This window comes from Streptomyces sp. SP18BB07 (genome assembly GCF_036322545.1).
GTDB lineage: Bacteria > Actinomycetota > Actinomycetes > Streptomycetales > Streptomycetaceae > Streptomyces > Streptomyces deccanensis.
Window position 1 is genome coordinate 228,502 of sequence record NZ_JAQYWT010000324.1, and the last position, 56,237, is coordinate 284,738.

At 71.5% G+C, this 56,237-nt stretch carries 48 protein-coding genes, 1 tRNA gene and 5 pseudogenes (2 of these 54 only partly in view); 31 read left to right on the top strand and 23 right to left on the bottom strand.

Features of this window, described 5'->3' with window-relative positions; genetic code table 11:
• The 4 genes from PUR53_RS24885 to PUR53_RS24900 all read right to left on the bottom strand — a co-directional run.
• Nucleotides 1–2,157, bottom strand: partial view of a 3-hydroxyacyl-CoA dehydrogenase NAD-binding domain-containing protein gene (locus tag PUR53_RS24885; RefSeq protein ID WP_329909690.1) — the 5' portion only. Its footprint begins 18 nt before the window's first position; only the first 2,157 of its 2,175 coding nucleotides appear in the window; its start codon is at nucleotides 2,155–2,157; the stop codon falls past the left edge of the window.
• Between the two features lie 40 nt (nucleotides 2,158–2,197).
• The gene (locus tag PUR53_RS24890) at nucleotides 2,198–3,412 is read right to left on the bottom strand and encodes an acetyl-CoA C-acetyltransferase (protein ID WP_329902335.1); all 1,215 of its coding nucleotides are present in this window, start codon (nucleotides 3,410–3,412) and stop codon (nucleotides 2,198–2,200) included.
• A gap of 47 nt (nucleotides 3,413–3,459) precedes the next feature.
• Nucleotides 3,460–4,641 (bottom strand): CaiB/BaiF CoA transferase family protein, encoded by a 1,182-nt coding sequence (locus PUR53_RS24895; RefSeq protein ID WP_329902336.1) that lies wholly within the window; start codon nucleotides 4,639–4,641, stop codon nucleotides 3,460–3,462.
• A 181-nt stretch (nucleotides 4,642–4,822) separates the two neighbouring features.
• On the bottom strand, nucleotides 4,823–5,203 hold the full coding sequence (locus tag PUR53_RS24900; protein WP_329902391.1) for an MmcQ/YjbR family DNA-binding protein: 381 nt from the start codon (nucleotides 5,201–5,203) through the stop codon (nucleotides 4,823–4,825).
• A gap of 102 nt (nucleotides 5,204–5,305) precedes the next feature.
• Between PUR53_RS24900 and PUR53_RS24905 the strand changes: the two genes are divergently transcribed.
• Nucleotides 5,306–6,487, top strand: a complete 1,182-nt coding sequence (locus tag PUR53_RS24905) for a saccharopine dehydrogenase family protein (protein ID WP_329902337.1) — start codon at nucleotides 5,306–5,308, stop codon at nucleotides 6,485–6,487.
• 13 nt (nucleotides 6,488–6,500) lie between these two features.
• Here the strand turns inward: PUR53_RS24905 and mmpA are convergent, their stop codons facing one another.
• The 5 genes from mmpA to PUR53_RS24930 form a co-directional block, all read right to left on the bottom strand.
• Nucleotides 6,501–6,647 carry a morphogenic membrane protein MmpA gene (gene mmpA, locus PUR53_RS24910; protein ID WP_239758864.1) on the bottom strand — a complete coding sequence of 49 codons (147 nt, stop codon included), beginning with the start codon at nucleotides 6,645–6,647 and terminating at the stop codon, nucleotides 6,501–6,503.
• 17 nt (nucleotides 6,648–6,664) lie between these two features.
• Nucleotides 6,665–7,018, bottom strand: a complete 354-nt coding sequence (locus tag PUR53_RS24915; RefSeq protein WP_329909691.1) for a hypothetical protein — start codon at nucleotides 7,016–7,018, stop codon at nucleotides 6,665–6,667.
• A gap of 301 nt (nucleotides 7,019–7,319) precedes the next feature.
• Nucleotides 7,320–8,009, bottom strand: a complete 690-nt coding sequence (locus PUR53_RS24920) for an endonuclease V (protein WP_329902339.1) — start codon at nucleotides 8,007–8,009, stop codon at nucleotides 7,320–7,322.
• A 46-nt stretch (nucleotides 8,010–8,055) separates the two neighbouring features.
• Entirely contained in the window at nucleotides 8,056–8,382 is a 327-nt protein-coding gene (locus tag PUR53_RS24925; protein WP_329902340.1) for a plasmid stabilization protein, read from the bottom strand.
• A 97-nt stretch (nucleotides 8,383–8,479) separates the two neighbouring features.
• Nucleotides 8,480–9,526, bottom strand: coding sequence for a WD40/YVTN/BNR-like repeat-containing protein (locus PUR53_RS24930; RefSeq protein WP_329909692.1), 1,047 nt, complete (start codon nucleotides 9,524–9,526; stop codon nucleotides 8,480–8,482).
• A 295-nt stretch (nucleotides 9,527–9,821) separates the two neighbouring features.
• On the opposite strand from PUR53_RS24930, the gene PUR53_RS24935 reads away from it, so the two are divergent.
• The 4 genes from PUR53_RS24935 (at nucleotide 9,822) to PUR53_RS24950 (ending at nucleotide 14,395) form a co-directional block, all read left to right on the top strand.
• Nucleotides 9,822–10,238 (top strand): SsgA family sporulation/cell division regulator, encoded by a 417-nt coding sequence (locus tag PUR53_RS24935; protein WP_329902342.1) that lies wholly within the window; start codon nucleotides 9,822–9,824, stop codon nucleotides 10,236–10,238.
• A gap of 363 nt (nucleotides 10,239–10,601) precedes the next feature.
• On the top strand, nucleotides 10,602–12,233 hold the full coding sequence (locus PUR53_RS24940; protein WP_329909693.1) for an ABC-F family ATP-binding cassette domain-containing protein: 1,632 nt from the start codon (nucleotides 10,602–10,604) through the stop codon (nucleotides 12,231–12,233).
• Nucleotides 12,234–12,417: 184 nt separating this feature from the next.
• Nucleotides 12,418–13,194, top strand: coding sequence for a dimethylargininase (gene ddaH / locus PUR53_RS24945; RefSeq protein WP_329902344.1), 777 nt, complete (start codon nucleotides 12,418–12,420; stop codon nucleotides 13,192–13,194).
• A 223-nt stretch (nucleotides 13,195–13,417) separates the two neighbouring features.
• Complete coding sequence (locus PUR53_RS24950; protein ID WP_329902345.1) at nucleotides 13,418–14,395, top strand: acyl-ACP desaturase; 978 nt, start codon at nucleotides 13,418–13,420, stop codon at nucleotides 14,393–14,395.
• Between the two features lie 99 nt (nucleotides 14,396–14,494).
• Here PUR53_RS24950 and PUR53_RS24955 read toward each other — a convergent pair.
• From PUR53_RS24955 to PUR53_RS24970, 4 genes and pseudogenes are all read right to left on the bottom strand, one after another.
• Nucleotides 14,495–14,567 (bottom strand) — tRNA-Trp (locus PUR53_RS24955).
• Between the two features lie 28 nt (nucleotides 14,568–14,595).
• Nucleotides 14,596–15,936, bottom strand: coding sequence for an SDR family oxidoreductase (locus PUR53_RS24960; protein ID WP_329902346.1), 1,341 nt, complete (start codon nucleotides 15,934–15,936; stop codon nucleotides 14,596–14,598).
• A 163-nt stretch (nucleotides 15,937–16,099) separates the two neighbouring features.
• Nucleotides 16,100–16,348, bottom strand: coding sequence for a WhiB family transcriptional regulator (locus PUR53_RS24965; protein WP_239758850.1), 249 nt, complete (start codon nucleotides 16,346–16,348; stop codon nucleotides 16,100–16,102).
• A gap of 141 nt (nucleotides 16,349–16,489) precedes the next feature.
• Nucleotides 16,490–16,822, bottom strand: a pseudogene (locus PUR53_RS24970) (MmyB family transcriptional regulator); the annotation flags it as partial.
• Between the two features lie 34 nt (nucleotides 16,823–16,856).
• Here PUR53_RS24970 and PUR53_RS24975 point away from each other — a divergent pair.
• Nucleotides 16,857–17,301 (top strand): annotated as a pseudogene (locus PUR53_RS24975) (zinc-binding dehydrogenase); the annotation flags it as partial.
• 209 nt (nucleotides 17,302–17,510) lie between these two features.
• Nucleotides 17,511–18,302, top strand: a complete 792-nt coding sequence (locus PUR53_RS24980; RefSeq protein ID WP_329909694.1) for a VOC family protein — start codon at nucleotides 17,511–17,513, stop codon at nucleotides 18,300–18,302.
• A gap of 67 nt (nucleotides 18,303–18,369) precedes the next feature.
• Here the strand turns inward: PUR53_RS24980 and PUR53_RS24985 are convergent, their stop codons facing one another.
• Entirely contained in the window at nucleotides 18,370–19,494 is a 1,125-nt protein-coding gene (locus PUR53_RS24985; protein WP_329909695.1) for an alpha/beta hydrolase, read from the bottom strand.
• A gap of 326 nt (nucleotides 19,495–19,820) precedes the next feature.
• On the opposite strand from PUR53_RS24985, the gene PUR53_RS24990 reads away from it, so the two are divergent.
• Nucleotides 19,821–21,038 (top strand): glycoside hydrolase family 64 protein, encoded by a 1,218-nt coding sequence (locus tag PUR53_RS24990; protein WP_329909696.1) that lies wholly within the window; start codon nucleotides 19,821–19,823, stop codon nucleotides 21,036–21,038.
• A gap of 47 nt (nucleotides 21,039–21,085) precedes the next feature.
• Here the strand turns inward: PUR53_RS24990 and PUR53_RS24995 are convergent, their stop codons facing one another.
• Nucleotides 21,086–22,153 carry a LacI family DNA-binding transcriptional regulator gene (locus PUR53_RS24995; RefSeq protein WP_329909697.1) on the bottom strand — a complete coding sequence of 356 codons (1,068 nt, stop codon included), beginning with the start codon at nucleotides 22,151–22,153 and terminating at the stop codon, nucleotides 21,086–21,088.
• Between the two features lie 83 nt (nucleotides 22,154–22,236).
• Between PUR53_RS24995 and PUR53_RS25000 the strand changes: the two are divergent.
• A pseudogene (locus tag PUR53_RS25000) lies at nucleotides 22,237–22,599 on the top strand (hypothetical protein); the annotation flags it as partial.
• 3 nt (nucleotides 22,600–22,602) lie between these two features.
• Here PUR53_RS25000 and PUR53_RS25005 read toward each other — a convergent pair.
• A complete protein-coding gene (locus PUR53_RS25005; RefSeq protein WP_329909719.1) occupies nucleotides 22,603–23,619 on the bottom strand; it encodes a multicopper oxidase domain-containing protein in 1,017 nt (338 codons plus the stop codon).
• Nucleotides 23,620–23,819: 200 nt separating this feature from the next.
• On the opposite strand from PUR53_RS25005, the gene PUR53_RS25010 reads away from it, so the two are divergent.
• Nucleotides 23,820–26,300 carry a ThuA domain-containing protein gene (locus tag PUR53_RS25010; protein ID WP_329909698.1) on the top strand — a complete coding sequence of 827 codons (2,481 nt, stop codon included), beginning with the start codon at nucleotides 23,820–23,822 and terminating at the stop codon, nucleotides 26,298–26,300.
• A complete protein-coding gene (locus PUR53_RS25015; protein WP_329909699.1) occupies nucleotides 26,300–28,504 on the top strand; it encodes an OmpL47-type beta-barrel domain-containing protein in 2,205 nt (734 codons plus the stop codon). Before PUR53_RS25010 ends, PUR53_RS25015 begins: the two co-directional genes overlap by 1 nt.
• A 43-nt stretch (nucleotides 28,505–28,547) precedes the next feature.
• Here PUR53_RS25015 and ligD read toward each other — a convergent pair whose 3' ends face one another.
• Nucleotides 28,548–29,558 (bottom strand): non-homologous end-joining DNA ligase, encoded by a 1,011-nt coding sequence (gene ligD, locus PUR53_RS25020; protein ID WP_329902353.1) that lies wholly within the window; start codon nucleotides 29,556–29,558, stop codon nucleotides 28,548–28,550.
• 89 nt (nucleotides 29,559–29,647) lie between these two features.
• Here ligD and PUR53_RS25025 point away from each other — a divergent pair, with 89 nt between their 5' ends.
• Entirely contained in the window at nucleotides 29,648–30,715 is a 1,068-nt protein-coding gene (locus PUR53_RS25025; protein ID WP_329909700.1) for an ATP-dependent DNA ligase, read from the top strand.
• Between the two features lie 53 nt (nucleotides 30,716–30,768).
• Here PUR53_RS25025 and PUR53_RS25030 read toward each other — a convergent pair whose 3' ends face one another.
• Entirely contained in the window at nucleotides 30,769–31,959 is a 1,191-nt protein-coding gene (locus tag PUR53_RS25030) for a zinc-dependent alcohol dehydrogenase (protein ID WP_329902355.1), read from the bottom strand.
• Between the two features lie 131 nt (nucleotides 31,960–32,090).
• On the opposite strand from PUR53_RS25030, the gene PUR53_RS25035 reads away from it, so the two are divergent.
• Nucleotides 32,091–33,101: a DUF3048 domain-containing protein gene (locus tag PUR53_RS25035; RefSeq protein ID WP_329909701.1), complete on the top strand. Its 1,011-nt coding sequence runs from the start codon at nucleotides 32,091–32,093 to the stop codon at nucleotides 33,099–33,101.
• A gap of 56 nt (nucleotides 33,102–33,157) precedes the next feature.
• On the opposite strand, the gene PUR53_RS25040 is transcribed toward PUR53_RS25035, so the two are convergent.
• Nucleotides 33,158–33,613, bottom strand: coding sequence for a MarR family winged helix-turn-helix transcriptional regulator (locus PUR53_RS25040; protein ID WP_329902357.1), 456 nt, complete (start codon nucleotides 33,611–33,613; stop codon nucleotides 33,158–33,160).
• Nucleotides 33,614–33,823: 210 nt separating this feature from the next.
• Between PUR53_RS25040 and PUR53_RS25045 the strand changes: the two genes are divergently transcribed.
• The 7 genes from PUR53_RS25045 (at nucleotide 33,824) to pcaDC (ending at nucleotide 40,427) form a co-directional block, all read left to right on the top strand.
• Nucleotides 33,824–34,603, top strand: a complete 780-nt coding sequence (locus PUR53_RS25045) for a CoA transferase subunit A (RefSeq protein WP_329909702.1) — start codon at nucleotides 33,824–33,826, stop codon at nucleotides 34,601–34,603.
• Nucleotides 34,603–35,247, top strand: a complete 645-nt coding sequence (locus PUR53_RS25050) for a CoA transferase subunit B (RefSeq protein ID WP_329909703.1) — start codon at nucleotides 34,603–34,605, stop codon at nucleotides 35,245–35,247. The genes PUR53_RS25045 and PUR53_RS25050 overlap by 1 nt, the downstream gene beginning before the upstream one ends.
• Nucleotides 35,247–36,461, top strand: coding sequence for a thiolase family protein (locus PUR53_RS25055; protein ID WP_329909704.1), 1,215 nt, complete (start codon nucleotides 35,247–35,249; stop codon nucleotides 36,459–36,461). The genes PUR53_RS25050 and PUR53_RS25055 overlap by 1 nt, the downstream gene beginning before the upstream one ends.
• A gap of 119 nt (nucleotides 36,462–36,580) precedes the next feature.
• On the top strand, nucleotides 36,581–37,354 hold the full coding sequence (pcaH, locus tag PUR53_RS25060; RefSeq protein ID WP_329902361.1) for a protocatechuate 3,4-dioxygenase subunit beta: 774 nt from the start codon (nucleotides 36,581–36,583) through the stop codon (nucleotides 37,352–37,354).
• A 6-nt stretch (nucleotides 37,355–37,360) separates the two neighbouring features.
• Nucleotides 37,361–37,966, top strand: a complete 606-nt coding sequence (gene pcaG / locus PUR53_RS25065) for a protocatechuate 3,4-dioxygenase subunit alpha (protein ID WP_329902362.1) — start codon at nucleotides 37,361–37,363, stop codon at nucleotides 37,964–37,966.
• On the top strand, nucleotides 37,963–39,294 hold the full coding sequence (pcaB, locus tag PUR53_RS25070; protein ID WP_329902363.1) for a 3-carboxy-cis,cis-muconate cycloisomerase: 1,332 nt from the start codon (nucleotides 37,963–37,965) through the stop codon (nucleotides 39,292–39,294). Before pcaG ends, pcaB begins: the two co-directional genes overlap by 4 nt.
• Nucleotides 39,291–40,427, top strand: a complete 1,137-nt coding sequence (gene pcaDC, locus PUR53_RS25075) for a bifunctional 3-oxoadipate enol-lactonase/4-carboxymuconolactone decarboxylase PcaDC (protein ID WP_329902364.1) — start codon at nucleotides 39,291–39,293, stop codon at nucleotides 40,425–40,427. The genes pcaB and pcaDC overlap by 4 nt, the downstream gene beginning before the upstream one ends.
• Before the next feature lie 102 nt (nucleotides 40,428–40,529).
• Here pcaDC and PUR53_RS25080 read toward each other — a convergent pair whose 3' ends face one another.
• Nucleotides 40,530–43,202 carry an ATP-binding protein gene (locus PUR53_RS25080; protein WP_329902365.1) on the bottom strand — a complete coding sequence of 891 codons (2,673 nt, stop codon included), beginning with the start codon at nucleotides 43,200–43,202 and terminating at the stop codon, nucleotides 40,530–40,532.
• 374 nt (nucleotides 43,203–43,576) lie between these two features.
• On the opposite strand from PUR53_RS25080, the pseudogene PUR53_RS25085 reads away from it, so the two are divergent.
• Together PUR53_RS25085 and PUR53_RS25090 are read left to right on the top strand one after the other, a co-directional pair.
• A pseudogene (locus PUR53_RS25085) lies at nucleotides 43,577–43,774 on the top strand (hypothetical protein); the annotation flags it as partial.
• A 212-nt stretch (nucleotides 43,775–43,986) separates the two neighbouring features.
• The gene (locus PUR53_RS25090; protein WP_329909705.1) at nucleotides 43,987–45,024 is read left to right on the top strand and encodes a DUF2510 domain-containing protein; all 1,038 of its coding nucleotides are present in this window, start codon (nucleotides 43,987–43,989) and stop codon (nucleotides 45,022–45,024) included.
• Nucleotides 45,025–45,260: 236 nt separating this feature from the next.
• Here the strand turns inward: PUR53_RS25090 and PUR53_RS25095 are convergent, their stop codons facing one another.
• The gene (locus PUR53_RS25095) at nucleotides 45,261–45,875 is read right to left on the bottom strand and encodes a TetR/AcrR family transcriptional regulator (protein ID WP_329902367.1); all 615 of its coding nucleotides are present in this window, start codon (nucleotides 45,873–45,875) and stop codon (nucleotides 45,261–45,263) included.
• 265 nt (nucleotides 45,876–46,140) lie between these two features.
• On the opposite strand from PUR53_RS25095, the gene PUR53_RS25100 reads away from it, so the two are divergent.
• Nucleotides 46,141–46,941, top strand: a complete 801-nt coding sequence (locus tag PUR53_RS25100) for a phosphatase PAP2 family protein (RefSeq protein WP_329909706.1) — start codon at nucleotides 46,141–46,143, stop codon at nucleotides 46,939–46,941.
• The gene (locus PUR53_RS25105; protein WP_329909707.1) at nucleotides 46,938–47,927 is read left to right on the top strand and encodes a hypothetical protein; all 990 of its coding nucleotides are present in this window, start codon (nucleotides 46,938–46,940) and stop codon (nucleotides 47,925–47,927) included. Before PUR53_RS25100 ends, PUR53_RS25105 begins: the two co-directional genes overlap by 4 nt.
• A gap of 210 nt (nucleotides 47,928–48,137) precedes the next feature.
• Here PUR53_RS25105 and PUR53_RS25110 read toward each other — a convergent pair whose 3' ends face one another.
• A complete protein-coding gene (locus PUR53_RS25110; protein ID WP_329902370.1) occupies nucleotides 48,138–50,204 on the bottom strand; it encodes a phosphocholine-specific phospholipase C in 2,067 nt (688 codons plus the stop codon).
• 319 nt (nucleotides 50,205–50,523) lie between these two features.
• Between PUR53_RS25110 and PUR53_RS25115 the strand changes: the two genes are divergently transcribed.
• From PUR53_RS25115 to PUR53_RS25125, 3 genes are read left to right on the top strand one after another with little or no spacing between them, the layout of a single operon-like run.
• The gene (locus PUR53_RS25115) at nucleotides 50,524–51,588 is read left to right on the top strand and encodes an aromatic ring-hydroxylating dioxygenase subunit alpha (RefSeq protein WP_239758812.1); all 1,065 of its coding nucleotides are present in this window, start codon (nucleotides 50,524–50,526) and stop codon (nucleotides 51,586–51,588) included.
• Nucleotides 51,585–51,767 (top strand): hypothetical protein, encoded by a 183-nt coding sequence (locus PUR53_RS25120; RefSeq protein ID WP_329902371.1) that lies wholly within the window; start codon nucleotides 51,585–51,587, stop codon nucleotides 51,765–51,767. Before PUR53_RS25115 ends, PUR53_RS25120 begins: the two co-directional genes overlap by 4 nt.
• Nucleotides 51,764–52,717 (top strand): PDR/VanB family oxidoreductase, encoded by a 954-nt coding sequence (locus PUR53_RS25125; RefSeq protein ID WP_329902372.1) that lies wholly within the window; start codon nucleotides 51,764–51,766, stop codon nucleotides 52,715–52,717. The genes PUR53_RS25120 and PUR53_RS25125 overlap by 4 nt, the downstream gene beginning before the upstream one ends.
• A gap of 181 nt (nucleotides 52,718–52,898) precedes the next feature.
• On the opposite strand, the pseudogene PUR53_RS48275 reads toward PUR53_RS25125, so the two are convergent.
• Nucleotides 52,899–53,162, bottom strand: a pseudogene (locus PUR53_RS48275) (helix-turn-helix domain-containing protein); the annotation flags it as partial.
• A 221-nt stretch (nucleotides 53,163–53,383) separates the two neighbouring features.
• Between PUR53_RS48275 and PUR53_RS25135 the strand changes: the two are divergent.
• The 4 genes in view from PUR53_RS25135 to PUR53_RS25150 are tightly spaced (at most 27 nt apart) and all read left to right on the top strand, a layout consistent with a single transcriptional unit that may run on beyond the window.
• Nucleotides 53,384–54,367 carry an ABC transporter substrate-binding protein gene (locus tag PUR53_RS25135; protein ID WP_329902374.1) on the top strand — a complete coding sequence of 328 codons (984 nt, stop codon included), beginning with the start codon at nucleotides 53,384–53,386 and terminating at the stop codon, nucleotides 54,365–54,367.
• Nucleotides 54,364–55,137, top strand: coding sequence for an ABC transporter permease (locus PUR53_RS25140; RefSeq protein WP_329909709.1), 774 nt, complete (start codon nucleotides 54,364–54,366; stop codon nucleotides 55,135–55,137). The genes PUR53_RS25135 and PUR53_RS25140 overlap by 4 nt, the downstream gene beginning before the upstream one ends.
• Nucleotides 55,134–55,910, top strand: a complete 777-nt coding sequence (locus PUR53_RS25145; protein WP_329902376.1) for an ABC transporter permease — start codon at nucleotides 55,134–55,136, stop codon at nucleotides 55,908–55,910. Before PUR53_RS25140 ends, PUR53_RS25145 begins: the two co-directional genes overlap by 4 nt.
• Before the next feature lie 27 nt (nucleotides 55,911–55,937).
• Nucleotides 55,938–56,237, top strand: the beginning of a protein-coding gene (locus PUR53_RS25150; protein WP_329909710.1) for an ABC transporter ATP-binding protein. 495 nt of this gene lie beyond the right edge of the window; the window shows 300 of its 795 coding nt (coding positions 1–300); its start codon is at nucleotides 55,938–55,940; the stop codon falls past the right edge of the window.

Here is a 56,237-nt window from a genome sequence, read left to right on the forward strand (position 1 = left end):
CTCCCCCGATTCCGCCTTCTCCACCAACAGCACCGGCGGCTCGAACCGCTCCCCATAGAGCCCGGCCAACTCCCGCGCTCGCGCGACGAAGCCCGAGAGCCCACCCTCGTACCCGTTGATGTACTGCAGCACCCCACCGGTCCACCCCGGGAACCCGATCCCGAAGATCGACCCGATGTTGGCGTCGGCGACGGACGTGAGCACGCCCTCCTCCAGCAACCGCACCGTGTCCAGCGCCTCAGCGAAGAGCATCCGCTCCTGCATGTCCCGGAACGGAATCCGATACCCCGGCTTCGTGAAGTGCTCCCGCAGTCCGGGCCAGAGCTTGGCACGGCGCCCGTCGGACTCGTAGTCGTAGAACCCGGCCCCACCGCTGCGGCCGGTGCGGCCGAACTCGTCGACCATGCGGTCGATCACGGCCTCGGCGGGATGGACGGTCCAGGTGCCGCCGGCCTCCTCCACGGCCCGCCGCGACTCCGCGCGGATCTTGCGGGGCAGGGTGAGGGTCAGCTCGTCCATGAGGGAGAGGACCTTGGCGGGGTAGCCCGCCTGGGCCGCCGCCTGTTCGACGGAGGCGGGCTCGATGCCCTCGCCGACCATCGCGACACCCTCGTTGATGAAGTGGCCGATGACCCGGGAGGTGAAGAAGCCGCGCGAGTCGTTGACGACGATCGGGGTCTTCTTGATCTGCCGGACCAGGTCGAAGGCGCGGGCCAGGGCCTCGTCGCCGGTCTGCTCGCCCTTGATGATCTCGACCAGCGGCATCTTGTCGACGGGCGAGAAGAAGTGCAGACCGATGAAGTCGGACCGGCGGACGACGCCCTCGGCGAGCTCGGTGATGGGGAGGGTCGAGGTGTTGGAGCAGAGCAGGGCGTCCGGTGCCACGACCCCCTCGATCTCCTGGAAGACCTTGTGCTTGAGCTCGGTGTTCTCGAACACGGCCTCGATGACGGCATCGCAGCCCGCGAGGTCTGCCGGGTCGGCGGTGGGGGTGATCCGGGCGAGGAGGGCGTCGGCCTTCTCCTGGGTGGTGCGGCCCTTGGCGACCGCCTTGGCGCAGAGCTTCTCCGAGTACCCCTTGCCCTTCGCGGCCGCCTCGGGGGTCACGTCCTTCAGGACGACCTCGATGCCCGCGCGGGCGCAGGAGTACGCGATGCCCGCCCCCATCATCCCGGCGCCGAGGACGGCGACCCTGCGGACCCGACGGGGCTCGATGCCCTGGGGGCGGTTGGCGCCGGAGTTGACGGCCTGGAGGTCGAAGAAGAATGCCTGGATCATGTTCTTCGAGGTCTGCCCGGCGGCCAGCTCCACGAAGTAGCGGGCCTCGATGACCTGGGCGGTCTCGAAGTCGACCTGGGCTCCCTCGACGGCGGCGGCGAGGATGCGGCGCGGCGCCGGATAGGGCGCACCGTTCGTCTGCTTGCGCAGGGTGGCGGGGAAGGCGGGCAGGTTCGCCGCGAACTTCGGGTGGGCGGGGGTGCCGCCGGGGATGCGGTAGCCGGGCTTGTCCCAGGGCTGCTGCGACTCGGGGTTGGCGTCGATGAACGCGCGAGCCTTGTCCATCAACTCGTCCCGGGTGGCGGCCACTTCATGGATCAGGCCGTTCTCCAGGGCGCGCTGCGGGGAGTACTGGGTGCCCTGGAGGAGCACCTTCAGCAGGGCGTCGGTGATGCCGAGGAGCCGGACGGTGCGGACGACGCCGCCGCCTCCGGGGAGCAGGCCGAGGGTGACCTCGGGGCAGCCGATCTTGGAGCCGGGGGCGTCGAGGGCGACGCGGTGGTGGCAGGCGAGGGCCAGCTCGTAACCGCCGCCGAGAGCGGCGCCGTTGATCGCCGCGACGACCGGCTTGCCGAGGGTCTCGATGCGGCGCAGGTTGCGCTTGATCTCCAGGCCGCCGTCGAACAGCTGCTGTGCGGTGTCGGGGGTGACCTTGATGAGGTCGCGGAGGTCGCCGCCGGCGAAGAAGGTCTTCTTGGCGGAGGTGATGATGACGCCGCGGATGGTGTCCTTCTCGGCCTCCAGACGGTCGGTGATCACCGCGAGGGAGTCGCGGAACGCCTGGTTCATGGTGTTGGCGGACTGGTCGGGGTCGTCGAGGACGAGGGTGACGAGGCCCGTGCGGTCCTGTTCCCAGCGGATGGTGGTGCTCTCGGTCATGGCGGGGTCTCCGTAGAAGTCTCTTGGTTCCGCTGGGGTGTCAGACGCGTTCGACGATCGTCGCGATGCCCATGCCGCCGCCCACGCAGAGCGTGGCCAGCCCGTATCGCTTGTCCTGGCGCTCCAGTTCGTCGACCAGCGTGCCGAGGATCATCGCGCCCGTCGCGCCGAGCGGGTGGCCGAGCGCGATCGCGCCGCCATTGACATTGACCTTGTCGAGCGAGAGACCCATGTCCTTGACGAAGCGGAGGACGACGGCGGCGAACGCCTCGTTGATCTCGACGAGGTCGATGTCGTCGATGGTCAGCCCGGCCCGGGCGAGGGCCTTGCGGGTCGCGGGCGCGGGGCCGGTGAGCATGATGGTGGGCTCGGAGCCGGAGACGGCGGCGGAGACGATGCGGGCGCGCGGGCGCAGTCCGTAGCGCTCGCCGATCTCCTTGCTGCCGATGGCGACGAGGGAGGCGCCGTCGACGATGCCGGAGGAGTTGCCCGCGTGGTGGACGTGGTCGATCTCCTCGACCCAGTGGTACTCCTGAAGCGCCACCGCGTCGAAGCCGCCCAGTTCGCCGATGTCCGCGAAGGACGGCTTCAGCTTGGCGAGCGAGTCGGCGGTGGTGCCGGGGCGCAGGTACTCGTCGTGGTCGAGGACGACGAGTCCGGCGCGGTCCTTGACGGGGACGACGGAGCGGTCGAACCGGCCGTCCTTCCAGGCGGCGGCCGCCCGCTCCTGGGACAGTGCCGCGTACTCGTCGACGTCGCGCCGGGAGAATCCCTCGATCGTGGCGATGAGGTCGGCGCCGATGCCCTGCGGTACGAAGTTGACCGCCAGGTTGGTCATCGGATCGTTGAACCAGGCGCCGCCGTCCGACGCCATCGGCACCCGGGACATCGACTCGACGCCACCGGCGAGCACCAGGTCCTCCCAGCCCGAACGGACCTTCGCGGCGGCCAGGTTGACGGCCTCCAGGCCCGAGGCACAGAAGCGGTTCTCCTGGACGCCGGCCACGGTGTCGGGCAGTCCCGCGGCGATCGCGGCGGTCCGGGCGATGTCGGAGCCCTGGTCGCCGACCGGGCCCACGACGCCGAGCACGATGTCGTCGACGGCGGCCGGGTCGAGGCCGGGGAAGCGACCCTGGACCTCGTGGATCAGTCCGACGACGAGGTCGATGGGCTTGGTGCCGTGCAGGGAGCCGTTCGCCTTGCCGCGGCCGCGCGGGGTGCGGATCGCGTCGTACACGTACGCTTCGGTGCTCACGAGTCTGGCCTTTCCAGTGACGGGAGGGTGCGGCCCGGGGGCCGGTGTCAGTCGGTGTCCTTCGCGGCGGCGGCCTCGGTGGAGGTGGTCTCGGCGGACCTCTCCGGCAGGAGGCCAGCTATGCCCCAGTCGTGGGCCACGTCCGCCGTGTCGGCGCCCGGCTGGGCGGGTCCGGTGCGGATCGAGGTGTGGGTGGCGGAGAAGCGGGGCGCGGGGGCGGGCTGCGTAATGCCGCCGAAGTCGGTGAAGGTGCCCCGGGCCGCGAGGTGCGCGTGGTGCGGGGCCTCGCGCAGCGACAGGACGGGGGCCACACAGGCGTCGGAGCCCTCGAAGACGGCCGTCCACTCGTCCCTCGTACGGGTCCTGAAGCGGGCCGCGACCGTCTCGCGCAGCTCGCCCCAGGCGGCCGTGTCCTTGCGGGCCGGGGCCCGGTCCGCGATGCCCAGGAGGTCGACGAACTCCGTGTAGAACTGTTGTTCGAGGGCGCCCACGGCGACGTACCGGCCGTCGGCGGTCTCGTAGGTGCCGTAGAAGGGGCAGCCGCCGTCGAGGAGGTTGGCGGCGCGGCGGTCCTGCCAGCCGCCGGCGGCGAGCATGCCGTGGAGCATCGCGGACAGATGCGAGGTGCCGTCGACGATCGCCGCGTCCACGACCTGCCCGGCGCCGGTCGCGCGGGCGTGGTGGAGGGCGGCGAGGACGCCGACGACGAGGTAGAGGGAGCCGCCCGCGTAGTCGCCGAGGAGATTGGCGGGAGCGACGGGCGGGGTGCCCGGGGCTCCGGTCATGCCGAGGGTGCCGGTCAGGGCGATGTACGCGATGTCGTGGCCGGCGCGCTGGGCGAGCGGGCCCTGCTGGCCCCAGCCGGTCATCCGGCCGTAGACCAGCCTCGGGTTGCGGGCGTGACAGGTCTCGGGGCCGACGCCGAGACGTTCGGCGACGCCCGGCCGGTAGCCCTCGATCAGGATGTCGGCGCGTTCGGCCAGGTCGAGAACCGTGTCCGGGCCGTCCGGGGACTTCAAGTCGACGATCACCGACCGCTTGTTGCGGTTGGTGACGTCGTACAGCGGGTTCACCGCGAGCCCCGCGCCGCCCGGTCGGTCGACGCGGACGACGTCGGCACCGAGATCGCCGAGGAGCATGGCGGCGAACGGTCCCGGGCCGATGCCCGCGAGTTCGACCACGCGCACACCGGCGAGCGGACCGTGCCCGGGCGTCTTCGCCACCGACATCGAGCCCCCAAGCTCTGTGACACAAACGATGTAACACAAATGATGTAACACCAGTGATGCTAAGAACGTGTTCCACTCCGCACAAGCCCCGAATGAGCAAACGCTTAGTCACCCGCTCAGTCATTGTGCCCGGAGTCGCGGCAGGTGTCAGCCCGGCCCCGCCAAGCCTCGGGCGCCGCCCTCAGCGGGCCTCCAGCTCCGCTATCAGCCGCTTCGGGGCGATCACGCGGTAGCTCTCCTCCACCCAGTCGCAGAGCAGCTCCGCGCCCGGGGCACCCTTCTCCTCCAGCGGCACCCGCACCCAGCCGGACCTGCCCAGGCCGTACCCCGCGGGTTCGGCGCCGGGGCAGCTCAGGGCGTGGGCGTGGGTCTCGTCGTCCTTGAGCTTCACGGTGACACCCAGCGGATAGCCGCCGTCGTCCGTCCCGAGGAACACGAACACCTTCTTGTTGACCTTCGCGACGCTCTCGCCCCACGGGAACTCCTCGACCGCGCCGGGCATCCCGAGGGCGAACTCGCGCACCTTCTCCCATTTTTTCAGGGCGTTCTTCGGTACCGCCACGGCCACCTCCGGATCCCGCGCACTCGACCGCTCGTCCTTCACGCTAGCCTCAGCCACCGACAACGGCGCGTGGGCGGGCCGTGGCGAGTGCTGAGGGGTTCCATGAGCAACGGGCAGGACAGGGCGGAGCGGCCGTACGACATCGTGCTCTACGGGGCCACGGGGTTCGTCGGGGAGCTCACCGCGGAGTACCTCGCCGCGAACGCACCCGACGGACTGCGCTGGGCGATCGCCGGGCGCAACGCGGAGAAGCTCGCCGCGCTGCGCGAGCGGCTGCCCGGTGGCGCGGGGATCGGTGTGCTCCGGGCGGACGGGTCCGATCCGGACGCCGTGCGCGAACTGGCCCGCCAGGCGCGGGTGGTGGCCACGACCGTCGGCCCGTACATCACCCACGGCGCGGAGTTGGTGGCGGCCTGCGCGGACGAGGGCACCGACTACCTGGATCTCACCGGTGAACCCGAGTTCGTCGATCTGACGTTCGTCCGGCACGACGCACGCGCACGGGAGACCGGCGCCCGCATCGTGCACGCGGCCGGCTTCGACTCGATACCGCACGACCTCGGCGCGTACTTCACGGTGCGGCAGCTCCCGGAGGACGTGCCGATCACGGTGGACGGTTTCGTGCGCGCCGAGGGCATGTTCTCGGGCGGCACGTTCAACTCCGCGCTCACCGGGTTCTCCCGCGGCCGGCAGACGATGGCCGCCGCCCAGGACCGCAAGCGGCATGAACCGCGCCTCGTGGGGCGCCGGGCGTACGCGCCGGTGAGTGCGCCCCGGTTCGCCAAGGAGGTCGGGGCGTGGGCGCTGCCGCTGCCGACCATCGACGCACAGGTGGTGCAGCGCTCGGCGCGCGCCCTGCGGCGCTACGGGCCGGACTTCCGCTACCGCCACTACGCGGCCGTGAAGACCCTTCCGTACGCGGTGGGCGGGGTCGCGTTCGTCGGCGCGCTCGTCGCCGCCGCCCAGGTCCCGCCCGTACGGCGGTGGTTGGGCGACCGGCTCAAGCCGGGTGAGGGCCCGAGCGAGGAGAAGCGGGCGAAGAGCTGGTTCTCGGTGCGGTTCGTCGGCGAGGGCGGCGGGCGCCGGGTCTTCACGGAGGTCGCGGGCGGCGACCCCGGTTACGGCGAGACGGCGAAGATGTTCGCCGAGTCCGCCCTGTGCCTGGCCTTCGACGACCTCCCGGCCACGGCGGGACAGGTCACGACGGCGGTGGCGATGGGCGACGCGCTGATCGAGCGGCTGCGCGCGGCGGGGATCACCTTCCGGGTGGCCGCGACCCGGTGAGGCGCCGACAGGTCTACTGCGCCCACCCGGTCAGTGTGTAGACCATCCCGGCGATCCAGGCCAGTCCGGCGAGCAGGGCGAGGAGCAGGCCGGTCGTCACGGCCCGCTCGACGGACTGGGTGGGGCTGGCGGCGGGCTTCGGGGCTCGGTGCGTCGTCATACGGCACAGCCTGCCGATCATGACGACGCACCGGCATCCGTACAGGTACTCAGTTCGTACTCAGGTACCAGGTCCGCGCGTCCCCCGACGGGTGCCCCGGCGACCTCGCGCGGCCGGCGCTCCAGCGTCCCCCTCGGCAGCCGACGCGCCAGCGGTCCGGGCAGCCACCAGGTGCCGAGCGCGGTGCGGACGACGGCCGGCGCGGCGAGGGCGACGGCCGCGCGGAGGTGTCCCTCGACGGAGACCGTGCAGAGGGCGACGACCACGGCGACCATCAGGGGGCCGTCGTAGGTGTCGTTGAGGCAGTAGGCCGTACTGCCGGCCAGCACGAACGCGGCGACGGCCACCGGGTGGCGGCGTGGTGCGTCCACCGGCGACCGGACCCGTGGGCAGACGGGGACGCACGGCCGACCGGGACCGACGACCGACGACCGACGACGGCCACGGCCCGCCGGCCACGGCAGACGGGCCCGAGGCCGAGCGGGGCTGCACGGCCGGCAGCGGCCGGGGGTCTTGTCAGGCGAGCCGGGGGCAGCCGGGCGGACCGGGTCCCGGCCTCGCGGTCGGCATCGGCGCCAGGACCCGCCCGGCGCCCGGCTGCCCCCGGCCCCGGTGTCCCCCTGCGGCGGCCGCACGGTGCTCCCTCTCCGTTCCACCGCCGCCCGCTGGGGTTCAGGCCGTCGTGGTGAGCAAGGCGCGGCGGCAGAGGGAGTCGGCTTTGCGGGTGGTTTCCGGGAGGCGGTAGGACGGGGTGAGGGCGAGGGTGTGGGCGCAGGCGTTGTCGAGGGCGACGCGGTGGCCGACGGAGACGAAGACCGGCTTCACGCCGTCGCGGGTGCGCAGGGCGCGGCCCACCTCCTCGGTGCCTGCAAGGAGCGGGGACGTGTTGCCGCGCGCGGCACCCGGGTCGTCGTAGGTGAAGGTGAAGGGGTTCTTGGCGACGCCGATCGTGGGCAGGCCGGTGAGGACGCCGAGGTGCGCGGCGAGGCCGAAGCGGCGCGGATGCGCGAGACCGTAGCCGTCGCAGACGACGAGGCCGGGGTCGCACGGCAGCGCGTCGAGCGCGGCCAGGACCGTCGGGATCTCGCGGAAGGCGAGCAGGCCGGGGACGTAGGGGAAGGAGACCTGCCCGATCGCCGTCGCCTCGGCGACCACGTCGAGCGTGGCCGCGTCGAGCACCACGGCCGCCGCCGCGACCACGTCCCGCTCGTCGTCGTACGCCACGTCGACCCCGGTGACGTGTCCGGTGCCCGGCGGCGGTCCGGTCTCGTCGAGCACCACCTTCCCCCGCAACTCGTCCTGCACGGCGAGGGCTTGCTCTTCGGTGGCGGGCCAGCCCGCGGGGATGCGTACGGTCGTCATGGTGTCGACGAGCGTACGCATCCGGGCAGGGGCGCGCGGCCCCGGGCTACTTGTTGCCGAGGGCGCGCTGCAGCTGGCTCTTGTTCATGTCCGAACGGCCCTGGATGTTGCGCCGCTTGGCCTCGGCGTAGAGCTGGTCGTACGTGGGCCCCCCGGATCCCTGGTGCGAACGTTGCCCACCGCGCTTGCCCGACGACATGTCCTGGGTGGAGCTACGGCTCGCGGTCTTGGACTCGCCGGAGCGGGCGCGTTCCTTGTTGACGGTCCGCGCGGCGATCTCCTTCGCGCGCGACTCGCTCTCACCGCGGTCCTCGGCGCTCTCCTTGATGTGCTCGTACTGGCGTTCCCTCTTCGGGCTCGAACCGCGTGGCATGACCGATCACTCCTCTCGTGATTCGAACACGCCACAAGTACCCCTCTCGACCGGAACAACCCCGCACCGCCCACCTGCGGGAACGCCGCCGCGCGGGTCAGTTCTCCAGCCGGGCCACCCGCCCCCGCTCCCCCGCCGCCCAGCAGCCCCGGTCCGGAGTGCAGTCGACCGTGTCGTAGGACCCGGTGTCGACCGTGCGCCAGGTGCGGCCGCCGTCGGTGGTGAGATCGGTGCCGGTGGGGCCGACGGCGAGGGCGGCGTTGCGGCTGTACGGGAGCCAGGCCACGCCGGAGCGATAGGCGGGCGGGGGCTGCGTGGCGGGCTTCCAGGTGCGGCCCGCGTCGCCGGTGGTCGCCGCTGCCTGCGGGGACGGCTGGTCGGCGCGGTAGTCGCCGCCGACGGCGATGCCGTGGGCCCGGTCGCGGAAGGCCAGCGCGAAGACGCCCCGGGCGGGGTCTCCGGCCGGCACGGGCGTGTCGGCGACCGTCCAGGTGCGCCCCCGGTCGGCGGAGTGCAGCACACGCGCGCGTGCCGCCCCTCCGGTCGCCAGCCACACATCGCGCGGCCCCGAGCTGACCAGGCACTGCCCGCTCGCCGCGAAGCCCGCCTCGCCCTCCAGCGCGGGCGGCATGCCCTCGTTCGGCAGGACCTCCCAGGAGCGGCCGCCGTCCTCCGTGGACAGGATGCGGAATCTCCCGTCCACCGGGTCGCTCATGGCGAGCCCGTGGCGGGGGTCGAAGAAGGTGAGGCAGTCGTAGAAGGCGCGCGGATCGGTGTTGCGGAAGGACTCGGACCACGTCGCGCCGCCGTCGTCCGTGCGGTACACGCGGGAGGCCTCACCCTCGCCGATGGCCAGGACGACCGCCCTGCGTGCGTCGAATGCCTCGATGTCCCGGAACTGCAGTTCCTGTGCGCCGGGCGGTGAGACATCGCGCCAGGTCCTGCCCCCGTCGCCGGTGCGGAGCACGGTGCCCGCGGAACCCGCCAGCCACGCGCTGTTCCGGCTGACCGCGGCCAGCCCGCGAAAGCGCACGTCAGTGCCGGTTTTCTTCAGTTCCCAGTGCGGGGGACGGCCCTCCCCATGTGCCTGCGCGGGCACCGCAAGGGCGGCGGCGAGTGCCGCCGCGGCCAGGCCCGTCGTCATCGTCCGACTCGTCCGACTCGTCCATCTCGACTGCCCCAAGCCCCTCATGGCGGGCGAAGCTAGTGCACCGCCGAGGTGTCGTCCAGATGGCCTCGGCCGGGAACCACCGGGCGGCGTCCGGTGTCCTCTCCCATATCCCGGAACGCGGGATGAGAAATGGATCACCGCAGTGATTGGGCCCGGTGACAGAGGTCACTCGACCCTCATGTGCACGGATCGGCCCGATCCGGCGTCTTTGCAAATGCCCGGCCGCAGTCAACCGGAATCCGTCCACCCGTCACAAGGGAGCAAGGCGTTGTCCACCGTCATCGAGCAGCCCGTAGAGGCCCGTCTCGTCGCCGCCGCGCCGCGGATGCCGAGCATTCCCGCCACGCTCCACTACGACCGTAGCGACCCCTTCGCCGTCCGTATGACCTTCCCCGCCCCGGCCACGCTGGAGGGCGTCGAGGTCTGCTGGACCTTCGCCCGCGAACTGCTTGTCACCGGCATGGAGGACTCGGTCGGCTACGGGGACGTACGGGTCCGCCCGTACGGGTACGACCGGCTGGTCCTGGAGTTCCACGCCCCCGAGGGCACGGCCGTGGTGCACGTCCACGCCGACGAGATACGGCACTTCCTGGAGCGTTCGATGGACCTGGTGCCGCTCGGTCTGGAACACCATCAGGTCGACCTGGACCACGACCTGGCCGAACTGATGCGCGACGCCTGCTGAGGCCACACCCCCAGACGCCGCCCCGCGCCGCCGGGGGCGGCCGATCCGGGTGCGCTCCCGGTGCCGGTGCGGGTCCGGGTGCCGATCGGGTCGTTAATTGCGTTGACACCCCTTCCGGCCCTCCGTACGTTGTCACACGGTCCTGTTGCCGTCGATTGGAGAAGGACGTTGCTCGTCTGAGGTCCTGAGACACCGCGTCACACACCCCGCCGTATCCCGGCGTCCCTGTGTGCGTAGCGTGCGACCTCGGCGTACGAGCCGTCCCTTCGGCAGCGGGCTTTTCTCTTGCCCTCGTCGTGTGTCGCCCTCGCGGTGTTTCGAACGCGTCGCCCCTGGCCGCTTCCCGCACCCGCGAGGTTCCTCATGTCTACTCCCCTTTCCCTCACCTGCACCTCCCTCTCCTTCGCCTGGCCCGACGGCACCCCCGTCTTCGAGGATCTGCAGATCGCGTTCGGCCCCGGCCGGACCGGGCTCGTCGGCGTCAACGGATCCGGAAAATCAACCCTGTTGAAGCTGGTCGCCGGTGAACTGACCCCGTCCGACGGAACCGTTCGGGTGGCGGGCGAGGTCGGCTACCTCCCGCAGAGCGTCACGCTCGACACCGGCCTGCGGGTCGACGAGGCGCTCGGTATCGCCACCGCCCGCGCCGCGCTGCACGCCATCGAGGCGGGCGACGTGGCCGAGGAGCACTTCGCGGCGGTCGGCGACGACTGGGACGTCGAGGAGCGCGCCCTCGCGACCCTCGGCCAACTCGGCCTGGGCCACGTCGACCTGGACCGCACCATCGGCGAGGTCTCGGGCGGCGAGTCGGTGCTGCTGCGCCTGGCGGCGCTGCTGCTGCGCCGCCCCGACGTCCTCCTCCTGGACGAGCCGACCAACAACCTCGATCTGTACGCGCGGCGCCGGCTGTACGACGCGGTCGAGGCGTGGTCCGGGGTGATGGTCGTGGTCAGCCACGACCGTGAACTCCTGGACCTGGTCGACCAGATCGCCGATCTGCACTCCGGCGAGGTCACCTGGTACGGCGGCAACTTCTCGGCGTACGAGGAGGCGCTCGCCACCGAACAGGAGGCGGCCGAACGGATGGTGCGGGTCGCCGAGACCGATCTGAAGAAGCAGAAGCGCGAACTCGTCGACGCTCAGGTCAAGTTGGCCCGGCGCAAGCGCTTCGGGCAGAAGATGCAGGACCAGAAGCGGGTGCCGAAGATCGTCGCGCACGCGCGCAAGCGGGCCGCCCAGGAGTCCGCCGGCAAACACCGCATCCTGCACGAGGAGCGGCTCGCCGGGGCGAAGGAGCGCCTCGACGAGGCGGTGGAGGCCGTACGGGACGAGGACGAGATCCGCGTCGAGCTGCCGTACACGGCCGTGCCGCCGGGCCGTGGCGTCCTCACCCTGCTGGACCTGGAACTGAAGTACGGCGCCCGGGTCAAGGGCGGACTGGATCTGCGCGGGCCGGAGCGGATCGCGCTGATCGGGCGCAACGGCTCGGGCAAGACCACGCTGCTGCGGACGATCGCGGGCGAGTTGGAGCCGCTGAGCGGGGAGACGACGGCACATGTGCCGTTGCGGTTCCTGCCGCAGCGGCTCGATGTCCTCGACGACGAGCTGACGGTCGCCGAGAACGTGGCCCGGTTCGCGCCCGACGCCACCAACAACCGGATCCGGGCGCGCCTGGCCCGCTTCCTGTTCCGGGGCGCCCGGGCCGACCAGCAGGCGGCCACGCTCTCCGGCGGGGAACGCTTCCGGGCCGCCCTCGCCGCCCTGATGCTCGCCGAGCCCGCCCCGCAGCTGCTGATGCTGGACGAGCCGACGAACAACCTCGACATGGCAAGCGTGCGGCAGCTGACCACCGCCCTGGAGGGGTACGAGGGAGCGCTGATCGTGGCCAGCCACGACCTGCCGTTCCTGGAGTCGATCGGGATCACCCGGTGGCTGCTGATGGAGGAGGGAGAGCTGCGGGCGACCACCCCGGAGGAGATCGCGGCGGCCGACTGACCCGGGCGGTCGGCGAGGGCGGCCGGCGAGGGCGGCGACCGGGTGCTCGACTACCGCCCAGTATCTCAGGAGGGCCACAGCCTGCCCACGGGGGTTTTGTCCTGGTGGGCCGGGACTGCATGATGGCGGACCGGCGTCGCCTCACGGGCGCCGGAAAACCGTCGTTCGATTCGGAGTCACCCACGTGCCCAGCAAGAAGGCCCTCGTCCGCCGCCCCAGCCCCCGCCTGGCCGAAGGCCTCGTCACGCACGTCGAACGCACGGAGGTGGACGTCGACCTCGCGGTCGAACAGTGGGAGGCGTACGGCGAGGCCCTGCGCGACCACGGCTGGGAGACGATCGAGGTGGACCCGGCCGACGACTGCCCGGACTCGGTGTTCGTCGAGGACACCGTCGTCATGTACAAGAACGTGGCGCTGATCGCGCGCCCCGGAGCCGAGTCCCGGCGGGACGAGACCGAGGGGATCGAGGAGGCCGTGGCCGCGCTCGGCTGCTCGGTGAACTGGGTCTGGGCCCCGGGCACGCTGGAGGGCGGCGACGTCCTCAAGGTCGGCGACACCGTGTTCGTCGGGCGGGGCGGACGCACCAACGCGGCCGGGGTCCAGCAGCTGCGGGCCGCGTTCGAGCCGCTCGGGGCGCGAGTGGTCTCCGTGCCGGTGAGCAAGGTGCTGCATCTGAAGTCGGCCGTCACGGCGCTGCCCGACGGCACGGTCGTCGGGCACATCCCGAAGATGGACACCCCGTCGCTGTTCGGTCGCTTCCTGCCGGTGCCGGAGGAGGCCGGGGCGCATGTGGTGCTCCTCGGCGGCGACAAGCTGCTGATGGCGGCGAGCGCGCCGAAGACGGCCGAGCTGTACGCCGACCTCGGCTACGAGCCCGTCGTGGTCGACATCAGCGAGTTCGAGAAGCTCGAGGGCTGTGTGACATGCCTCTCGGTGCGGCTGCGCGGACTGTACGCCTGAGAGGTGCTCGCTTCACATCTTCGGCCCCGGGACCTGCGGGTCAACGGGGCCTTCGGCATGCCGCGGATCGCGGGCGGGGCCCCCGCTGATCAGGGATCTTTACAGCGCACTTAACCTACGGCATCGTAACCTACGGATTCGTAGCCTACGATGCCGTAGGTTCAGGTCGCCCGTCTGCGGCGGCACCGCATGTCCCGTCCCCGTACGTCCCCCTGGAGCCTCTGTGTCGATCACTTCTCCCCACCTCGGCAGCCCGTCCGGCGAATGGACCGACGCACGGCTGCTGTACGCGCTGGAGGAAGTCGTCGAGAAGGAACTCAACCGGCATCTGAAGGTCACCAAGGACTGGATGCCGCACGAGTACGTGCCGTGGAGCGACGGCCGCAACTTCCCCGGCTTCTTCGAGGACGGCGAGGCGTGGGAGAAGGGACAGTCGAAGGTCTCCGAGGTGGGCCGGATCGCCCTCGTGGTGAACCTGCTGACCGAGGACAACCTGCCCAGCTACCACCACGAGATCGCCACCCTCTTCGGCCGTGACGGCGCCTGGGGCACCTGGGTGCACCGCTGGACCGCGGAGGAGGGCCGGCACGGCATCGTGATGCGCGACTACCTGCTCGCCTCGCGCGCGGTGGACCCGGACAAGCTCGAAGAGTTCCGTATGGCCCACATGAGCGAGGGCTTCGAGTCGGACAACCGGCACTCGATGCTCCACACGGTCGCGTACGTCGCCTTCCAGGAGCTGGCCACGCGTGTCTCGCACCGCAACACCGGCCACCACTCCGGTGACCCCGTGTGCGACCGCATGCTGGCGCGCATCGCGGCCGACGAGAACCTGCACATGATCTTCTACCGGAACCTGCTGAAGGCCGCGTTCGAGTTCGCCCCCGACCTCACCATGCAGGCCGTCCGGGACGTGGTCGTGGGCTTCCGTATGCCCGGCCACGGCATGCCCGGCTTCGAGCGGGCCGCCGCACAGATGGCCATCGGCGAGGTCTACAACATGCGCATCCACCACGACGACGTCCTCGCGCCCGTCATCCGGTTCCTGAAGATCATGGAGATCGACGGCCTCGGCCCCGAGGGCATGAAGGCCCAGGAGGAACTCGGCCTCTACATGGGCGGTCTGGACGCGGAGGCCCGCAAGTTCGACGAGAAGCTGGCGGCGCGCAAGGCGCGGATGGCGGCGCGCGCCGGAGCGTGACGACCGCGGGCCCGTGACGACCGCGCACGCGGGCGCCGTGCGGCGCGAGTGCGGTGCGGCGCGAGTGCGGTGCGGCGCGGGTGCCGTGCGGCGCAGGGGGCGGGGCGGCTGGATTCGAACCAGCGTGTTCCAGTTTTGGAGACCGGCGCGCCTGCCTCTGCGCTACGCCCCACCCTTGGCCGCAAGCCTAGCCGCTGCCCTCACCACTCCGCCTCCCGGTAGTCCTTGAGGAACACGCCCGACACCGGGTCGCCCGCCTCGCCGCGCACGATCGGGTCATAGACGCGGGCCGCGCCGTCGATGATGTCGAGCGGGGTGCGGAAACCGGCGTCGGCCATCCGGTGTTTCTTGGGGGCGGGGTTCTCGTCGGTGATCCAGCCGGTGTCGACGGCGCACATGTGAACGCCCTGCTCGGCGAGTTCGGGGGCGCTGGTGCGGGTGAGCATGTTGAGGGCGGCCTTGGCCATGTTGGTGTGCGGATGCCCGGCCGTCTTGTTCCGCACCGCGAAACGGCCCTCGACAGCGGTCACATTGACCACGTAGCGCCGGGGGCGTGGGGCTGCGAGCAGCAGCGGCAGCAGGCGGTCGCAGAGAAGCGCCGGGGCGAGGGAGTTGACCAACTGGGTCTCCAGGACCTCCGCCGGGTCGAGTTCGCCGAGCCGCGCCGACCAGGAGTTCTCCGGGGCGGGGTCGGGCAGCAGCCCGGCCTCGTCGGCCTCGCGCAACGCGACGGGCAGGGTGGCGGCGCCGGCGCCCAGCATCCGCATCGGTGTGAACCCCGGTGCCTGCCGCGCCCCTTCGGGCAGCGCGTCGTACTCCCCGGCGGCCAGCAGCGCGTACGACTCCGGCGGCCGCCGTACCGTCTGGGCCGCGTTGTTGACCAGGATGTCCAGCGGCTCGCCCTCCTGCCTCAACTGCTCGCACAGGCCCAGTACTTGCCGTGGGTCGCGCAGGTCGACGGCGACGACGGTCAGCCGGTCGAGCCACTTGCCGCTGCCCGGCTCGGCGTGGAAGCGGCGCACGGTGTCGTGCGGGAAGCGGCTGGTGACGAGCAGTTCGGCGCCGTCGCGCAGCATCATCAGCGCCAGCTGGAAGCCGATCTTCACCCGGCCGCCGGTGAGCAGCGCGCGGCGCCCGCTCAGATCGGTGCCGAGGGCGCGGCGTGCGGTGTTGTCGGCGGCGCAGTCCGGGCACAGCCGGTGGTAGAACGAGTCGACCTGTCGATAGGGCGACTTGCAGACGTAGCAGTGACGGGACTTCAGGAGGTTGCCCCCGCCGCCCGCCGCCCGCTCCGACAGAGGGGCGTCCTCGCGCCGGTCCAGGGCTCCGGTGGCTGTCGCGGCCATCACGGCGGCGTCCGCGGCGGACTTCCGGGCGTTGAGCGCCTTACGGCGCCGCTTCCAGCCGTCGCGTGCGAAGGACGCGGCGACCCGCTCGGTCCGTAGCCGCACGGGGTCGTCCACGGGCAGCGCCCGCAGTCTGCCGACCGTACGGTGGAAGGCCGCCAGCTCCTCCTCGGTGATCCCAACGCTCTCGCCCATGCGTGCCCCCCGCTCGATCCGTCGAGCACGGTTCGGACGACCGGATGGGAACCAGCGTGTGCGGCCTGGCCGAGGCGGTGCGCCTGCCTCCGCGTCGCCTCCGAACCGCGCCTCCGGATCCTATGTGACCGCTCTGGACGGGGCCCATCGAATATCAATGGGGTCAGCCGTTGTCGGTGCGCCGCAGGCGCAGTCTCTCCTTCTCGGAGAGTCCGCCCCAGACGCCGAACCGTTCGTCGTTGGACAGCGCGTACTCGAGACACGCGGTACGCATCTCGCACATACCGCAGATGCGCTTCGCCTCGCGCACCGAGCTGCCGGGCTCGGGAAAGAAGAAGTCGGCCCCCGTCTGCGCACACAGCGCCCGCTCCTGCCAGGCACGGTCGATCGGGGTGATCGTTTCGTTGAGCATGCACAGCATCGTGCCGAGTGCCGAAAAACGTTCGATCAACGCGACATCAACACGACGCCCCGCGTAGTCCCGGCCCGGGCCGACTCCCCGGCGTCGATGAGCGATCCGGCGAACAGCGATCCGGCGAACAGCCCCTGTCGCTCAGTGGGGTGGGACCGCATGGGGCGTGGCAGCCCATGAGGCGAGCAGGCGAAGTCCCTCTTCGGAGGGCGAGCCGGGTTCGGCGGTGTAGATGGTGAGGGTGAGGCCGGGTTCGGCGGCCATCTCCAGGCCCTCGGAGGCGAGGGGCAGGTCGGCGACGGCCTGGTGGTGGAAGTGTTTGGTTCCAGTGCCGTGGTGGCGGACGTTGTGGGCGCCCCAGCGTGTGCGGAAGCCGTCGCTGCGGGTGGACAACTCGCCGACGAGGTCGTGCAGGTCCTTGTCGTGGGGGTTGCGGCCGGCCTCGGTGCGCAGGCGCGTGGGGGCGCGGTCCGCGTGAACGGCCGTCACCTGTGTCTGCGGCTCCGACCTGTGGCCCTACCGGGGAGCGGAGTCCATCGGTGATCCGCACCCGATGGGGCACGAGTACGTCGGCTTCGTGGAGGAGGTCGGCTCCGAGGTCACCGCGGTCCGGCCGGGCCGACGGGCTGGTGGGCGGCTGAGGCCGCCGAGGTGAGACCCGGCTCCACAGCCGTGGTCGTCGGCGACGGCGCGGTCGGCCTGTGCGGCGTGATCGCTGCCAAGGAGATGGGCGCGGAGCGGATCATCGTCAGTCCCGGCACGAGCGCCGGCAGCAGCTCGCCCTCGAGTTCGGTGCCACCGACATCGTCACCGAGCGCGGCGACGACGGCGTCGAGAAGATGAAGGAGCTGACCGGCGGGATCGGCGCCGACAGCGTGCTGGACTGCGTCGGCACCGCCCAGGCCATGAGCCAGGCCCTGCGTCGGAGCAGCCGTGCGAGATCGGCGAACTTCCCGTACGGCTCGGCCTGTTCGTCGGTCAGAAGCTCCACGAGCACGGCCGGACCGTAGCCAGTGCCCAGGCCGCACCGGCAGCCTTTCGGGGAACCCCGGCGAACCGTCCACGGCGCGTCCGTCCGATGCGTGGGCGATCGTGCGCGCGCGGTGCCAGACTCGGCGGTACGGACAACGGGCCTCTCGAACCTCCTCAGAGGAGCACAGCCATGCTCACCACCCGCTATGTCACCGGCTCCCCGAACTGGATCGACCTCGGCACTCCCGACATCGAGGGCGCCGCCTCCTTCTACCACCACCTCTTCGGCTGGCAGTTCGAGTCGGCCGGCCCCGAGATGGGCGGCTACGGCTTCTTCCGGCTCGACGGCCGCACCGCCGCGGCCGGTATGCAGAACCCCCCGGAGCAGGGCCCGCCGTCCTGGAACATCTACTTCCGGACGCCGGACGCCGACGCCACGGCGAAGGCGGTCGAACAGGCCCACGGTTCCGTGCTGATGCAGCCGATGGACGTGGCGGACGAGGGCCGGATGGCGATCCTCGCCGACCGGGCGGGGGTGCCCTTCGGCGTGTGGCAGCCCGCCCGCGTCACCGGGCTCGACGTCGTCATGGCCCCGGGCTCGCTGTGCTGGCTGGAGCTCTACACACCGGATCTGCCCGCCGCGGCCGGGTTCTTCAACTCCGTGTTCGGCTGGGAGACTTCCGCGATCGACATCGCGGGCTCCAGCTACACCTGTGTGAACCCGGCGGGCACCGAACCGCGGTCGATGTTCGCCGGCATCGTGCCGCTCGACGAGGACCCCAGCGAGGCGGACTCCGGGCCGTACTGGCTGCCGTACTTCGAGGTCCCGGACACGGACGCCGCGGTCAGCAGGGCGCTGGAGCGCGGCGGCGGCGTCCGGTCGGCCGCCACCGACCTCCCGGGCGCGGGCCGTTTCGCCAAGCTCACCGACCCGTACGGGGCCCGGTTCGCGGTGATCAGGAGCGAGCAGCCGCAGGGCTAGGGCTCCGCCGCTCCACTGGGGTCCGTTGCCGCCCCCGGTGGCCGGGGGCGGGGTGGGTACGGACAGGTCAGGCGAGGTTCTTGGTGAAGAACTCGTCCAGCGTGTCGAAGGGGATGAGGTCCTTGCGGTCGTAGAGGTCGACGTGGTCCGCACCCGGGACGATCACGAGGTCGACGGTGTCGGGGGCCATCGCCCGGACGTCCTCGGAGTAGTAGCGGGAGTGCGCGTCGGCGCCGGCCACCAGAAGCGCCTTGCGGGGCGCGAGCAGGTCGATGTTCGTCATCTGCCGGAAGGCGAAGAACGACATCGGCGTGGTCCCGGTCCACGCGGTGGTGGAGTTGATCGAGCGCGGGTGGTAGCCGCGCTCGGTGCGGTAGTAGTCGAAGAAGCTCTTCGTGACCGGGTCGGCGTCCGCCGGGAGGGCCTTGGGCAGGACGCGGTTCGAGGGGGCGACGTTCCCGTCGGCGTCGAAGGGGACCTCGTGCGAGAGCCGCGTGGAGGTTCCCCTCTCGGCGTCGATCCAGCGCTGCCGGCTGAGGTGGTCCACGACCTTCTGGCGCTGCTCACGCGTGTAGTAGTCCTGGTGGCCGCGGGACATGCTGCGTGACATGTCGTACATCGAGGCTGCGGCGACCGCCTTGATGCGGCTGTCCGCGGCCGCCGCGGTGAGCGCCATACCGCTCAGGCCGCAGACGGCCTGCGCGCCGATCCGCTCGCGGTCGACGATCTTCTGCAGGCCGAGGAAGTCGACGGCGGCGCTGTAGTCCTCAGTGTTGATGTCGGGCGAGCCCACGTCGCGCACCGCGCCGCCGCTCTCCCCGGTGAAGGAGGGGTCGAAGGCGAGGGCGACGTAGCCGCGGCGGGCGAACTCGTTGGCGTAGAGCCCCGAGGACTGTTCCTTGACCGCGCCGAACGGGCCGCTGACCACCAGGGCCGGCAGCTTGCCCTTGGCGTTCTTCGGTATGTAGAGGTCAGCGGCGACCTCGATGCCGTAGCGGTTCTCGAACCGCACCGAGGTCCGCTTGACGTTCTTGTCCAGCGCGAAGGTGTAGCCGTCGCTGCCCTTGGTCCTGCCCTGTCCCGTGCCGCCGCCGGCGCCTGCGGTCTCCGCGGCGAAGGCGGGCGCGGCCGTGAAGGAGGCGGCGGTAGCGCCGGTGGCGGCGATCAGTCCGAGCGCTGTGCGACGTTCCATGGAGTGGACCTCATATTCGATCGATGGGGGAAGGCGCGACGGTCGGTGGTGTCGTGACCGAGACGCGATTCCAGGAGACTGCCTCCGCGCCGGGCGTGACAGGTCGGGTTTATGGGGGGTACAAGCGCGACCCCTCACAGCGGCGGGGCGCGTCGTGGCGTGGAAGGCCGCCGACGGCTCCGATCACCTCATGAACCCATCCAGGTTCTTGAGAGCGCTCTCAGTCATAAGTCTTGACGGGTCAACCTCCCCTGGCAACAGTGGGGGAACCACAGCAGGGGCCCCGTCCGCTGTGCCTCCACTCCCCCACGTCCCAGGAGGCCATCGTGATCTCCCGCCGTACGTTCCTGTCCACGACCGCCGCCGCCGTCGGCGCCACCGCCGTCGGGGGTGCCCTCGGCGCGCCCGCCCAGGCCGCACCCGCGACCTGTCAACTCGCCCTCCGCAACGCCTCGTTGCCGGGTACGGTCCGGGCGTACGTCACCGGGCACGAGCAGTCGACGGGTGCCTGGGTATTGCTGCGGGCCGACGGGAGCGTCTACCGGCCGACCTCGCCCTCGGCTCCCCAGACGCCGCTGCCGGTCGACTGTGCGATCCCGCTCGGCGCGGCGGGCTCGGCGCCCAAGGTGCTGACGCTTCCTCAGATGTTCGGCGCCCGTGTCTACTTCGTGCGCGACACCACTCTGGAGTTCTTCCTCAACCCGGGCCCCGCCCTGGTCGAGCCCGCGTTCGCGACACCCGCCGACGCCAACTACGGCAAGACGTGGTCGTTCTGCGAGTTCACGTTCAATCCGACTCAACTGTTCGCCAACATCAGCTATGTCGACCTGGTGACGGCCCTGCCGATCGGGCTGACGCTGGAGGGTGACAGCACCCACACGGTCGCCCCGCTGCCCGACGGGGCGGTGGGCCGGATCGCCGCCGACTTGGTGGCGCAGTCGGCGCGGGACGGCCAGCCCTGGGACCGGCTCGTCATCCGGGGCGGTGACGGCCGGGTGCTGCGGGTCATCTCACCGCAGAACCTGATGGCCCCGTACTTCGACCGGCCGGACCAGATGCCGTTCCGCGCCTACTGGAACTCCTACGTCGACCAGGTGTGGGAGAGGTACCGGTCGACGGACCTGAGGATCGACCTCCAGGGCGGCCGGGGCGTCCTCGCCGGGCGGGTGTCCGGGAACACCCTCACCTTCGCGGGCGGCCACTCCTTCGCCAAGCCGACGTCGAAGGACATCTTCACCTGCAACCACGGCCCGTTCGCCAACAACCCCGGCGACCCCGACGACAAGAAGGCCCTCCTCGCCCGGCTCGCGGCCGGCTTCAACCGCTCGATCATGCTCACCCACCCCACACAGCCGAACGGCGCGACGGCGGCCGACTACTACCGGGGGACGGTGACGAACCACTGGTCACGCGTGGTGCACGCCAACTCGCCCATCGGCTACGCCTTCCCGTACGACGACGTACGGCCCGACGGGCAGCCCGATGTGTCGGGCGCGGCCCACGACGGCAATCCCCGCCGGTTCACGGTGACGGTGGGCGCCTGAGCGCTCCGCCGGTGAAGCCCGCCCCGCACGGGGCACGGCCGCGGGCCCTACGCGGAGGCGCGCCGTACCAGGGTGGTCGGCAGGACCACACTGGACGGCGTGCCGGCCAGGCCCTGGGCGCCCCGGCCGTCCGGCTCGCCGGGGGTCCGCCGTTCGAGGCCCCGGAGCAGAAGCCTGGCCATCAACCTGCCCATCTCCTCTATGTCCTGACGGACCGTCGTCAACGGAGGATCCGACTGCTCGGCCACCGGCAGCATGTCGTCGAAGCCCACCACGGCGACGTCCTCGGGAACCCGTCGCCCGAGTTCCCGCAGCACGCGCAGCGCACCGGACGCGGACACGTCGTTGGCGGCGAACACCGCGTCCACCTCGGGGCAGCGGCCGAGCAGTTCCCGCATCGCCCGCTCCCCGCCGGCGGGGGTGAAATCGCCCTCCACGATCAGCCGGGGGTCGGCGTCCACCATGACGTCCCGGAACCCGTCGAGCCGGTCCACGGCGGAGGTCTGGTCGAGGGGCCCGGTGATGTGGGCGATCCGGGTGCGGCCGAGGCCGACGAGATGGCGTACGGCGTCCCGCGCACCGCCCCGGTTGTCGCTGTCGACGTACACGGTGGCCGTGTCGCCGCGCGCGCCGTCGGCCCAGCCGGGACGGCCGCCGAACACGGTGGGGACGCCCGCGCCCCGGATCAGCGCGGGCAGTTGGTCGTCGAGGTGCAACGAGAACACGAGGGCCCCGTCGACGTGTCCGCCCGCCAGATACCGTCCCACCCGGGCGTGGTCCTCGGGTCCTTCGGTGAGCAGCAGCACGAGCTGTGAGTCGTGCGCGGTCAACTCCTTGCTGATGCCGCGGAGTTGCAGGGCGAAGAAGGGGTCGGCGAAGACCCTGGTCTCCGGCTCGGCGATCACCACGGCCACGGCGTCGTGCCGCCGGGTGACGAGGCTGCGGGCCGCCTGGTTGGGCACGTACCCGAGCTCCTCGACCGCCTTCCGCACCCGCTCGACCAGGGGCTCCCGAACGCCCTCGCCCCCGTTGACGACCCGCGACACCGTCGCCCTGGACACCCCGGCCCGCGCGGCCACGGCCTCCAACGTGGGACGCGACGCTGTCTCGGTCACTACGAAACACTCCTCCGGGCCGGCTCCGCCCAGGATAGCCCTGGAAAAGAGCCCCCTGAGAGCGCTCCCGACCGTCGGCCGCCACCCTCGCCCACCACCTGGCCGAGCTTTGCACCGCCGGCCCCGCCCAGGCGTTGACCTGGGACGCGCGTGCGCTGGATGCCGCCGATGCCGTGACGCAGCGGCGGGTTCAGGAGCATGACGCCGAGCTGCGCATCGCCGGGTTCTACCCGTCCCTGCACCTCGATCTCGCCGACAACTACCGTCGCCTCGCGTCCTTCGAAGCCGCCGGCGAGCACCTCAACGCGGCGAGGCGGCACGCCCCGAGCCTCGCCCAGGACGCGTACGGCGATTTTCTGCGTACCGCGATCGACCAGGTGGGCGAGGCTGTCGGCCGTCGGGACACGGCCGAGCGGGCGCAGCCCGATCAGCCTTCCCCTCGATGAGTCTCAGTGGGCGTGGGACGCCTCGGAACCCCCGGACGACTCCGACGCCTCGGAGTCGTGGTGCTCGTGCGGCTCGTACCCCGGGATCGTCCCGTCCGTCCTGCGCACCAGGAACAGCCCCACCATGCCCATGTCGGAGTGGCTCTGGACGTGACAGTGGTACATCCAGGCGCCCGCGCCCACCCCTTCGCCCGCGACGACCTGGAAGCCGAAGGAGTCGGCGGGGCCGACGATCTTGTTGTCGATGACCTGGCTGGGGTCGTCGGGGCCGGTGAGCATGCCGGTGCGGTTGTCGGCCCAGCGGTGACCGTGCAGGTGGAAAGTGTGGTAGTACTCGCCGTGCGTGAGGACGACCCACTCGACGCGATCGCCCACCGTGGCGTCGAAGTTGGGGCCGGAGTGCGCGGGCTTGTTGTTGATGAGCAGGTCGTTGAAGACGACGGTGACGGTCTTGTCGGGCAGGACGTCACCCTTGCGTCGGACGATGACGGGACCATAGAGCCCCTTGCGGACGCCGACCGTGCCGTGTTCGGTGCCGACGACATGGTCGTGGTAGTGCCAGTAACCGGCGCTGCCCGCACGCCAGGTGCCGTCCTTGCGGACGCCGGGGGCGTGGGTGCGCCAGGTGTAGGTACGGGTGCCGCCGGGTTCGACGTGGCTCTTGTTCTGTCGGGTGCCGTCGCTGGAGATCTCGTAGTCCAGGCCGTGGACGTGCAGGCTCGCCGCCACGTCCATCGTGTTCTCGAACTCGATGTGCAGGGTGTCGCCCTCGTTGAGTTCGATCAGTGGGCCCGGTATCGACGCCTTGCCCTTCTCGAAGCCGTAGCCCATCTGCCCGTCGGGCAGCTTCTCGGCGTACATCTTGAGGTGTCTGACCTGGCCGCCCGCGGGGGCCGTCCTCGCCTGCGTGGCGGCGCTCGCGGACCCGGAGGTGCCGACGGTCTCGATGGCCACGGACAACGATGTCGCGGCGGCCGCGCCACCCAGCAGCATCCGCCGGTTGAACCCTCGTCTGTCCATCCCGTCCATGCGGAACTCCCCACGCTGATACGGATCTTGCGGAGACGCCAGCTGTGATCAACCTGTGAGACGGTAGCGGCCGCGCGACTGTTTATCCACACCCAGGACAAAGTTCAGACCGTTCCGGTCATAGCTATTGGCGAGTCGCGTCAAAGCGGGCTAGCTTCCTTGGCGCTGTTGCTGTGACCGAGGAGGTGCCCATGTACTTACGAGGGTTGAGCGACGCGAAGAGACGGGCCTGGGCGGCCACCCTGACCGCCTCGGTCGTCACCGCGGGACTCCTGTCGGGCCCCGCGGCCCAGGCGCGACCGGCGCCGGAACCACCGCTGACAACGATGTCGATCAAGTCACCCCCGGGCGGCTCCGGCCCTCAGGTGCTGATCTTCCACGGCTCCGCCGCTGCCGGGGACGAGTCACCCGTCGTGAATGCCGGGATCGAGGCGATCGAACGGATCGGCCTGTCCGGGCCGGCCGCCGAGCGGTTCGGGGTCGTGGCCACCGACGACGCCTCCGTCTTCACCGACGAGACCCGGCTGAGCGGGTTCAACGCCGTCGTCTTCCTGACCGGCGGCGGTGACGTCCTGGATCCGGAGCAGGAGGCGGGCCTCGAGACCTATATGGAGGCGGGCGGCGGTTTCGTCGGCGTCCATGACGCGGCCCGCGCCGAGCCGTACTCGGACTGGTTCACCGGGCTGATCGGCGCCCGGCCGGCCACGTCGAGCCCGACGACCGTGCAGCGGGCGACCGTGGAGGTCGGTGACCGGCGGCACCCGGCCACCAAGGACCTGCCCGTGCAGTGGAAGCGGCCCGACAAGTGGCTCAACTGGACGAAGAACCCGTCGGGCTCCGTGCACACCGTGGCCCGGGTGCGCGAGTCCACGTACCAGCCGGGCACCGGCGCCAACGGCTGGGACCACCCGGTGAGTTGGTGCCGCGACTACGACGGCGGCCGTTCCTTCTACACGGGCATGGGCGGGACGGTCTCCGCGTACGACGAGACCGACTTCCGCACGCATCTGCGCGGCGCCCTGCTCTGGACCTCCCGCCTCGCGCAGGCGGACTGCAAGGCGACCATCACCGCCCACTACAAGGCCGAGCGGCTGACGCAGCCCAACCAGCCCGGGCAGAACGACCAGATCGGTGAACCGCACGGCCTGGTCACCGCACCCGACGGGCGGGTCCTCTACATCGGCCGGGGCGGCGCCGACTCCTCCCAGCCCGTGGTCACCGACTGGAACAACCCCGACATCGGCAAGGGCAAGGGCGAGATCCACGTCTACGACCCACGGACGAAGAAGGTCACCCTCGCGGGCGCCCTCACCGTCTTCGGCAACAAGGGCGGCGGCGACGAGCTGATCAAGGTCGAAGAGGGCCTGCTCGGCATCGAGTTGGACCCCGCCTTCCAGCAGAACGGCTGGGTGTACCTGCACTACACGCCGCACTCGCGGATCGACCGTGACACCCGGATGGCCGAGCGCCGTGTCTCCCGCTTCACCCTCGACCTCGCGAGCAACAAGCTGGACCTGAGCAGTGAGAAGGTCCTGCTCAAGTGGCCGGTGCAGATCCACAGTTGCTGCCACTCCGGCGGCGGGATGAGCTGGGACTCGAAGGGCAACCTGTACATCGCGACCGGCGACAACAACTCCAGCGGCTTCAGCTCCGGTTACTCGGGCAACAACCCCGAGCCGAACTACAAGGGCGTCTCCTTCGCCGACGCGCGCCGCACCGCCGGCAACACCAACAACCTCAACGGCAAGATCCTCCGCATCCACCCGGAGCCCGACGGCACCTACACCCTGCCCGCGGGGAACCTCTTCACCGGCAAGGAGACCGCCGAGGGCGGCGGCAAGACGCGCGGTGAGATCTATGTGATGGGGGTCAGGAACCCCGCCCGCATCTTCGTCGACCGGCAGACCGACGTCCTCTACGCCGGCTGGGTCGGCCCCGACGCGAGCGCGCCGTCGACGACCTGGGGCCCCGCCAAGTACGACACCTTCGCCGCCATCACCGAAGCGGGCAACCGGGGTTGGCCGTACTGCATGGGCAACAAGCAGCCCTACCGGGACCGCAACCTGCCGGACCCGTCGAAGCCGCTCGGCTGGTACGACTGCGACCGCCCGAAGAACGAGTCCCCGAACAACGACGGGCTCGTCAACCTGCCCCCGGTGACCGGCAACAACATCTGGTACGCACCGCAAGGAGGCGCCCCCGACTTCCCCCGGGACGCGAGCGGCGTCCCCTCCTACAAGAACGAGGAGGCCACGTACCTGCTGCCGTGGCTCAAGGGCGGCGGTCAGGCGACGATGAACGGGCCGGTCTACCGGCACACCGCGTCCGGCGACAACTCCGTCCGCTGGCCCGCCTACTGGGACGGGAAGTGGTTCGTCGGCGACTTCTACGACGCCGACCAGCCGCGCCACGCGGTCGTCATGGACCCGAAGAACCAGGGCAGCGGCGGACTCCCGGTCCACGCGGAGTCCCTGAAGAAGATCGTGCCGGTCGGGGCCGACGGCATCAGGAACCTCATGGACTGGAAGTTCGGTCCGGACGGCGCGCTGTACGTCCTGGACTACGGACGCGGCTTCTTCACCTCGGACGCCAAGTCGGCGTTGTGGCGCGTGACCTACACGGGCGGCGGCCCGACACCGGCGGCCGACGAGCTGGCGAGGAAGGCGGAGTGATGCGGGAAAGACGTCTGTGGGCGGCCCTGCTGGCGGCCCTGCTGATGGTCCTCGGGCTCACGTCGACGCCCGCCTCCGGCCGTACGGACGCGGCGCCGGAGAAGGCCGCCGCCCAGGTGCTCACCTGGACCGCCGGTGACGACATCACCAAGTACCTGACGGCGCCGCAGACCGCGGTGGCGGGCCCGACCACGCTCGTGTTCGAGAACAGCAAGGCGACCGGCAACACCATGGGGATGCCGCACACGTTGACGTTCGACGTCTCCGACCCGGAGTACAACAACGACGTGCCGCTCAACATCCTGGCCAACCCTGGCGACGACCAGGGCGGCCGGCACACCGCCGAGGTCACGCTCACCCCCGGCCGCTACCGCTACTACTGCACCATCCCCGGGCACGGCCAGATGCAGGGCATCCTCGTGGTGACCGAGGGCACCGGCGAGGACACCACCGCGCCCGAGACCTCGGCCCAGGTCACCGGGACGCAGAACTCCGAGGGCGCGTACGTCGGTTCGGCCTCCGTCGCGGTGAGCGCGAGCGACCCGGGCGGCTCGGGCGTCGAGCGGATCGAGTACGCCGTCGGTGACGCCGGAGCCTGGCTGCCGTACACCACGCCCGTGGTGGTCGACCAGGTCGGCACGCACAAGGTGCGCTACCGCGCGGTCGACAGGGCGGGCAACACGGCGGCCGAGAAGAGCGTCGGCTTCACCGTCGTGGCACCACCGACCGACGACACGACCGCGCCGGAGACCTCGGCGACGGTGGCCGGCGAGAAGAACCCCCAGGGCGACTACGTGTCCATGGCGACGGTCACCGTCTCCGCGTCGGACACCGGGTCGGGGGTCAACACCATCGAGTACGCCCTCGGCGACTCGGGGGCCTGGCAGCCGTACACCGCGCCCGTGATGGTGCACGAGGTCGGCACGCACAAGGTGCGGTACCGGGCCACGGACAAGGCGGGCAACGTCGCCGCCGAGAAGAGCGTCGGCTTCACCGTCGTCGCCCCGCCCGCCGACGACACCACACCCCCGGTGACGGGCGTGACCGTCGAGGGCGAACGGAACTCCGCCGGCGCGTACCTGAAGAGCGCGAAGGTCACCGTCAGCGCGACCGACCACGGTGGCTCGGGCGTCGCCGCCGTCGAGTACTCGCTGGACGGCGGCCCCTATCTCGCCTACACCGCCCCCGTGGTGGTGGACCGGGCAGGCACCCACACGGTGGCGTACCGGGCGAGCGACAAGGCGGGCAACACGGCCGCCGCGCGCTCGGTCAGCTTCACCGTCGTCGTCGGCGGCGGGGTCCCCGCGCCCAACTGCGCCGAGTACGACGAGCGGTTGACGGTCTTCGTCGGCACGGTCGACTCGGGGGTGCCGAACCGGGTCACCAACAACCGGTGCCGGATCAACGAGTTGATCGAGGACGAGAAGGAGTGGACGTCCCACGCGCTGTTCCTGAAGCACGTGGACACCGTTCTCGACAAGCTGTTCCGGGAGGGGGTCGTCGACCTGCGCGAGTACACCGCCGTGAAGGAGGCGGCGGAGGAGTCCGGCATCGGCAGGCCCGGCCAGACGGAGGGCTACCGCACGATCCTGGACGGCACGGCCGAGTCGTTCGCCAAGTGGCAGCAGGTGGGCGGCGGTTCGTTCGGGCTGAACACCGACGGCTCGATCACCTCCGGCACGACGAAGGCCGGGCTCGGCATGCTGTGGTTCCCCGAGCGGAAGTACGGCGACTTCTCGCTGCGCCTGCAGTGGCGGGACGACGCGCCCGGCACGGGCAACGCCAACTCCGGTGTGTTCGTGCGCTTCCCGGGGGTCCACGACCATCCGGAGGAGTCACGGCCGGAGTGGGTGGCCATCAAGTACGGCCATGAGGTGCAGGTCCTCGACCGGCCCGACGGCGACATGTACAAGACGGGGTCGGTGTACGGCTTCGACCGGGTGGGGCTCGCCGGAGCGGGCGTCACCCAGAAGGGCACCTGGAACGACTACGAGATCAGGGTGGTCGACCAGCACTACTCGGTCTACCGCAACGGCGTCCTGATCAACGAGTTCGACAACATCGGCGGCCAGGACTTCACCCCGCCCCGCTCGGACGACCCGGGCACGGACGGGCGGCGGTTCGCCTCCGGCTACCTCGGACTCCAGGTCCACGGCACGACGGATGTCGTCTCCTACCGGGACATCCGGATCAAGGAACTGTAGGGAACCGAGGGTGGCCCGTGCCCCGCGAGGGCGCGGGCCACCCTCATGTCTTCTTGGCCCTGCTCGGCTGCACGCGCTTGGGCTCCCCCGGCATCTTCGGGTACTCCGGCGGATACGGCAGGTCCCCGAGCCCATGGTCGTGTTCGTCCCGCGCCGCCAGCTCCAGCAGCGCTTCCAGCGAGAACGCGTGTTCGTCCATGTCGGCGTGGACGTCACCGACCTCGGCGAAACGCCCCGGCATCGTCCCCAGGTCGAAGTCGCGCGGCACGGCGACCCCCACCTCGTCCCAGGTGAGGGGCGCCGAAACGGGGGCGTGCGGGCGGGGGCGTACGGAGTAGGCGGAGGCGATGGTGCGGTCGCGGGCGGTCTGGTTGTAGTCGACAAAGATCTTCGCGCCGCGTTCCTCCTTCCACCAGGCCGTGGTGACCTGCTCCGGCATTCGGCGCTCCAGTTCCCGGGCGACGGCGATGGCCGACCGGCGTACCTGGGTGAAGGTCCAGTCGGGCCGGATCGGCACGAAGACGTGCAGGCCACGGCCGCCGGAGGTCTTGGGCCAGCCGCGCAGGCCGCCGTACTCGTGGAGGACCTCGCGCAGTTCGTGCGCGGCGCGGACCGCGTCGGCGTAGTCGGTGCCGGGCTGCGGGTCGAGGTCGATGCGGAGTTCGTCGGGCCGGTCGACGTCGTCGCGGCGGACGGGCCACGGGTGGAAGGTGAGCGTGCCGAACTGGGCGGCCCAGACGACGGCGGCGACCTCGGTCGGGCACATCTCGTCGGCGCTGCGGCCGCTGGGGAAGGTGATGTGCGCGGTGGGGATCCAGTCGGGCATGTTCTTGGGGGCGCGCTTCTGGAAGAAGTTCTCGCCCGTCACGCCCTCCGGGTAGCGCTCCAGGGTGGTGGGCCGGTTCCGCAGGGCGCGCAGGATGCCGGGGCCGACGGCGATGTAGTACCGGGCGAGGTCCAGCTTGGTGAAGCCGCGCTCCGGGAAGAAGATCCTGCCGGGGCTGGACAGCCGTACCGTCCGGCCCGCCGCGTCCAGTTCCACCGCTTCGCCCATGCGAGCCACGGTAGGCGGAACGATGGAATGCCGCATACCGGACGAAGCTCGCCGCGCGGCGGCGGAATCGCGGTCGCAGAATCGGAGGCATGGATCTTCCGGTGATGCCGCCCGTGAAACCGATGCTCGCCAAGTCCGTGGCGAAGATCCCGCCGGACATGCACTACGAGGCGAAGTGGGACGGGTTCCGGGCGATCGTGTTCCGCGACGGGCCCGAGGTGGAGATCGGCAGCCGCACCGGGAAGACGCTGACCAGGTACTTCCCCGAGCTGGTGGCGGCCCTGCGGGAGCGGTTGCCGACGCGGTGCGTGATGGACGGCGAGGTCGTGATCGTCCGGGACGGGCGGCGGCTGGACTTCGACGCCCTGACCGAGCGTATCCACCCCGCGGACTCCCGCGTCCGGATGCTGGCGGGGACGACCCCGGCCTCCTTCGTCGCCTTCGACCTGCTCGCGCTGAACGACGAGTCGCTGCTCGACGTCCCGCTCACCGATCGGCGCGCCCTGCTGGAGCTGGCGCTGTCCGAGGTGACCGCCCCGGTGCATCTCGCGCCGGCGACCACGGACCGCGAGCTGGCCGAGCAGTGGTTCGAGCAGTACGAGGGGGCGGGTCTGGACGGGGTGATCGCCAAGCCGCTCACCCTGCTGTACCGGCAGGACGAGCGGGCCATGTTCAAGATCAAGCACGAGCGGACGGCGGACGTGGTGGTCGCCGGGTACCGCTTGCACAAGAGCGGGCCGGTGGTCGGTTCCCTGCTGCTGGGCCTCTACGACGACGGGGGCACGCTCCAGCACATCGGCGTGTGCGCGGCCTTCCCGATGAAGCGGCGCGCGGAGCTGGTGCGGGAGCTGGAGCCGCTGCGGCTGGAGGACGTCGGCGAGCACCCCTGGGCCGCCTGGTCCGACGAGGCGGCGCACGAGACGGCCCGGCTGCCGGGCGCGCCGAGCCGGTGGTCGGCGAAGAAGGACTTCTCCTGGGTGCCGCTGCGCCCCGAGCAGGTCGCCGAGGTGGCGTACGACCACATGGAGAACGGTGTCCGCTTCCGCCACACGGCCCGTTTCCGGCGCTGGCGCCCGGACCGCACGGCGGAGAGCTGCACCTACGCGCAGCTGGAGGAGCCGGTGAGCTACGACCTGGCGGAGATCCTGGGCACCTGATCCCGGTCGCGGACTCAGGGGTCAGGTCGCGGGCTCAGGGGTCAGTCGCGGACTCAGGGCTCCATGATCACCTTGACCGCCCCGTCCTCCTTGCGCTGGAACATCTCGTAGGCGTGCGCGGCGTCGGTGAGCGGCACCCGGTGGGTGGCGAAGTCGTCGACGCCGAGGGGGTCGTCGTCCGTGAGCAGGGGCAGGATGTCGTCGCTCCAGGTGCGGACGTTGGCCTGGCCCATGCGCAGCCGGACCTGCTTGTCGAACAGGGTGAGCAGGGGCAGCGGGTCGACCTTGCCGCCGTAGACGCCGGAGAGGGAGATCGTGCCGCCGCGTCGTACGAGGTCGATGGCGGTGTGGAGGGCGGCGAGCCGGTCGACGCCGAGGCGTTCGGTGAGGCGGGAGCCGATGGCGCGGGGCAGCAGTCCGGTGGCGTTCTGGGCGAGCCGGGCGGCCGCGCTGCCGTGGGCCTCGGTGCCGACGGCGTCGATCACGGAGTCGGGGCCGCGTCCGGCGGTCCGGTCCTGGATCGCGCCGACCAGTTCCTTCTCGCTGTCGAAGTCCCTGAGGTCGAAGGTCTGCACGCCCCGCTCGCGCGCCCGGCGCAGGCGCTCGGGCACCAGGTCGACCCCGAACACGTGCTCGGCGCCACGCTGCAGGGCCACCCGGCAGGCCATGTCGCCGATGGGGCCGAGGCCGAGCACGGCGACGCTGCCGCCGGGCGGGACGTGCGCGTACTCGACCGCCTGCCAGGCGGTGGGGAGCACGTCGGAGAGGTAGAGGAACCGGTCGTCGGGCGGCCCCTCCGGCACCTTGATCGGCCCGAACTGGGCCTGCGGGACGCGCAGATACTCGGCCTGGGCCCCGGGGACCGAGCCGTACAGCCGGGTGTAGCCGAAGAGGGCGGCGCCCATGCCCTCGCCGGTGCACTGGGTCGTCTCGCACTGCGTGGGGAGCCCGGTGAGACACATCCAGCAGCTGCCGCAGGCGATCTGGAACGGCACGACGACCCGGTCGCCCGCCGCGAGGTCGGGCACCCCGGCGCCGACCTCCTCGACGATGCCCATGGGCTCGTGGCCCAGGATGTCGCCCGGTGTCATGAACGGGGTGAGCACCTCGTAGAGGTGGAGGTCGGAGCCGCAGAGCCCGGTGGAGGTGATCCGGATGATCGCGTCGGTCGGCTCCTTCAGCACCGGATCGGGCACGGTCTCCACGCGTACGTCCCGCTTGCCCTGCCACGTCACTGCCTTCATCGTGCCCACACTCCGTTCCCTCGCCTGGTTCAGCAGGTGCCCGCCGAGTACCCGGCACCCCACTCCCGAACCAGTCAGAAACAATCCACTATGGCCATCCATGAACGGATAAGTGCACAATCGGATGCATTATGAGCGACTTGAGTACGGTGCGCGACAGATCGCGGACGCGAGAGGCCCGGCGCGGCTCGACGACGGGGGCACTGCTCGCCGCCGCGATCGCGGCCACCCTGCTGGCGGGGTGCACCTCGACCGGCACGGACAGCGACGACGGGAAGGGACAGGGCGACGGCCGCCGGGACGACCGGATCAGCGCCCCGCCGATGGGATCCGTACTCGCAGTGAAGATCGACAACGTCTCCCCCGCCCGCCCCCAGACCGGCCTCGACGCCGCGGACATCGTCTACGCCGAGCAGGTCGAGGGCGGCCTCAGCCGACTGATGGCCGTGTACGCCACCCGGTTCCCTGAGGCGGTCGGACCGGTGCGCAGCGCCCGCGAGTCCGATCTGGAGCTGCTGCGCCAGTTCGACGAGCCGACCCTGGCGTTCTCGGGCGCGCAGGGCAAGCTCCTTCCGCTGATAGACAGGGCGCCCCTGCACGCGAAGACCCCCGAGGACGCCGGCGACGCCTACTTCCGGAGCGACGAGAAGCCCGCACCGCACAACCTGTATCTGCGGCCCGGTGAACTGATGGATTCCGCACCCGGCGCCGACGCCCTCACCACCGGCTTCCGCCACGGCCCGGCCCCCTCCGGCGGCACCCCCGAGGACTCCCGCACCGTCCGCTACCCGGCGGCGCGATTCACGTTCACGTGGTCCGACGACAGCCGCCGTTGGCAGGTCTCGATGGACGGGCGCCCGACGGTCACCACCGACGACGTCCGCGTCGCCCCGGCCACGGTGGTCGTTCAGTACGTGAAGATCCGCGAGTCCCGGTTCCACGACTACCTCGGCAACAACACCCCGTACACGGAGACGGTCGGCTCGGGCCGCGCGGAGGTCCTGCGGGACGGCAGGGTCTTCGAAGCCGGCTGGGAGCGGAAGACCGCGACCGACGGCACGGACTTCACGACGACCGGCGGCGAACCGATGAACTTCGCCGAGGGCCAGGTGTGGGTGGTGTACGCCGCCGACCGCTCGTAGCGGGGTGCCCGGGTCGTGTCCGCGGCGCTCCGCCAGCCCCACGACGCCCGGCCGAGCTAACGGATCGCCTCCACCGGACTGCGCAGTTCCTCCGCCGCGTCGGCCACCCGTCGGATCAGGTCGAAGAAGACGTCCTGCTCCTCCGCCGACAGCGGGCCCAGGAACACCTGGTTCATGCGCGCCGTCCGCACCGCGAGCCTGCGGTGCGTGCGTACCCCGTCGTCCGTGAGCCGCAGCAGGAACCGTCGCCCGTCCTGCGGATCGCGCACCTTGTCGAGGAGCCCCCGGCGCCCGAGCCGGCTGATGACCTCGGACATCGTGGACCGGTCGAGCCCCACCCGCTCCCCCACCGTGCGCTGGTCGAGCCCCGGTTCGGCGACGAGGGTGTTGAGGACCGCGAACTGCGGCGAGGTGATCTCCTCGGAGACCATCGCGTTCCACAGCAGGTAGTGGGCCTGCTGCAGCCGTCGGGCCAGGTGCCCGGGGTGGGTGGAGAGGTCCACCGCGGCCATGTTCGCTCCTCGGCTCGGCAATTCGTCCGTGCACTGAACGATACCGGTCGACCCTCGGGGTGTGTCCATAACGCGTACCCTGCCATCCCGGCCCTTTTCGCAGGTCTTGACGACGGAGCCGACCAGTGGCAGCGTGAAGGAAACTTCACCATAATGCTCAGTGCCCTGATTAATGGTCACCGGGTGCGCGGACGAGATGGGGCCTCACGGATGGACAAGGTGGTCGCCACAGCCCTGGAGGCAGTGGCCGATGTGCCGGACGGCGCGACCCTCGCCGTCGGCGGATTCGGGCTGAGCGGTGTGCCGAACGTACTGATCCAGGCGCTCCACGAGCGCGGGGTCTCGGGCCTCGGCGTCGTCTCGAACAACTGCGGAGCCATGGAGTCCGGCCTCGCGGTCCTGCTCGCAGCCGGCCGGATCACACGGGTGACCGGTTCGTACATCGGGGCGAACAAGGAATTCGCGCGACAGTACCTCGCCGGTGAGCTGGAGGTCGAGATGATCCCGCAGGGCACGCTCGCCGAGCGGCTGCGCGCGGGCGGCGCGGGCATCCCGGCGTTCTACACCCCCGCCGGCGTCGGCACCCAGGTCGCCGAGGGCGGCCTCCCCTGGCGCTACGACGGCAACGGCAGCGTCTCGCTGGCCTCGCCGCCCAAGGAGATCCGCGAGTTCGACGGCGCCGAGTACGTGCTCGAACGCGGCATCCGCACCGACTACGCGCTCGTCCGCGCCGCCCGGGGCGACCGCCACGGCAACCTGGTCTTCAACAAGTCCTCGCGCAACTTCAACCCCCTCGCGGCGATGGCCGGCAAGGTGACGATCGCCGAGGTCGAGGAGCTGGTCGAGCCCGGCGGGATCGACCCGGACGCCGTGCATCTGCCCGGCGTCTTCGTGCAGCGCGTCATCGCCCTCACCCCCGCGCAGGCGGCCGACAAGAAGATCGAGAAGCGGACGGTCTCCGCCGCGGCACAGGGAACGGTGAGCGAGTGATGGCCTGGACCCGTGAACAGATGGCCGCCCGCGCCGCCCGCGAACTGCGCGACGGCCAGTACGTCAATCTCGGCATCGGACTGCCGACACTGATCCCGAACTACCTCCCGAACGACGTCGAGGTGATCCTGGAGTCGGAGAACGGCATCCTGGGCACCGGCCCGTACCCGACCGAGGACCAGGTCGACCCCGATCTGATCAACGCGGGCAAGGAGACCGTCACCGTCCTGCCGGGAGCCTCCTTCTTCGACTCGGCGCTGTCCTTCTCGATGATCCGCGGCGGCCACATCGACGTCGCCGTCCTCGGCGCGATGCAGGTCTCCGCCCGGGGCGACCTCGCCAACTGGGCCATCCCCGGCAAGATGGTCACCGGGATCGGCGGTGCCATGGACCTGGTCCACGGCGCGCGTACGGTCATCGTGATCATGACCCACACCGCCAAGAACGGCTCGGCGAAGATCCTGGAGGAATGCGCGCTGCCGCTGACCGGCAAGGCGTGCGTGAACCGGATCATCACCGACCTGGGCGTGCTCGACGTGACCGACGAGGGCCTGGTGCTCGTGGAGACCGCGCCCGGTGTCACCGTCGAGGAGATCGTCGCCAAGACCGCCGCGAAGCTGCGCATCCCCGAGGAGATCCAGTGATGAGCAACGGCACGAAGGACGTCTACATCGTCGACGCGGTCCGCACCCCGATCGGCCGCTACAACGGCGGCCTCGCGGGTGTGCGCCCCGACGACCTCGCCGCGCACGCCGTCCGTGAACTGCTCGCCCGTACGCCGGACCTGGACCCGGCGCGGATCGAGGACGTGTACTTCGGCAACGCCAACGGCGCGGGCGAGGAGAACCGCAACGTCGGCCGCATGGCCGCGCTGCTGGCCGGGCTGCCCACCTCCGTGCCGGGCGTGACCGTCAACAGGCTGTGCGCCTCGGGTCTGGAGGCCGTGATCCAGGCTGCGCGGGCCATCGCGCTGGGCGACGCGTCGATCGCCGTCGCCGGCGGTGTCGAGTCCATGACCCGCGCCCCGTACGTCCTGCAGAAGAACGACCGGCCCTTCCCCGCCGGGCACACCGAGCTGTACTCGACCACGCTGGGCTGGCGCATGGTCAACCCGAAAATGGATCCGCAGTGGACGATCCCGCTGGGCGAGTCGGCCGAACTCATCGCCGACAAGCACAAGATCAGCCGGGAGCAGCAGGACGAGTTCGCCCTCGCCTCCCACCGCAATGCGGCCGCGGCGCGGGCGGCCGGGGCCTTCGACGACGAGATCGCTCCCGTCGCCCTCCCCCAGCGCAAGGGTGACCCGGTCGTCCTCGGCGCCGACGAGTGCGTACGGGCCGACGCGTCCCTGGCGGCCATGGCCAGGCTCAAGCCATCCTTCCGTCCGGACGGGGGCACGGTCACGGCGGGCAACGCCTCGCCGCTCAACGACGGGGCAGCCGCGCTGCTGCTGGTGGACGAGGAGGGGCTCGCGGCCACCGGGCGTGAGCCGCTCGCGCGCATCTCGGCGACCGGCGTGAACGCCGTCGACCCCGACTACTTCGGGCTCGCTCCCGTCGAAGCGGTCACGCGTGCGCTGGCCAAGGCGGGCAAGGCGTTCGACGACCTGGACGTCCTGGAGCTGAACGAGGCGTTCGCCGCGCAGGTGCTCGGCTGTGTCGCCGAGTGGCCCGAGTTCGACCCGGCGATCCTCAATCCGCAGGGCGGGGCGATCGCCCTCGGCCATCCGCTGGGCGCGTCCGGCGCGCGACTCGCCGGGACGGTCGCGCACCAGCTGGCGCGCAAGGGCTCGGGCGTCGGCGTGGCCACGCTGTGCATCGGGGTGGGTCAGGGACTCGCCCTCGTCCTGGAACGCTGAGCCGTGCTCGCGGCTGCGGGCCGTGGGTGGCTGATCGCGCAGGTCCCCGCGCCCCTGACGGGGCGCGACGCCAACATCCGAACTTTCGACGTGACCATCAGGAATCCCAGGGACACACCATGACCCTCACCCAGCACGACATCGACCAGGAGATCGCGGCCGAACACGCCGCCTACGAGAAGCGGCTCGCCGACGGCGCGCCCGTCGAGCACCAGCCCCGCCGTGACTACGCGCCGTACCGGTCCTCGGTGCTGCGGCACCCCAAGCAGCCGCCGATCTCCATCGACGTCACCAAGGACCCCGAGCTGGTGGAGCTGTCCTCCCCCGCCTTCGGGGAGCGGGACATCACCGAGATCGACAACGACCTGACCCGGCAGCACGACGGCGAGCCCATCGGTGAGCGGATCACCGTCTCCGGGCGGCTCCTCGACCGCGACGGACGCCCGCTGCGCGGCCAACTGGTCGAGATCTGGCAGTCCAACTCGGCCGGCCGCTACGCCCACCAGCGCGAACAGCACGACGCGCCCCTGGACCCGAACTTCACGGGCGTCGGCCGCACGCTGACCGACGACGACGGCCACTACCACTTCACGACGATCCAGCCGGGCCCGTACCCGTGGCGCCAGCACGTCAACGCCTGGCGGCCGGCCCACATCCACTTCTCGCTCTTCGGCTCGGCGTTCACCCAGCGGCTCGTGACGCAGATGTACTTCCCGAGCGACCCGCTCTTCCCGTACGACCCGATCATCCAGTCGGTGACGGACGACGCGGCCCGTCAGCGGCTGGTCGCGACCTACGACCACAGCCTGTCCGTGCCGGAGTTCTCGATGGGCTACGTCTGGGACATCGTGCTCGACGGCCCGAAGGCCACCTGGATCGAAGAAGGACGCTGACCTGCCATGACGAAGATCGACACCAGCCGCCCGGAGACGGTGCTGCCGACCCCGTCGCACACGGTCGGCCCCTTCTACGGTCACGCCCTGCCCTTCCCCGGCGGCGGCGACATCGCTCCTCTCGGCCACCCCGACACCATCTCCCTCCAGGGCCACGTCCTCGACGGGGAGGGCAACCCGCTGCCGGACGCCTTCCTGGAGCTGTGGGGCCCCGACCCGGACGGCAACGTCTCCCGGGTCGACGGTTCCATGCGCCGCGACTCCGCGAGCGGCGGCTTCCTCGGCCGCAACGGGGTGGAGTTCACCGGCTGGGGCCGCGTCCAGACCGACGCCAGTGGGCACTGGACCGCGCGTACGCTGCGACCCGGCGCACGCGGGCGGAACGCGCCGTACCTCAGCGTGTGCGTCTTCGCGCGGGGCCTGCTGGTCCACCTGTTCACCCGGATCTACCTGCCGGGCGACGACGCCGCGCTGGCCGCCGACCCGCTGCTCTCCCGCGTGGACGAGGCGCGCCGGGGAACGCTGATCGCCGAGGACCAGGGTCATGGCACCTACCGTTTCGACATCCGCCTTCAGGGCGAAGGCGAAACGGTCTTCCTGGAGTTCCAGTGACTTCTGCTGACGCCGACACCGGTCTGCTCGCCCCCGGGTGGACCGGTTCCCCGGCCGCGGCCGCGACGAGCGACACCGCCTATCTGCGGGCGCTGCTCGACGCCGAGGCCGCGCTGACCCGCGCCCAGGCCGCGCTGGGGCTGGCCCCCGCCGCGGCCGGACCCGCGGTGACCTCGGCGGCGGACGCCGCCACCCTGGACGTACGCTCCCTCGCGGAACGCGCGCGCGGCGGCGGCAACCCGGTGATCCCGCTGGTCGCGGACCTCACCGAGGCGGTCGGCACGGAGTACGGCCCGTACGTCCACCGGGGCGCGACCAGTCAGGACATCCTGGACACGGCGACGATGCTGGTCGCCGCACGCACCCTCGACCTGGTCCTGGCCGACCTCGGCGGTACAGAGGCCGCGCTGGCCGCGCTCGCCGCCGCGCACCGGGACACCGCGATGCCCGGCCGCACCCTCACCCAGCACGCCGTGCCGACGACCTTCGGGCTGAAGGCCGCCGGCTGGCGCTCCCTGCTCCTGGACGCCCGGGACCGGCTGGCCGTCGTCCGGGCGACGCTGCCGGCCCAACTCGGGGGCGCGGCGGGCACCTTGGCGGCGTTCACCGTCTTCGGGGCGGTGGACACCCCTGCCCTGAGCGCCGCCTACGCCCGTGAACTCGGCCTCCACGCTCCCGAGTTGCCCTGGCACACCCTGCGTACCCCGATCGCGGACCTGGCCGGAGCGCTGGCGTTCACCGCCGGTGCCCTGGGGAAGATCGCGGTGGATGTGCTCACCCTGGCCCGTACCGAGATCGCGGAGGTCGCCGAGGGCAGCGGGGGCGGCTCGTCGGCGATGCCGCACAAGGCGAACCCGGTGCGGTCGACGCTGATCGCGGCGGCGGCCCGGCGTGCGCCCCACCTGGCGGCGACGCTGTACGGGTCACTGGCGGCCGAGGACGAACGGCCGGCCGGGGCGTGGCACGCGGAGTGGGAGCCGCTGCGGGAGCTGCTCCGGCTGGTCGGGGGTGCCGCCCGGGACGCGGTCGAGCTCACGCGGGGGCTCCGGGTGAACACCGACGCGATGCGCCGGCACCTGGACCTCACCCACGGGCTGATCGTCTCGGAGCGGCTGGCCGCCGAGCTCGCCCCGGTGCTGGGCAGGGCCCGCGCCAAGGAGCTGCTGACCCGGACCGCCGCGCGCGTCTACGCCGAAGGTCGCCCGCTGGGCGAACTGCTCGCCGAGGAACCGGAGTTGAAGGACCTCGACCTCGCGGACCTCACGGACCCCACCCGCTACACCGGCTCCGCCGGAGCCCTCACCGACCGTGCCCTGGAGCGACGTTGACCGACAAGCTGCTCAACCACCGTGCGGAGGGCCCGACTTCCGCTCCCCCGCTGCTGCTCGGCCCCTCCCTCGGTACCTCCACCCGGCTGTGGGACAAGGTGGCGCCCGAGTTGTCGATCACGCACCGGGTGGTCCGCTGGGACCTGCCGGGGCACGGCGGCTCCTCCCCCGGGCTGATCGCGCCGGGGGCGACGGTGGGTGACCTGGCGGCCCTGGTGCTGCGCCTGGCGGACACACTGGGCGTCGAACGGTTCGCGTACGCCGGGGTGTCGCTGGGCGGCGCGGTCGGTCTGTGGCTGGCCGCGCACCACCCGGAGCGGGTCTCGTCCCTGGCCGTGCTCTGTTCCTCGGCCCACTTCAACGGCTCCAAGCCGTGGGAGGAACGGGCGCAACTGGTGCGCCGGGAGGGACGGGAGGGGCTGGCCGGGCTCGCGGAGACGGCCGACACGCGGTGGTTCACACCCGGTTTCACCGTGCCGGAGCTGGTGGAGGACCACCGCCGGGCCGACCCGGAGGCGTACGCCGCCTGCTGTGACGCGCTCGCCGCGTTCGACGTCCGCGCGGAGCTGTCCGGGATCACCGTGCCCACGCTCCTCGTCGCCGGTCGCGAGGACCCGGCGACGCCGCCCGCGCATCTGCGGGAGATCGCGGACGCGGTGCCCGGGGCGACGCTCACCGAGATCCCGGGGGCGTCGCACCTCGCCCCCGCGGAGCGGCCGGAGGCCGTACTGGCCGCGCTGCGCGGGCACTTCGACGGGTATGCGCGGCGTGGGATGGAGGTGCGGCGCAAGGTGCTCGGCGACACGCACGTGGACCGCGCCCAGGCCCGGCAGACGCCCTTCACGGCCCGCTTCCAGGACTTCATCTCCCGCTACGCGTGGGGCGAGATCTGGACCGATCCGACGCTGTCCCGCCGCGAGCGCAGCATGATCACACTGACCGCGCTGATCGCCCACGGCCACTACGACGAACTGGCCATGCACATCCGCGCCGCCCGCCGCAACGGCCTCACCCCGGAGGACATCGGCGCCGTCCTCCTCCAATCAGCGGTCTACTGCGGCGTGCCGGCCGCGAACTCGGCGTTCGCTACTGCGCAAAGGGTGTTGGCGGAGGAGGAGGCAGAGCAGGACTGATCAAGGCCTCTCGGAGAGAACCGCGGGCGCCCCGCTCCCGCAGCCGGCGGAGTCATCGACGACAGGGATTCATGGACGCCCGGCGCACTCCCGGTGCCTCCCCTATCCGATCCGGGCGAGTTCTTCCCGGGCCTGCCTGACCAGGCCGTCCGCACCACAGGACTCGGCCAGCGTCAGGCCGCGGTTGAGTTCGGAGACCGAGCGGTTGGCGATGCCGTATTCGACGCGGGCCGCGGCGTGTTCGTAGGCCGAGGGCGAGGCCGCCAGGTAGGTGACCGCCTGGGCATAGAGGGAGGCAGCCTTACGGCCGGTGGCGAGGAACGCCTCCACACGCAGGGCCTCACCGATGGCGGTGTCCGTACCGAAGCGTTCGGCACGGCGGCGGATGCTCGCGGCGAGTTCGGCGGCACGGCGCGGGTCCTCGGTGGCGAGGGCCCGGGCGAGGGCGCCGCCCCAGGTGGCGGAGACGGGGTTGTGGTGCCCCCGGGCCGCCGTCGCCTTCTCGGCGGCCTCCAGTTCGTTGATGCCTTCCTTGGTGCGCCCCACGGCGAGGAGCAGCCGCCCCCGTACGGACCGCGGTTCGGGCAGCACGATGGTGGACGGATACGGCGGCGCGAAGTTGTACTGCTCGGCGACCGCCCAGGCCTCGTCGACGTGGCCGCGGACGAGCAGTGTGTCGACGAGGTTGCAGGTCGTGCTCCAGTAGAGGGGCAGTCCGCGACCGACCGTTTCGGCGAGCACCAGCGACTTGCGCAGGGAGGCTTCCGCGTCCTTGAGCCTGCCCCGCATGCGGTGTCCGAGCCCGACGTAAGCGTGAGCCAGTGCGAGATGGCCTCCACGCCAACCGGCGGACTCGTAGGTGCGCAGGGCTTCGGTGTACAGACTCTCGGCCCGGTCGAGGCGATCCGCGTAGGCGTACGCGGTGGCCAGCATCAGGAGCAGTTCGATACCCCACTCGGTGTCGGTCCAGCCGAGTCCGGGCGCGAGGCGGCCGTTGACGAGGGCCCGGTCGCAGAGCTCGACCACCTCCTCGGCGTTCTCGCCCCGTGTCATCGCGTCGAAGCCCCGGAGGATGAGCAGCGCGCGTTCGGAGTTGTCCCTGCCGGTGCAGGTCGCCGCGAGGGCGGCCAGCTCCTGGGAGTGCGTCGGCGGGAGTTCCTCGCCGGCGTGGACGCCCTCCCACATGTAGCGCGCGGCCTGGAGACGCATCCGGGCGGGCCCGGGATCCAGTCGGCCGATCTCCGCGTCGAGTGTACGAACGGCCTCGTGCAACTGGTCGTTGTGGAGCAGCACCTGGGAGAGGCGGAAGACCGCGTCGACGCGCTCGGCGCTGTCGAGGCCGGGCTCGGCGAGTGCCGAGCGGAGGTATTCGACCGTGGTGGCGGGTGACGTGAGGAGGGTGGCGCAGCCCAGCTCGTAGAGCACACGGACCCGGACGTCCGGCTGTGGCGGCTCCTTCAGGGCTCGCTCCAGACAGCGACGGGCGGCCTCGGGGGCACCCACGGCCAGGTGTTCGGCCGCAGCGGCACGCAACTGCTCGACCAGCTCGGCCTCGCCGTCGGGGTGGACTTCGATGAGGTGGCGGGCGGCCGCGGCGGCACCGCGCCCGGATTCGGTGACGGCCGTGGCGGCGACTCCGTGGAACGCGGTGCGGATGCCCGGCGGGATCGAGTCGTAGACGGCGGTGGCGATGAGGGGGTGGACGAACTCGAGGTCCCCGGCGTCCGCCTGACGGTTGGCCGGATCGGGTTCGGTGAGGATACGGGCCGAGGTCAGCAACTCGGCACACTCCACCGCCGAGGCGCGGGGCAGGCTGGCGAGGCGTGCCACGATGTCGACGGTGATCCCGGTATGGAGGATGGCCGCCGCCCAAGCGAAACGCGTGGCCTCGACTCCCAGTTCTTCGAGGCGGGCGACGAGGCCGGTGCCTCGCGCGGAGCGGTTCAGGGCGCGCAGTTCGCCGGCCGACTCCTCCACCGGATCCAGTCCGCAGTCCTTCACCTTGGCGAGGAGTTCGACGGTGTTGTAGGCGTTGCCACCGGTGACCGCCCATACCTCGCGGCAGAACGGGTCGTCGGCGTGCCGGCCGACTGTGGCACGGGTGAGCCCTGCGGTGGCCTTCGGGGTGAGCGCGCTGAGAGTGGTGACGGGGCGGGCCTTGGCGGCGATCCGGCTGAGATGGCGGGCGCGTTCACCGGTGGCCTCGCCGGGGCGGCGGGCCACCACGACCAGTACGCACATCTCGGTCAGACGGTCGGCCAGGGCGGACAGCCAGTGCAGCGTCTCCTGATCGGCCCAGTGGACGTCGTCGATCAGCAGTACGAGCGGCCAGGCGCGGCGCACGAGGCGGTTCACGGCGGCGACCAGGCCCTCGCACACGCCCTGCGGATCCGCTTGGCCCTCGCCCGGTTCGGCGAGCCCGAGGGCGGGACCGGCGATGTCGTACCAGTCACCCAGGTACTCGCGGGTCTCCTCCTCCATCAGCCCGATGAGTCCGGGTTGCAGCAACTGCCGTACGACGTTGAAAGGGACGGAGGTGACGGTCTCCCCACCCCGTGCGTACCAGACCCGGCAGCCCCGTTCCTCGGCGATCCGGCGGGCCTCGGTGAGGAGAGCGGTCTTGCCGACACCGGCCTCACCGGTGAAGACCAGCACGCTGCCGGGGGACGCCTTGTCGACGCAGAGTTCGTCGATCGCCTCCGTGATGGCGGTGATCTCCGCGTCGCGCTCCCACAGGGAAGCCGAGGCTGCCGCATCGGGCCGTGCCTCCGTCATTCCGCTACCTCCCCTGGTCGCCCGAACGATGCACAGGTCATTGAGCGTAGCCCCATGGATGCCCAAGTGAAGGCCGGTCCGGGCACCTGTTGCCGTGTCGGGTGACACCGGGTGCCCGACGGACGACGGATCCCGGCGCCCACCTGGCGCGTTGGTCGTGATGGGTAGTCAACTTGCCGTGATCGAAAGGCGATTTTCCGGATTTCCGGTGGCGGGTCCCCACCTCTCGGAGGAGACGGCATGACCGCATCCGACCCGCGGCCGGAGCCCCCGTTCCCGTGGGGGCGGGCGGTCTCGGCGGGCCCCGTTCGGCTTCTTCACCCCGGAGGGCGGCGACGAGGCGGAGACACTCGTGCGTACGCCCCGTTCGCGCTTACGACACCGCCGGCGCCGCCGCTCGCTGGCTGGCTGGCTGGCTGCTGACACTGCTCCGGGTGGTCCGAGGGCTGGCGACGGGAGGGGAGTTCGGGGGCCCGGTGTCGGTGACGACGGAGTCGTACCGACGGGGAGACGGGGAGACGGGGAGACGGGGACTGTATGGGGCGTGGCAGTCGTTCACGTCCAGCACGGGCGCCCGCCGTCCCAGCGTGCTGGGATCGGTGACGCCGGGCCGCCGGGGTCTCCCCCGCTCGGGGCGGAGCATCGAGCCCGGCCCCGGTGCGGCTCGTCATCGGGTGAGTCGCGGGGGCGGGCTGCGGCGAAAGCCGCCGGGTACCGCGGCGCCTCGGGCGCGAATCTCCGCCCCTCTCATCCGGTTTTCACTCCGGCCTCATACGGTTACCCCATGACGCAGGTGACTCCTCCCGGCTGGTACCCCGACCCCGGGCAGACAAGTGACGCGCCCGCCACCGAACGCTGGTGGGACGGCAAGGCGTGGACGGACCAGGTCCGCCCCGTCGGCTCGGCCGCGGGGTTCGGTCCGCCGGCCTACCCGCCGGGCGCCGGCCCCTACCCGCAGGGGCCCGGCGGCTACCCCGGATACCCCGGGCATCCCGGCTACCCGGCCCCGGCTCCCACCCCCAAGCGCGGCCTGCGCACCGGGATAGCCGTCGCCGTGGCCGCCGCGGTGCTGGCCAGCATCGGGGTGGGCGTGTACGCGCTGACCAGCAACGACGGTGGCAGTGAGGGCAGTACGACCTCCCAGGGGCCCGGCGGGCAGAACGGCGGGCCCGGTGACGACGGCGGCCAGGGCGGCCCCGGTGGCTCGGGCGGTTCCGGTGGATCCGGTGGTTCCGGCGGGCGGACGCCCGGGCCGGACGGGTCGGAGCAGCCGCCGCAGGAGGACGGGTACGCCACCGACACGACCAGCGGCATCAGCATCCCCGTGCCCGACGGCTGGGTCACCTCACCGCTGCAGGTCGGCGCGCAGGTGACGACCGAGGCGTCGTACGACTGCCCGGCCGACCCCTCGAAGACCTGCACGCGCGGCGGGGCGTACTCGACACCCGCCGAGCTGCTGAAGCTGAAGGCCACGACAGCCGAGGCGGCCGCCAAGGAGGACATCGCCCGAAACGCCGAGGACGCCTACGGCAGCGAGGGCTACGGGAAGATCACCTCGCACGAGGAGCTGGCCTCCAAGGCGGTGACCGTGGCCGGCGAGAAGGGGTACTACGTCCGCTGGAAGGTGGTCACGGGCAAGGGCGACGACGGCTACGTCGAGTCGCTCGCCTTCCCCTCCCCGGCGGACCCCTCGCGGCTCGTCGTGGTCCGCTTCGGCATCGACGTGAGCGACAAGGCGCCCAAGCAGTCGGTCATCGACGAGATCACCCAGGGCATCAAGAAGGCGTCGATCAGCGGGGGCGGCAGCGGCCAGGACGTGTGAGGCGGCGGGCGGCCCGGGGCGGCCGTGAGGCCGGCCGCACCCGCCTGCCTGCCTGAACCGTCGGCACGGCGACATGATCGGCAGGCACGCAGAGGTCGGGCCGGAAAGTCGGCCGGGTGGGATTCCTCTCCGCTCCAGAGGAACCCCACCCGGCCGGGGTTACGCGCCGCCCCCGTCCCCACGGTGCGGCGCGATCAGGTCGTCGTCCGGTCGACTCACGAACGGCGGCCTGAGCCTTATGAGAGGCCGAGCGTCGGCAGCACGGCCGCCTCCATGAACTTGGTGATGTACGTCTCGTCCGCGTCCTGGCCCTCCAGGACCGGCCGGGCCCGCAGGACGCCGAAGATCTGCGCCGGGACGAACTCCAGCGCCGGGTGGTCCGCGGGGACCTCGCCGCGCGCCACTCCGCGGGCGATCATCGCCCGCAGCGCCTCGATCTCCGGCTCCACCAGCGCGTCGCGCAGGGCCGCCTTCAACTCCTCGTCCTGCACGACGGCATGGCCGAGGGCCTGGAACAGCCGCCCCTCCAGAACGTAGCCCTCTCCCGCCTGCCTGGCCACCTCGCGCAGGTCACCGGCGAGGGTGCCGGTGTCGATCCCCGCGAAGCGGACACTGCGGCGCGCGCGCAGCGCGGCCGCCACGAACTGCGGTTTCGTCCGCCACTGCCGGTAGAGCGTCGACTTGCTGCACCGCGTGCTCGCGGCGACGCCCTCCATGGTCACCGAGTCGTACCCGCACTCACGGATCTGTTCGAGCACAGCGTCGAAGAACTCCAGCTCGCGCTCGGGCGTGAGCTTGGAGCGGCGCGAGGCGACGGCCGTCTCCGGCCCCTCTGCTGCCTGCGACGTCATGACTCGTATCTCCTTCGGTCGTCCCCATGCCGAAAGGCCTGTCGATACGCCACTGTACCGGAACGGCTCCGTATCGGTACAGTGGCGTATCGATACCCCCTCGTTTCGGTACGGGAACGTATCGGTACACTCACGTATCGGTACCAGCACGTATCGGTACTACGGCGTGTCGATCGTCGTGTGGATCGCCGTGTCGATCGCCGTGTCGATCTTTGTGCCGCCAAGGGAACCAGCGCCACCAGCGCCGTCAGTGAAAGGGCCGGGGATGGAATGCCGCACCGCGCCTGCGCGAGAGCCGGCCGCCGCGATATCGCGGCCGCCCCTCGTCCGTGAGTTCCTGCTCGTCGCAGGGCTCTTCCTCGTCTACAAGTCCGGCCGGCTGCTGGCCAACGGGCACACGGCCGAGGCCTTCCGCAACGCCCACGACGTCTGGAGCTGGGAGCGCGCCCTCGGCCTGCCGGGCGAGGGTTCCGTGCAGGCCGCGCTGCTGCACGGCGACACGCTGATCCACGTCGCGAACGTCTACTACGCCACCGTCCACTTCCCCGCCACCGCGGCGTTCCTGGTCTGGCTGTACCTGCGGCGCCCCGGGCACTACGTCTGGGCGCGCAGGGTCCTCGCCGCGCTCACCGCCGCCGCGCTGCTGCTGCACCTCGCGTTCCCGCTGGCCCCGCCGCGGATGCTGGACGGCGCGCACCTCCTCGACACCGGACAGGTGTACGGGCCGACGGTGTACTCGGCGACGCCGGCGACCGACTCGCTGGCGAACCAGTTCGCGGCGATGCCCTCGCTGCACTTCGGCTGGGCCCTGATGGTCGCGGTCGGCCTGATCGCCGCGACCCGCTCCCGCTGGCGCCGGCTGTGGCTGCTGCACCCGCTGGTGACCCTGGTAGTGATCGTCGGCACCGCGAACCACTACTGGCTGGACGCGATCGTCGCGGGCGCGCTGCTGGCCGTCGTCCTCGCCGTGGTCCAGCTCCCGCACCGGACGGCCACGACCGCCGGGCAGCACTCCCCGGCCCTCGTTCCGGCCGAGGAACCCGTCCTGGTGGGAGCGGGCCGATGAACGCCACCCTCGTCGCCGTCGCCCTGTCGCTAGTGTCCGCCGTCGCCTACGCGGCCGCCGCCGTGGCCCAGGAGCGGCTCGCCTCGCGCAGCGCCGGCTCGGGCGTGGGGCGGATGCTCGCCAGCGGTGCCTGGTGGGCCTCGGTCGCGCTCAACGCGGGCGCCGCGCTGCTGCACGTCGTCGCCCTCAAGTACGGCCCCCTCACGGTCGTGCAGCCGCTGGGCGCGCTCACGCTGGTGGCCGCGGTGCCGCTCGGGGCGCGGGTGGCGGGGCGCCGGGTCACCTCGACGGAGTGGCGGGGCACCGCGCTCACGCTGGCCGGTCTCGCCGCCATCCTGGTCGTCGCGTCCGGGTCCGCGCCGGACGACGTGCTGAGTCTTCCGGAGGCCGTCGCCGTGGCCGGCGCGACCGTCGCCCTGGTCGGCCTGCTGTCGCGGCCCGGCGCCAAGCCCGGGCTGCGCCACGCGGGCGCCTCGGGCATGGCCTCGGGTGTCGCCTCCGCGCTCACCCAGACCGTCACGGTCGCCGCGACGGACCGCTCGGGGTCGCTCCTCGATGTGGAGGTCGTCGTGGTGGCCCTGTTGGTGGCCGCGTTCGCCGTGGGCGGGCTGCTGCTCTCCCAGACGGCGTACCGAGGGGGTCTGGGCGCCCCTCTCGCGGTCGTGACCCTGGCGAACCCGCTGACCGCCGCCGTGATCGGCCTCTCCCTCCTCGGGGAGGGCCTGCGCGGTGGGGTGGCGGGGGCGCTGCTCGCGGGCGCGGGGGCCGTGGTGGCGGCGCGGGGTGTGGTGCTGCTGACCCGGGCGACCCCGGAGGCCGTGACCCCGCCGGTGGCCCCCGCCCGACCGGCCGGTCCCGCACCGGCGGCCGAGGACCACCCCGTGGCGGCGGTCCTCGCCCTGGAACCCCACCACGCCCCCACGGAACCGTCATTGCTGCCCCGCCGCCCGATCACCCCGACACCGGAGCACCTCACCGCCCTCTGAAGCAGGGCGGCAAGGCACGCACAGGGCACCACTAGCGCCCACACCGGCACTCACAGGGCACCACCCGCGCCGCCCCTGGGGCCGCGGCCCGTCAGGGGCGCGGGCCCCAGGGGCGCGGGCCCCAGGGGCGCGGGGAACTGCGCGATCAGCCACATCCGGCCGCTCGCCGCCCGATCACAGGCCCCGCCGAGCTCTCAGGCGCCCCCAGCCTCAGGCGCCCCCAGCCTCACGCGCCCCCAGCGCCGGATCGCTCACCCCGGCCCGCCCGTTCTCCACGTGTCCGGCGAACCTCCGGAGGAAACCCCCCTCACCGGTCACCGTCAGGTCGTACCAGCGGCGGCTGGACCGGAGCTCCACGACCTGCCGGACGGTCGCCCCGGCCCGCAGCCGGACGGTACGGGACCGGCCGCCGTACGCGCTCGCGACCTTCAGGCTGACCGCGGCGGAGCCCTTGTTGGTGAAGGTCAGTTCCACGTCGTCGCCGACGTGGCGCGCGGTGACCTCGGGTCCCCGCGTCTTCCCCTTCCCCGGCCCCTCGAAGACCCGCAGGAAGCCGTTAGGCCCGTGCACCGTCAGGTCGTACGAGCCGCCGGAGGCCGCGGAGTCCCAGGTGTCCGACACGGTCCGGCCAGCCTCGGTGGTGTACGTCCACGGCCCGTCCGTACGGTTGCCGGACGTGACGAGGAACGCCGCGCCCGTCCTGCCGCCGGAGGCGAACGTCAGGGTGAGGGTCCCGGCCTTCGGATCGGCCGAAGCGTCCACCCGGGGCGCGTACTTCAGCGGCCGGGCGGGCCGCAGCCCCCGTTCCTGCCGCGGCATGCTCGGGTCCGCCGGCACCGTCGGCCGGTAGTCGGGGTGCCGCTCCCGGTCCTGCGGCTCGTACGCGTCGGTGCCCGGCAGCGCCGCGGGCCGGGTGTCCTTGCGGGAGAAGTCGAACGCGGAGGTCAGGTCACCGCAGACGGCCCGCCGCCACGGCGAGATGTTGGGCTCGCGCACCCCGAACCGCCGCTCCATGAACTGCAGGATCGAGGTGTGGTCGAGGGTCTCCGAGCAGACGTAACCGCCCTTGCTCCAGGGGGAGACGACCAGCATCGGCACGCGCGGGCCGAGGCCGTAGGGCCCGGCGACCCGGTTGGCGTCGCCCTTGTAGAGGTCGAGGGACACGTCCACGGTCGACTTGCCGTGGGCCGCGTCGCGCGGCGGCAGCGGCGGCACGAGGTGGTCGAAGAAGCCGTCGTTCTCGTCGTAGGTGATGAAGAGGGCCGTCTTGGCCCAGACCGCCGGGTTGGACGTCAGCGCGTCGAGGACCTGGGAGATGTACCAGGCGCCGTAGTTCGAGGGCCAGTTGGAGTGCTCGGAGAAGGCCTCGGGCGCGGCGATCCAGGAGATCTGCGGCAGCTTGCCCGCCTTGACGTCGGCCTTCAGCAGGTCGAAGTAGCCGTCGCCGGCCTTGGCGTTCGTACCGGTGCGTGCCTTGTCGTACCAGGGGTCGCCCGGCTTGGCGTTGCGGTACTTGTTGAAGTACAGCAGCGAGTTGTCGCCGTAGTTGCCCCGGTAGGCGTCCGCTATCCAGCCCCAGGAGCCGGCCGCGTCCAGGCCGTCGCCGATGTCCTGGTAGATCTTCCAGGAGATCCCGGCGGCTTCGAGCCGTTCGGGGTAGGTCGTCCAGTCGTAGCCCAGTTCGTCGTTGCCGAGGACGGGGCCGCCGCCCTTGCCGTCGTTGCCCGTGTAGCCCGTCCACATGTAGTAGCGGTTGGGGTCGGTCGAGCCGATGAACGAGCAGTGGTAGGCGTCGCAGACGGTGAACGTGTCGGCGAGGGCGTAGTGGAACGGGATGTCCTCACGCGTCAGGTAGGCCATCGTCGTGGTGCCCTTGGCCGGCACCCACTTGTCGTACTTGCCGCCGTTGTAGGCGGCGTGCCCGTCCGGCCAGCCGTGCGGCAGGCCCTCCAGGAACTGCATGCCGAGATCGTCGGCCTCGGGGTGGAAGGGCAGCACGTCCTTCGTGCCGTCCGACTGGTGCCACACGCTCCTGCCGTTGTCCAGCGTCACCGGATGCGGGTCGCCGAAGCCCCGTACGCCTCTCAGCGAGCCGAAGTAGTGGTCGAAGGACCGGTTCTCCTGCATGAGGACGACGATGTGCTCGACGTCCTCGATGGTGCCGGAACCATGGTGCGCGGGCAGCGCCGCGGCCCGCTCGATACTGGCCGACAGTGCGCTGAACGCCGTCGTGGCGCCCGCGACTTGGAGGAATCGCCGCCGGTTGACTTCAGGCATGGGTGAAAGACCTCTTGTCCTGACGTGGTGCGTCGGATGTGACCTGCGCGACGGGGGTGGATCTCGAAGCGCCCCCGGGAATGGTCCAAGAGGAACGAACGCCGGGGAAGGGTCCGTGGCGCGGGTGTGACGCGCCGGGGGCCGCCGCGCGAACAGCGCCGGGCGGGCGTGCCACGGCCGGGCAAAGCCGTGCGCGGCGGCCCTTCCGTCTGACGGAAGCGGTATTGCCGGGGTCCTGGCCCGCTCAGGAATGTGGTGGCACGCGGGGCGACGTGGTCCCGCTCACAGGGTTCTCAGGGTTCTCAGGGACGGGATCGCCATGCCTCACATGACCGCCTTCGCCAGGAATCAGTGGTACGTCGCCGCCTACGCCGAAGAGGTGGGGCGGGAGCTGCTGGGTCGGACGATCCTCGGTGAGCCGCTCGTGTTCTACCGGACGGAGGAGGAGGGGACGCCGGTCGCGCTGCACGACCGGTGTGTGCACCGCCGATACCCGCTCTCGAAGAGCGGGCTGGACGGGGACCGGATCGTGTGCGGCTACCACGGCTTCACGTACGACACGACGGGCGCCTGTGTGTACGTGCCGGGGCAGAAGCGGATCCCGCGGACGGCGCGGGTCGCCTCGTACCCGGTGGTGGAGCAGGACTCGCTGATCTGGGTGTGGATAGGCGACCCGGCGCTCGCCGACCCGCAGACCATCCCGCGTGCCAAGCACCTGGCCGCCCCCGGCTGGACGACCGTGCGCGGCATGGAGCCGATCGACGCCGACTACGGCCTCCTCGTCGACAACCTGCTCGACCTGTCCCACGAGACGTATCTGCACGGCGGCTACATCGGCACCCCCGAGGTCGCCGAGACGCCGATCACCACCGAGGTCGACGAGGGCGCGGGCGTGGTGCGGGTGAGCCGGCACATGGACGACGCGGAGTGCCCGCCGTTCTACGCGAAGTCGACCGGCATCGAGGGCCGGATCACCCGCTGGCAGGACATCGAGTACTTCGCGCCCTGCCTGTACCTGCTGCACAGCCGGATCGCCCCCGTGGGCGTGCTCCCCGAGGCGGACGGCAGCGACCCGAACGGCTTCCACACCGAGATCACCTACGCGATCACCCCGTCCACGGACGGCAAGGTGTACGACTTCTGGATGGTCTCCCGGGACTGGGCCACCGACGACGACGAGGTCACCGAGTTCCTCAAGGGCAACAACCACACGGTCGTCATGCAGGACGTCGTCGCGCTGAACCTGCTCCAGGAGACACTGGGCTCCGAGCGCACCGGCTACCAGGAGCTGAGCATCAACATCGACACCGGTGGTCTGGCCGCCCGCCGCATCCTCGCCCGGCTGGTCGAGCAGGGCGAGAAGCCGGTGGAGAAGGTCCAGTGAGCACGTCGCCCGGATTCAAGACCGGGGAGGTCTACCGCATCGACTGGCTGCCGGGCACGGACATCCTGCACGGCACCTGTCACTGCGGTCGCGAGCACACCGCGCAGGACCCCATCGAGATGTGGGAGTGGATGCTCGCCCACCCGCAAGGACACGAGCCGCAAGGAAACAGCACATGACCTCGTCCTCCACCTCGCCCGTCTACGAGGCCGAACTCGTCGTCGACAGCCGCGAGTTCGCCGCCGACGGCGTCCTCGCCCTCACCCTGCGGCATCCGCTGGGCGAGGAACTCCCGGCCTGGGAGCCGGGCGCGCACATCGATGTGCTGCTCGGGCCCGAGCTGGAGCGGCAGTACTCCCTGTGCGGCGACCCGGCGGACCGGCACACCTGGCGGATCGGGGTGCTGCGGGAGCCCGACGGGCGCGGCGGATCGGCGTACGTGCACACGGAATTGGCGCGGGGCGACAAGGTCCGGGTGCGCGGGCCGCGCAACAACTTCGCGCTGGAGCCCGTGCCCCGCTACCGCTTCGTGGCCGGCGGCATCGGCATCACGCCCATCCTGCCGATGCTGGCCGCCGCCGAGGCCGCCGGCGCGGAGTGGTCGCTGCTGTACGGCGGGCGCAGCCGTGAATCCATGGCGTTCCAGGAGGAGTTGGGCGCGTACGGGGACCGGGTGACGGTCGCCCCGCAGGACGAGACCGGGCTGCTCGACCTCGGGTCCGTGCTGGACGGGCTGCCCGAGGACACCCTTGTCTACTGCTGCGGTCCCGGACCGTTGCTCGACGCGGTCGAGGAGCGGTGCCCGGGCAGGGCGCTCCGGGTCGAGCGGTTCCGGCCGAAGGAGCAGGAGACCGGCCCGGACGGCGAGTTCGAGGTCGTGCTGGAGCGGACGGGGAAGACCGTCACGGTTCCCGTCGGGGTCTCCGTGCTCGACACCGTGCGGGCCGCCGGGGTCGAGGTGCTGTTCTCCTGCACGGAGGGCACCTGCGGGACGTGCGAGACGGATGTCCTGGAGGGCACCCCGGACCACCGTGACTCGGTGCTCAGCGAGGAGGAGCGCGCGGCCGGGGAGACCATGCTCATCTGTGTGTCCCGCTGCCAGGGGTCACGGCTGGTGCTCGACCTGTAGCGGCGGTGGCGGCGGGGCCGGGGCGCTCCGGCCGGGCCGGGGCGACGCCGGGGATCATGGCTCGCGCCCGGCCCGCGGCCGTTCCCGTCCCCCACAGGTCGGCCTCGATCCGGGCGACCGCAGCGAGCAGAGGGGGCAACAGGTCGCGGCGTACCGCCTCCACGGAGGTACGGCCGGCGTGGGAGCTGATTCGACGGTCGGCGGAGGTGAGGGTGCGCGGGGTCAGCCGGAAGAGCCGGCCGCCGGTGTGGACGTAGCCGAGGTCGACGAGGGTGAGCAGGAAGCGGCGGGTGGCGGCCCGGGGCAGCTCGCAGGTTCGGGCGACCTCGCTGAGCGTGAGGGCGGGATGCTCCGCGTCGAAGGCCCGGATGACCGCGAGTCCCCGCTCGAAGGACCGGACGAAGTGCGGTTCGCGGGCCGCGCCGAACCGGTGTCGATCGGGCATCGTTCCACCTCCGGGAAGCCGCTCGGACGAAGCCCGGCACCTGCGCTCCGCACGCACGGGGGTGCGCTCCGCGCACGCTTCAGCGACTGTCAACGCCCGTGCGCAGCAAGGCCATTGACCCGCAACCGACGGCGTTCTACCTTCCCGCTGAGCACTTCTGTGCGGTGTGCGCACAGCATGTCGAGGAAACCCGTCGTAGCGCGGTTCCATCAGGGGGAGTCATGCGTCGTCTGCTCATCGGCCTCGCGGCCGGCATCTTATTCACGGCCGCGACCGGCTGCGGTTCGTCCGACTCCGGTTCGAACGGCGGAGGTTCGGACGGCGGAGGTTCGGCGTCCGGCGGCACCACCACCCTCAAGCTCGGTGTCATCCCCATCATCGACGTCGCCCCCCTGTACCTGGGTGAGAAGAAGGGCTTCTACAGCGAGCGCGGGCTGAAGCTGGAGCCCACGCTCGCCCAGGGCGGGGCGGCGATCGTGCCCGGTGTCGTCTCCGGCCAGTTCGACTTCGGCTTCAGCAACATGACCTCCCTGCTGGTCGCCCGGTCCAAGAACGTGCCGGTCGAGGCCGTGGTGAACGGGGTCGCCTCCACCGGGAAGGCGGGCGCCGACTTCGCGGAGATCGCCGTGCCGAAGGGCAGCTCCCTGAAGTCCGCCAAGGACCTGGAGGGCAGGAAGGTCGCGGCGAACACCCTTGGCAACATCTGCGACACCTCGGTCAACGAGTCGGTCCGCAAGGACGGCGGTGACCCGTCGAAGGTCGAGTACGTGGAGATGCCCTTCGACCAGATGCCGGCCGCGCTGGCCAAGGGCCAGGTCGACGCGGCCTGTGTGGTGGAGCCCGCGCTCGCCACCATCAAGTCCCAGGGCGGCACGGTCCTCGCGTCGAACTTCGTCGACGTGTCCCCCGACCTGACCGTGGCCATGTACTTCACCTCCCAGGAGTACGCCCGGAAGAACCCGGAGTTGGTGAAGAAGTTCCAGGAGGCCACGGCCGAGTCGCTGGCGTACGCCGACGAACACCCCGACGAGGTAAGGGAGATCATCACCACGTACACGAAGATCCCCGAGAGCCTGCTGGAGACGGTCGTCCTGCCCCGCTGGCCCGCCGAGCCGGACCGGGCCTCGATCGAGCGGCTGGCCGAACTGGGGCAGCGGGACGGCCTGTTCGAGAAGGCCCCGGACCTGGACGAGCTGCTGCCGTGAGGGGTTCCCACGCCCTCCTCGGCGCGGCGGGCCTCGCGGGATTCCTCGCCCTGTGGGAGGCGGTCCCACGACTCGGTGTGGTCGAGGACGACTTCCTGCCGCCGGTCAGCCGGGTCGCGGGCGCGCTCGGCACCGAGTTCGCCGACGAGGCGTTCTGGTCGGCGCTCGGCGACACCCTCACCGGCTGGGCGGTGGGACTGCTGATCGCCGTCACGGCCGGGATCGTGGTGGGGGTCGTCATCGCCGTCGTGCCGTATCTGCGCGAGGCGACGTCCTCCACGATCGAGTTCCTGCGCCCGATCCCCTCGGTCGCCCTGATCCCCCTCGCGGTCCTGTTGTACGGCACCGAGCTGCGGTCGGTGCTGCTGCTGGTGGTCTACGCGTCCTTCTGGCAGATCCTGATCCAGACCCTGTACGGCGTCCAGGACGTCGACCCGGTCGCGGAGGAGACCGCCCGCTCCTACGGCCTCGGCACCTGGGCGCGGATCCGCCACGTGCTGTGGCCCACCGCCCTGCCGTACGTCATGACGGGCGTCCGGCTGGCCGCCGCCGTGGCCCTCATCCTCGCCGTGACCGCGGAACTGGTCATCGGCGCACCGGGGTTGGGGCAGCGCATCGCGGTCGCGCAGACCTCGCAGGCGGTGCCGGAGATGTACGCCCTGGTGGTGGTCACCGGGCTGCTGGGGCTGCTCATCAACGTGGGGGCGCGGACGGTGGAGCGGCGGGCGCTGGCCTGGCACCAGTCCGTGCGCGGGGAGGTGGCGGTGTGAGCCGTGTCCTGCTCCGGCTGCTGTTCGTCGTCGCCCTCCCCCTCGTCCTGGTCGCCGTGTGGTGGCTCGCGTCGGACGACAGCACCGATGTGTACTGGCCGCCGCTGCGCACGATCCTCGGCACCTTCCCGGACGTCTGGACGGCCGAGAGGCTGCGCGCCGACGTCCTGCCCAGCCTGCTGCGGCTGACCGCCGGTTACGCCCTGGCGGCGGTCGTCGGTGTGGCGCTCGGCACCGTCATCGGCTCCTACCGGCGGGTGCGGGCGGTCTGCGAACCGGTCCTGGAGTTCCTGCGGGCGGTGCCGCCGCCGGTGCTCGTCCCGGTCATCATGCTGTTCGCTGGCATCGGGGACACGATGAAGATCGCCGTGATCGCGAGCGGCTGCGTCTGGCCGGTCCTGCTCAACACGGTCGAGGGTGTGCGCGCGGTGGACTCGGTGATGGCGGAGACGGCCCGGTCGTACGGCATCACGGGCGCGGCGCGGCTGCGGCACGTCGTGCTGCGTTCGGCGAGCCCGCAGATCTTCGCGGGACTGCGCCAGGCGCTGTCCATCGGCATCATCCTCATGGTCATCAGCGAGATGACCGCGTCCAGCAACGGGCTGGGCCACTCCATCGTCCAGTTCCAGCGCGGTTTCGCGATCCCCGACATGTGGACCGGCATCCTCGTCCTCGGTCTGCTGGGGTTCGTGCTGTCCGTCGTCTTCCGGCTGGTCGAGCGGCGCGTGCTCGGCTGGTACCACGGTCTGCGCGCGTCCTCCCGGCGGTCGTAGTGGGAACTCGAGAAGGGGCGGCGGGCGATGCACGCCTTGCTTGACGTGGCGGGCCTGAAGAAGGTCTACGAGGGTTCCGGGCGGCGCGTGGAGGCGGTGCGGGACCTCACCTTCACCGTCGACCCGGGGGAACTGGTCTGTCTGGTGGGCCCGTCGGGCTGCGGCAAGACGACCCTGCTGAAGTGCGTGGCCGGGCTGCTGCGGCCGACGGCGGGTGAAGTCCGCCTGGGGGGACGGCCGGTGGAGGGGCCACCGCCGGGCATGGCGGTCGTCTTCCAGGAGTACGGGCGCAGCCTCTTCCCCTGGATGCGGGTCCGCGACAACGTC

Coding starts and splice junctions, on each gene's coding strand:
- ligD (WP_329902353.1), bottom strand. CDS start 29,558: ATGGGCGAAGCGGTGGAACTGGACGCGGCGGGCCGGACGGTACGGCTG.
- PUR53_RS25035 (WP_329909701.1), top strand. CDS start 32,091: ATGAGCGACTTGAGTACGGTGCGCGACAGATCGCGGACGCGAGAGGCC.
- PUR53_RS25045 (WP_329909702.1), top strand. CDS start 33,824: ATGGACAAGGTGGTCGCCACAGCCCTGGAGGCAGTGGCCGATGTGCCG.
- PUR53_RS24960 (WP_329902346.1), bottom strand. CDS start 15,936: ATGGGCGAGAGCGTTGGGATCACCGAGGAGGAGCTGGCGGCCTTCCAC.
- pcaG (WP_329902362.1), top strand. CDS start 37,361: ATGACGAAGATCGACACCAGCCGCCCGGAGACGGTGCTGCCGACCCCG.
- PUR53_RS25090 (WP_329909705.1), top strand. CDS start 43,987: ATGACGCAGGTGACTCCTCCCGGCTGGTACCCCGACCCCGGGCAGACA.
- PUR53_RS25080 (WP_329902365.1), bottom strand. CDS start 43,202: ATGACGGAGGCACGGCCCGATGCGGCAGCCTCGGCTTCCCTGTGGGAG.
- PUR53_RS24980 (WP_329909694.1), top strand. CDS start 17,511: ATGCTCACCACCCGCTATGTCACCGGCTCCCCGAACTGGATCGACCTC.
- PUR53_RS25040 (WP_329902357.1), bottom strand. CDS start 33,613: ATGGCCGCGGTGGACCTCTCCACCCACCCCGGGCACCTGGCCCGACGG.
- PUR53_RS24905 (WP_329902337.1), top strand. CDS start 5,306: ATGAGCAACGGGCAGGACAGGGCGGAGCGGCCGTACGACATCGTGCTC.
- PUR53_RS25095 (WP_329902367.1), bottom strand. CDS start 45,875: ATGACGTCGCAGGCAGCAGAGGGGCCGGAGACGGCCGTCGCCTCGCGC.
- PUR53_RS24940 (WP_329909693.1), top strand. CDS start 10,602: ATGTCTACTCCCCTTTCCCTCACCTGCACCTCCCTCTCCTTCGCCTGG.
- PUR53_RS25125 (WP_329902372.1), top strand. CDS start 51,764: ATGACCTCGTCCTCCACCTCGCCCGTCTACGAGGCCGAACTCGTCGTC.
- PUR53_RS24930 (WP_329909692.1), bottom strand. CDS start 9,526: ATGACGACGGGCCTGGCCGCGGCGGCACTCGCCGCCGCCCTTGCGGTG.
- PUR53_RS24920 (WP_329902339.1), bottom strand. CDS start 8,009: ATGACGACCGTACGCATCCCCGCGGGCTGGCCCGCCACCGAAGAGCAA.
- PUR53_RS25055 (WP_329909704.1), top strand. CDS start 35,247: ATGAGCAACGGCACGAAGGACGTCTACATCGTCGACGCGGTCCGCACC.
- PUR53_RS25015 (WP_329909699.1), top strand. CDS start 26,300: ATGCGGGAAAGACGTCTGTGGGCGGCCCTGCTGGCGGCCCTGCTGATG.
- PUR53_RS25010 (WP_329909698.1), top strand. CDS start 23,820: ATGTACTTACGAGGGTTGAGCGACGCGAAGAGACGGGCCTGGGCGGCC.
- PUR53_RS24965 (WP_239758850.1), bottom strand. CDS start 16,348: ATGCTCAACGAAACGATCACCCCGATCGACCGTGCCTGGCAGGAGCGG.
- PUR53_RS25105 (WP_329909707.1), top strand. CDS start 46,938: ATGAACGCCACCCTCGTCGCCGTCGCCCTGTCGCTAGTGTCCGCCGTC.
- PUR53_RS24895 (WP_329902336.1), bottom strand. CDS start 4,641: ATGTCGGTGGCGAAGACGCCCGGGCACGGTCCGCTCGCCGGTGTGCGC.
- mmpA (WP_239758864.1), bottom strand. CDS start 6,647: ATGACGACGCACCGAGCCCCGAAGCCCGCCGCCAGCCCCACCCAGTCC.
- PUR53_RS24985 (WP_329909695.1), bottom strand. CDS start 19,494: ATGGAACGTCGCACAGCGCTCGGACTGATCGCCGCCACCGGCGCTACC.
- PUR53_RS25005 (WP_329909719.1), bottom strand. CDS start 23,619: ATGGACAGACGAGGGTTCAACCGGCGGATGCTGCTGGGTGGCGCGGCC.
- PUR53_RS25135 (WP_329902374.1), top strand. CDS start 53,384: ATGCGTCGTCTGCTCATCGGCCTCGCGGCCGGCATCTTATTCACGGCC.
- pcaH (WP_329902361.1), top strand. CDS start 36,581: ATGACCCTCACCCAGCACGACATCGACCAGGAGATCGCGGCCGAACAC.
- PUR53_RS24925 (WP_329902340.1), bottom strand. CDS start 8,382: ATGCCACGCGGTTCGAGCCCGAAGAGGGAACGCCAGTACGAGCACATC.
- PUR53_RS25100 (WP_329909706.1), top strand. CDS start 46,141: ATGGAATGCCGCACCGCGCCTGCGCGAGAGCCGGCCGCCGCGATATCG.
- PUR53_RS25030 (WP_329902355.1), bottom strand. CDS start 31,959: ATGAAGGCAGTGACGTGGCAGGGCAAGCGGGACGTACGCGTGGAGACC.
- PUR53_RS25050 (WP_329909703.1), top strand. CDS start 34,603: ATGGCCTGGACCCGTGAACAGATGGCCGCCCGCGCCGCCCGCGAACTG.
- PUR53_RS25025 (WP_329909700.1), top strand. CDS start 29,648: ATGGATCTTCCGGTGATGCCGCCCGTGAAACCGATGCTCGCCAAGTCC.
- PUR53_RS25115 (WP_239758812.1), top strand. CDS start 50,524: ATGCCTCACATGACCGCCTTCGCCAGGAATCAGTGGTACGTCGCCGCC.
- PUR53_RS25110 (WP_329902370.1), bottom strand. CDS start 50,204: ATGCCTGAAGTCAACCGGCGGCGATTCCTCCAAGTCGCGGGCGCCACG.